Annotated in this window: 48 protein-coding genes (3 of these 48 only partly in view); 20 read left to right on the top strand and 28 right to left on the bottom strand. The window is 63.9% G+C overall.

The window, feature by feature from the left end; all coding sequences use genetic code 11:
* Positions 1-374 carry the start of a sulfotransferase family protein gene (locus LK535_RS05265; protein ID WP_227770798.1) on the bottom strand. 1,021 nt of this gene lie to the left of the window's left edge, so only the first 374 of its 1,395 coding nucleotides appear in the window; it begins with the start codon at positions 372-374; its stop codon lies beyond the left edge, outside the window.
* A 730-nt stretch (positions 375-1,104) separates the two neighbouring features.
* Between LK535_RS05265 and LK535_RS05260 the strand changes: the two genes are divergently transcribed.
* The 4 genes from LK535_RS05260 (at position 1,105) to LK535_RS05245 (ending at position 5,401) form a co-directional block, all read left to right on the top strand.
* Positions 1,105-2,286, top strand: coding sequence for a glycosyltransferase family 4 protein (locus LK535_RS05260; protein ID WP_227771086.1), 1,182 nt, complete (start codon positions 1,105-1,107; stop codon positions 2,284-2,286).
* Entirely contained in the window at positions 2,283-3,194 is a 912-nt protein-coding gene (locus tag LK535_RS05255) for a sulfotransferase family protein (protein WP_227770797.1), read from the top strand. The genes LK535_RS05260 and LK535_RS05255 overlap by 4 nt, the downstream gene beginning before the upstream one ends.
* Before the next feature lie 216 nt (positions 3,195-3,410).
* Positions 3,411-3,818, top strand: a complete 408-nt coding sequence (locus LK535_RS05250) for a DUF350 domain-containing protein (RefSeq protein WP_227770796.1) — start codon at positions 3,411-3,413, stop codon at positions 3,816-3,818.
* Positions 3,819-4,246: 428 nt separating this feature from the next.
* On the top strand, positions 4,247-5,401 hold the full coding sequence (locus LK535_RS05245; RefSeq protein WP_227770795.1) for a glutathionylspermidine synthase family protein: 1,155 nt from the start codon (positions 4,247-4,249) through the stop codon (positions 5,399-5,401).
* A gap of 131 nt (positions 5,402-5,532) precedes the next feature.
* On the opposite strand, the gene ilvD is transcribed toward LK535_RS05245, so the two are convergent.
* Positions 5,533-7,386 carry a dihydroxy-acid dehydratase gene (gene ilvD, locus LK535_RS05240; protein WP_227770794.1) on the bottom strand — a complete coding sequence of 618 codons (1,854 nt, stop codon included), beginning with the start codon at positions 7,384-7,386 and terminating at the stop codon, positions 5,533-5,535.
* A 99-nt stretch (positions 7,387-7,485) separates the two neighbouring features.
* Between ilvD and LK535_RS05235 the strand changes: the two genes are divergently transcribed.
* Entirely contained in the window at positions 7,486-8,391 is a 906-nt protein-coding gene (locus LK535_RS05235) for a LysR family transcriptional regulator (RefSeq protein WP_227770793.1), read from the top strand.
* Between the two features lie 3 nt (positions 8,392-8,394).
* Here LK535_RS05235 and LK535_RS05230 read toward each other — a convergent pair whose 3' ends face one another.
* From LK535_RS05230 to LK535_RS05210, 5 genes are all read right to left on the bottom strand, one after another.
* Positions 8,395-8,892 carry a nuclear transport factor 2 family protein gene (locus LK535_RS05230; RefSeq protein WP_227770792.1) on the bottom strand — a complete coding sequence of 166 codons (498 nt, stop codon included), beginning with the start codon at positions 8,890-8,892 and terminating at the stop codon, positions 8,395-8,397.
* Positions 8,893-9,243: 351 nt separating this feature from the next.
* Positions 9,244-11,751, bottom strand: coding sequence for a DNA topoisomerase (ATP-hydrolyzing) subunit B (gene gyrB / locus LK535_RS05225; protein ID WP_227770791.1), 2,508 nt, complete (start codon positions 11,749-11,751; stop codon positions 9,244-9,246).
* Between the two features lie 144 nt (positions 11,752-11,895).
* Entirely contained in the window at positions 11,896-13,155 is a 1,260-nt protein-coding gene (locus LK535_RS05220; protein ID WP_227770790.1) for an MFS transporter, read from the bottom strand.
* 67 nt (positions 13,156-13,222) lie between these two features.
* Positions 13,223-14,266 (bottom strand): DNA replication/repair protein RecF, encoded by a 1,044-nt coding sequence (gene recF / locus LK535_RS05215; protein ID WP_227770789.1) that lies wholly within the window; start codon positions 14,264-14,266, stop codon positions 13,223-13,225.
* A 680-nt stretch (positions 14,267-14,946) separates the two neighbouring features.
* Positions 14,947-15,744, bottom strand: coding sequence for a Coq4 family protein (locus tag LK535_RS05210; protein WP_227770788.1), 798 nt, complete (start codon positions 15,742-15,744; stop codon positions 14,947-14,949).
* 222 nt (positions 15,745-15,966) lie between these two features.
* On the opposite strand from LK535_RS05210, the gene LK535_RS05205 reads away from it, so the two are divergent.
* A complete protein-coding gene (locus LK535_RS05205; protein ID WP_227770787.1) occupies positions 15,967-17,121 on the top strand; it encodes a sensor domain-containing diguanylate cyclase in 1,155 nt (384 codons plus the stop codon).
* 271 nt (positions 17,122-17,392) lie between these two features.
* Entirely contained in the window at positions 17,393-18,046 is a 654-nt protein-coding gene (locus tag LK535_RS05200; protein ID WP_227770786.1) for an OmpW/AlkL family protein, read from the top strand.
* A 141-nt stretch (positions 18,047-18,187) separates the two neighbouring features.
* On the opposite strand, the gene hemN is transcribed toward LK535_RS05200, so the two are convergent.
* Genes hemN through LK535_RS05180 form a run of 4 tightly spaced genes read right to left on the bottom strand, consistent with a single transcriptional unit; the run spans position 18,188 to position 22,402 of the window.
* Positions 18,188-19,537 carry an oxygen-independent coproporphyrinogen III oxidase gene (hemN, locus tag LK535_RS05195; RefSeq protein WP_227770785.1) on the bottom strand — a complete coding sequence of 450 codons (1,350 nt, stop codon included), beginning with the start codon at positions 19,535-19,537 and terminating at the stop codon, positions 18,188-18,190.
* Positions 19,534-19,662 (bottom strand): cytochrome bd-I oxidase subunit CydX, encoded by a 129-nt coding sequence (cydX, locus tag LK535_RS05190; protein WP_227770784.1) that lies wholly within the window; start codon positions 19,660-19,662, stop codon positions 19,534-19,536. Before cydX ends, hemN begins: the two co-directional genes overlap by 4 nt.
* Before the next feature lie 12 nt (positions 19,663-19,674).
* On the bottom strand, positions 19,675-20,820 hold the full coding sequence (gene cydB, locus LK535_RS05185) for a cytochrome d ubiquinol oxidase subunit II (protein ID WP_227770783.1): 1,146 nt from the start codon (positions 20,818-20,820) through the stop codon (positions 19,675-19,677).
* Between the two features lie 13 nt (positions 20,821-20,833).
* Positions 20,834-22,402, bottom strand: coding sequence for a cytochrome ubiquinol oxidase subunit I (locus LK535_RS05180; RefSeq protein WP_227771085.1), 1,569 nt, complete (start codon positions 22,400-22,402; stop codon positions 20,834-20,836).
* A gap of 130 nt (positions 22,403-22,532) precedes the next feature.
* Here LK535_RS05180 and cydD point away from each other — a divergent pair, with 130 nt between their 5' ends.
* The 6 genes from cydD to LK535_RS05150 all read left to right on the top strand — a co-directional run bounded on the left by cydD (position 22,533) and on the right by LK535_RS05150 (position 30,089).
* Positions 22,533-24,194 (top strand): thiol reductant ABC exporter subunit CydD, encoded by a 1,662-nt coding sequence (gene cydD / locus LK535_RS05175; RefSeq protein ID WP_227770782.1) that lies wholly within the window; start codon positions 22,533-22,535, stop codon positions 24,192-24,194.
* The gene (locus LK535_RS05170; protein ID WP_227770781.1) at positions 24,191-25,774 is read left to right on the top strand and encodes an amino acid ABC transporter ATP-binding/permease protein; all 1,584 of its coding nucleotides are present in this window, start codon (positions 24,191-24,193) and stop codon (positions 25,772-25,774) included. The genes cydD and LK535_RS05170 overlap by 4 nt, the downstream gene beginning before the upstream one ends.
* Positions 25,775-25,952: 178 nt before the next feature.
* On the top strand, positions 25,953-26,348 hold the full coding sequence (locus tag LK535_RS05165; protein ID WP_227770780.1) for a response regulator: 396 nt from the start codon (positions 25,953-25,955) through the stop codon (positions 26,346-26,348).
* Positions 26,349-26,448: 100 nt separating this feature from the next.
* Positions 26,449-28,299, top strand: coding sequence for a PAS domain S-box protein (locus tag LK535_RS05160; RefSeq protein ID WP_265334078.1), 1,851 nt, complete (start codon positions 26,449-26,451; stop codon positions 28,297-28,299).
* Positions 28,296-28,919: a response regulator transcription factor gene (locus LK535_RS05155; RefSeq protein ID WP_227770778.1), complete on the top strand. Its 624-nt coding sequence runs from the start codon at positions 28,296-28,298 to the stop codon at positions 28,917-28,919. The genes LK535_RS05160 and LK535_RS05155 overlap by 4 nt, the downstream gene beginning before the upstream one ends.
* 366 nt (positions 28,920-29,285) lie before the next feature.
* A complete protein-coding gene (locus LK535_RS05150) occupies positions 29,286-30,089 on the top strand; it encodes a universal stress protein (RefSeq protein ID WP_227770777.1) in 804 nt (267 codons plus the stop codon).
* A gap of 153 nt (positions 30,090-30,242) precedes the next feature.
* On the opposite strand, the gene LK535_RS05145 is transcribed toward LK535_RS05150, so the two are convergent.
* The 4 genes from LK535_RS05145 to LK535_RS05130 form a co-directional block, all read right to left on the bottom strand.
* Positions 30,243-31,241 (bottom strand): methyltransferase, encoded by a 999-nt coding sequence (locus LK535_RS05145; protein ID WP_227770776.1) that lies wholly within the window; start codon positions 31,239-31,241, stop codon positions 30,243-30,245.
* A 123-nt stretch (positions 31,242-31,364) separates the two neighbouring features.
* On the bottom strand, positions 31,365-32,495 hold the full coding sequence (locus LK535_RS05140; protein WP_227770775.1) for an acyl-CoA dehydrogenase family protein: 1,131 nt from the start codon (positions 32,493-32,495) through the stop codon (positions 31,365-31,367).
* A 40-nt stretch (positions 32,496-32,535) separates the two neighbouring features.
* The gene (locus LK535_RS05135) at positions 32,536-32,904 is read right to left on the bottom strand and encodes an EthD domain-containing protein (protein WP_227770774.1); all 369 of its coding nucleotides are present in this window, start codon (positions 32,902-32,904) and stop codon (positions 32,536-32,538) included.
* Between the two features lie 33 nt (positions 32,905-32,937).
* Positions 32,938-34,194, bottom strand: coding sequence for an acyl-CoA dehydrogenase family protein (locus tag LK535_RS05130; protein WP_227770773.1), 1,257 nt, complete (start codon positions 34,192-34,194; stop codon positions 32,938-32,940).
* A gap of 75 nt (positions 34,195-34,269) precedes the next feature.
* Between LK535_RS05130 and LK535_RS05125 the strand changes: the two genes are divergently transcribed.
* Positions 34,270-34,806 carry a lipocalin family protein gene (locus LK535_RS05125; RefSeq protein ID WP_227770772.1) on the top strand — a complete coding sequence of 179 codons (537 nt, stop codon included), beginning with the start codon at positions 34,270-34,272 and terminating at the stop codon, positions 34,804-34,806.
* A gap of 51 nt (positions 34,807-34,857) precedes the next feature.
* On the opposite strand, the gene LK535_RS05120 is transcribed toward LK535_RS05125, so the two are convergent.
* A complete protein-coding gene (locus tag LK535_RS05120; RefSeq protein WP_227770771.1) occupies positions 34,858-35,367 on the bottom strand; it encodes a MucR family transcriptional regulator in 510 nt (169 codons plus the stop codon).
* Between the two features lie 512 nt (positions 35,368-35,879).
* Between LK535_RS05120 and LK535_RS05115 the strand changes: the two genes are divergently transcribed.
* Positions 35,880-36,665 (top strand): thioesterase family protein, encoded by a 786-nt coding sequence (locus LK535_RS05115; protein WP_227770770.1) that lies wholly within the window; start codon positions 35,880-35,882, stop codon positions 36,663-36,665.
* Between the two features lie 58 nt (positions 36,666-36,723).
* On the opposite strand, the gene mnhG is transcribed toward LK535_RS05115, so the two are convergent.
* From mnhG to LK535_RS16890, 7 genes are all read right to left on the bottom strand, one after another.
* Positions 36,724-37,062 carry a monovalent cation/H(+) antiporter subunit G gene (gene mnhG, locus LK535_RS05110; RefSeq protein WP_227770769.1) on the bottom strand — a complete coding sequence of 113 codons (339 nt, stop codon included), beginning with the start codon at positions 37,060-37,062 and terminating at the stop codon, positions 36,724-36,726.
* Positions 37,059-37,340, bottom strand: a complete 282-nt coding sequence (locus LK535_RS05105; protein ID WP_227770768.1) for a K+/H+ antiporter subunit F — start codon at positions 37,338-37,340, stop codon at positions 37,059-37,061. Before LK535_RS05105 ends, mnhG begins: the two co-directional genes overlap by 4 nt.
* Positions 37,337-37,825: a Na+/H+ antiporter subunit E gene (locus tag LK535_RS05100; RefSeq protein WP_227770767.1), complete on the bottom strand. Its 489-nt coding sequence runs from the start codon at positions 37,823-37,825 to the stop codon at positions 37,337-37,339. Before LK535_RS05100 ends, LK535_RS05105 begins: the two co-directional genes overlap by 4 nt.
* A complete protein-coding gene (locus tag LK535_RS05095) occupies positions 37,822-39,438 on the bottom strand; it encodes a monovalent cation/H+ antiporter subunit D (protein ID WP_227770766.1) in 1,617 nt (538 codons plus the stop codon). Before LK535_RS05095 ends, LK535_RS05100 begins: the two co-directional genes overlap by 4 nt.
* 2 nt (positions 39,439-39,440) lie before the next feature.
* The gene (locus LK535_RS05090) at positions 39,441-39,779 is read right to left on the bottom strand and encodes a Na+/H+ antiporter subunit C (RefSeq protein ID WP_227770765.1); all 339 of its coding nucleotides are present in this window, start codon (positions 39,777-39,779) and stop codon (positions 39,441-39,443) included.
* A complete protein-coding gene (locus LK535_RS05085; RefSeq protein ID WP_227771084.1) occupies positions 39,779-42,688 on the bottom strand; it encodes a monovalent cation/H+ antiporter subunit A in 2,910 nt (969 codons plus the stop codon). The genes LK535_RS05090 and LK535_RS05085 overlap by 1 nt, the downstream gene beginning before the upstream one ends.
* Before the next feature lie 211 nt (positions 42,689-42,899).
* Entirely contained in the window at positions 42,900-45,104 is a 2,205-nt protein-coding gene (locus LK535_RS16890) for a family 1 glycosylhydrolase (protein WP_227770764.1), read from the bottom strand.
* Between the two features lie 367 nt (positions 45,105-45,471).
* Here LK535_RS16890 and glf point away from each other — a divergent pair, with 367 nt between their 5' ends.
* The 3 genes from glf to LK535_RS05065 all read left to right on the top strand — a co-directional run bounded on the left by glf (position 45,472) and on the right by LK535_RS05065 (position 49,424).
* Positions 45,472-47,631 (top strand): UDP-galactopyranose mutase, encoded by a 2,160-nt coding sequence (gene glf / locus LK535_RS05075; protein WP_227770763.1) that lies wholly within the window; start codon positions 45,472-45,474, stop codon positions 47,629-47,631.
* Positions 47,632-47,642: 11 nt separating this feature from the next.
* Positions 47,643-47,855, top strand: coding sequence for a hypothetical protein (locus LK535_RS05070; protein ID WP_227770762.1), 213 nt, complete (start codon positions 47,643-47,645; stop codon positions 47,853-47,855).
* A gap of 474 nt (positions 47,856-48,329) precedes the next feature.
* Entirely contained in the window at positions 48,330-49,424 is a 1,095-nt protein-coding gene (locus LK535_RS05065) for a serine hydrolase (RefSeq protein WP_227770761.1), read from the top strand.
* A 36-nt stretch (positions 49,425-49,460) separates the two neighbouring features.
* Here LK535_RS05065 and LK535_RS05060 read toward each other — a convergent pair whose 3' ends face one another.
* Entirely contained in the window at positions 49,461-50,729 is a 1,269-nt protein-coding gene (locus LK535_RS05060) for a YihY/virulence factor BrkB family protein (protein WP_227770760.1), read from the bottom strand.
* A 170-nt stretch (positions 50,730-50,899) separates the two neighbouring features.
* Here LK535_RS05060 and LK535_RS05055 point away from each other — a divergent pair, with 170 nt between their 5' ends.
* On the top strand, positions 50,900-51,130 hold the full coding sequence (locus tag LK535_RS05055; protein WP_227770759.1) for a DUF2945 domain-containing protein: 231 nt from the start codon (positions 50,900-50,902) through the stop codon (positions 51,128-51,130).
* 81 nt (positions 51,131-51,211) lie between these two features.
* Here LK535_RS05055 and LK535_RS05050 read toward each other — a convergent pair whose 3' ends face one another.
* Complete coding sequence (locus LK535_RS05050) at positions 51,212-52,726, bottom strand: acetyl-CoA hydrolase/transferase family protein (RefSeq protein ID WP_227770758.1); 1,515 nt, start codon at positions 52,724-52,726, stop codon at positions 51,212-51,214.
* Positions 52,727-52,918: 192 nt separating this feature from the next.
* Between LK535_RS05050 and LK535_RS05045 the strand changes: the two genes are divergently transcribed.
* Positions 52,919-53,917 carry an SDR family oxidoreductase gene (locus LK535_RS05045; RefSeq protein ID WP_227770757.1) on the top strand — a complete coding sequence of 333 codons (999 nt, stop codon included), beginning with the start codon at positions 52,919-52,921 and terminating at the stop codon, positions 53,915-53,917.
* Between the two features lie 16 nt (positions 53,918-53,933).
* On the opposite strand, the gene LK535_RS05040 is transcribed toward LK535_RS05045, so the two are convergent.
* Entirely contained in the window at positions 53,934-57,053 is a 3,120-nt protein-coding gene (locus tag LK535_RS05040; protein WP_227771083.1) for a helicase-related protein, read from the bottom strand.
* Positions 57,054-57,135: 82 nt separating this feature from the next.
* Positions 57,136-57,671: the 3' portion of a metallophosphoesterase family protein gene (locus LK535_RS05035; RefSeq protein WP_227770756.1), read on the bottom strand. 1 nt of this gene lie beyond the right edge of the window; the window shows 536 of its 537 coding nt (coding positions 2-537); only part of the start codon is in view: it crosses the right edge, with 2 bases visible at positions 57,670-57,671; the stop codon is at positions 57,136-57,138.
* Positions 57,669-57,671, bottom strand: the 3' portion of a protein-coding gene (locus tag LK535_RS05030; RefSeq protein ID WP_227770755.1) for an SPL family radical SAM protein. It continues 981 nt past the right edge of the window; 3 of the gene's 984 nt are visible here — the last part of the coding sequence; its start codon lies off the right edge, out of view; the stop codon is at positions 57,669-57,671. Before LK535_RS05030 ends, LK535_RS05035 begins: the two co-directional genes overlap by 4 nt.

Genomic DNA, 57,671 nt, shown 5'->3' with positions numbered 1-57,671 from the left:
ATGGTGCGACCCAATGGGGTGAGGGTCGCGACATCTTCCAGATCGGCGCACAGCAAGGCCAGCCGCTCGCGCCAGCCGCTTTCGCCTGCATCGGCGGGATGACCGGTCTTCACCGTCGCCTTCGCGATCAGTTCGTCTGGATCAAGCGTCGGGCGCTCCGCCCAGCCGCGCCGCCACGCGCCATCGAGCGCGGCGTCAACCATGCGCAGACGGGCATTGCGGGCCGTATCTGGCCGAATGGTGGCGGAACGGTCGATGGGGGGAGATGCGGCAAGCGGCGACGGGCTGAATGGCGGCATGGCAGGGGAACGCGCGACATCTGCCGGTGTGCCGGCGAGCGAGGTTAAATTGCCGCCGGGGCGCGTCGATTGCACGTAAGTCTCACTTTGCCGCTGGTTCGATTTCACATCTGGTCCGGAGTAATGATCGCGATCCTTCCTGCGCAGCCTTGATAGCCGTTGGCAATTCGCCGGCGGAGAGAACCGGGTACCCGTCGCCGATGCTGCCGCAATATTATCCATGGAGCTTCTAGCCGGTTCCGGGCTGTTCGGCGATTTGGGAAGTGTCCAAAGTGGCTTTGGACGAGGTTCGGCGACCACGCAGCACGGCTTCTGGACCGGCTACAGGCGACCGGGCGGCTATATCCCGCCTGTGCTGGCCGGGCGTTTACTACCGCCGATGATCCCTTGGTCGTAATCCAGTGGGGTGTTTCCTGCTCCTCAAGAATAAACGCCGATCGCCAAAGCGGTTCGAGGCATAATCAAAATTCCTCGACACGGCATACGTCCGGACCAAGCCACGCCGAAATTACAGAGCCGCAGACGATTCAGGCTTGGCGCGTCACTCCGTTGCGCCATTCGCCCATGCTGGAGCGGCCGCTATGACCGAATACCCACCAGTGCACTTGGAAAGTGCCACCGCAGGACAAGTTCGGCCATGCCCGCAGAATGTCGCGACCGCAGGTACAGTTTCTGTTGGCAGGTAACGAGGACCGGGAAAGCGTTTCTTCTTTCCGCCAGAGATTAGACAGTGCTTAGCGGATCTGTGCCGTCAGCGCCGTCGGTGCCATCGGACGATGTTATCCTGTCGAGACTGACCTTCGTCATGCCGGGGCTGGGGGCGGGCGGTTCCGAGCACGTGGTATCGATGCTGGCAAACCATTATGTTTCAAAAGCTGTGGGAGTGAGGCTGGTCTGTTTCCAGCCATTCGAGACCAAGCCTTATTATGCGCTAGATCCCGATGTCCGACTGGTTAACCTGGCAAGTGCGTCCCAAGATAGAGGTTTCATTGGGCGAGCACTTACCATGGCCCGTCGCTACCGTTTGTTGAAGAACGAGTTGAGCGACAATCCGCCCGACGTCGTGGTATCATTCCTGACCAGGACAAATGTGCTCGCTTCGCTTGCCGCAACCGCGCTGAACATCCCGGTTATCGTGTCCGAGCGAAACAATCCCGATCGCCAGCGGGTGGGCGCGACCTGGAGCGCCATCCGCCGATACGCCTATCGGCGATCGGACGCGCTGGTGACGATGACGCGCGGAGCCAGCGCCTATTTCGCGCCGGCACGCCGACGGGCGGACGTTGTTATCCCCAATCATGCCGTCGCGACACGATGGACCCGCGAGTTCGACGCCAGCGGGCGCAATCTCGTCGCGGTCGGGCGACTGGTCGAGCAGAAAGGCTTTGATCTGCTGCTTCAGGCCTTTGCAGCGATTGCTCCGAGGTTCCCCGACTGGCGCCTGACGATCTGGGGTGAGGGGCCGCTGCGACGCTCCCTCGAGCGCCAGCGATCGGCACTCGGTCTCGATCGGCGGGTCAGCTTTCCCGGCGTGACGCGCGAGCCGGGCCGATGGACGGCAGATGCCGACCTTTTCGTTCTGTCGTCTCGTTACGAGGGCTGGGGAATCGTCGTGGGCGAGGCCATGGCAGCGGGCATCCCGACGATCGCCTTTGACTGCCCCTGGGGGCCGGCCGAGATGATCGAGCATGAGCAAACCGGGCTTCTGGCGCCGGATCAGGACGTGAGCGGCCTAGCCGAGCAGATGGCCACCGCCATGGCCGATCCCGTGCTTCGACAGCGACTGGGATCGGCCGGCAAGCAGGCAATGGAGCGGTTCCTGCCGGAGCGGATCATCATGCAATGGGACGGGCTGATCAGGAGCGTCGCGGCGCGAGCACGAGCCAGCAAGGGCGCGCACCCGCCCGCAGAGCGGCAGCACGGCGTTCTCGATGGGTCCGGTCGTCTGCTCGGGGTGAATGACAATCAAGGGGAGGCTGTGAGATGAAAGACCAGGAATCCCGGACCCTGTTGCCGGATTTCATGATTATCGGTGCCATCAAGGCGGCCACCACCTGGCTGAACGTCCAGATACAGAACCATCCTGACGTTTACCTTCCCGACCCCGAACCGCATTACTTCAGTCGTGAATTCGCTCGCGGACCGGAATGGTATGCCGAGTTCTTCAACGATGCGCAGCCCGGGCAACTGGTCGGGGAGAAATCCGCCGATTATCTTTCCGATCCCCACGCCGCGGAACGAATATCCCGCGTACTGCCGTCGATCCCTTTCATCGCCCAGCTAAGAGATCCCGTCGATCGCGCCTATTCCGATTATTGCATGCTGTATCGGCGCGGAACGATCAGGGGCGCACCGGAGGACTATCTTGATCCAACGGAGGCGACCTTCCGCAGGTTTCTGGACAACGGGCTTTACGCCACTCACCTGCGCCGATGGTTGTCCGAATTCGACCGAAAGCAGATGCTGGTATTTTTGTTCGAGGATATCCGGGCTCGTCCGTCATCAGTACTCGACGAAACCTGTCGTCACCTGGGCTTGGCGCCAATGGCCCAAGGTGTCGCGCTTGCCAGCAAGGTAAACGATAGCGCGGCACCCTTGCTGCCGCTGGCGATCCGGCGGTTCGCGCAGCCCGCCAAGGATCTGGTCAAGCCGCTGCGGGGAACGCGGATGTTCGAGCGTTTTCGGGGCCTGTTGGCGCGAACAGTGGAGTATCCGCCCTTGTCCCCCGATCTTCGCGCACGCCTCAAGGACTATTATGCGCCGGAGGTCGAGGAGCTTTCAAAGATGCTGGACCGCGATCTCAGCCGCTGGTTGCCGGGAAATCAGTCGGAGGATCCGGCGGCAAGCGCGCCGCGTGATGGCAACGCCCGACTGACTGCAGTTAATTCCCGTTGATCAGCTTTTTGTGATCGGTGCCGCAGTTTGACCGGGGCCGTGATCATTTACGACTAGGAATTCAAGCGCTCGCTTCCAGCGAGGGCTTTGCTTTGCTGCTTTTGATCGGGGAGCAGCCGGTCGTTTAGACCGAAAAGAAGGTGAAGCATTACCGATCGCGCGGTGGGCTCTTTCGCCCGGCGAACAGAAAGTCTACGCCCCGCATCCGGGGGGATCATGTTCGCATATTTCATTGGCACATTGCCGCACTTCCTTGCCTACTTCACGGCGGCGATCGGGTTGGCGTTGGCTTTTCTCGCAGTTTATGTGGCAATTACGCCCCATCGAGAATTTGCCCTGATCCGCGACGGCAATGCGGCGGCCTCTATCCAGTTGGTCGGCACGTTCCTCGGTTTCGCGCTGCCAGTCGCCATGGTGATCAGCCATTCGGTGAGCATCCCGGACATGCTGATGTGGAGTGCGGTCGCAGCCTTGGTGCAGCTGTTGGTGTTCTTCGCCATCTCGCGTCTGTTATTCCGCGCAATTGAAAAGAAGATCGGCGACGGGTGCGTTGCCTCTGGCATCTTCGTCGGCGGCATGGGCATCGGTGTGGGCGTGCTTCAGTCCGCCTGCCTCGTACCGTAACGGCGCGCGCCTGATGAAAAAGGAGATCCCACTCACAGTTGGCATGGCAGCGACGTTGCTGTCGCTCTCCCTATGCTCGTCCTCCGGGAACGAGTGGGAAGAGGTCGTGCCCGAAAACGACACATCGGTATGCGTCGATCAATCCGGTCGTCGCATCGAGGATGATCGCTGCATAGATAGCGCAAGCGGAAGCGGCGGTACGTATGGCCGACGGGCTTCCTGGTACTATCTGCCTCGCAACAGCCCTGTTCCCTTCTATGGCGAGACGATCCGTGACCAACGGTTTGCGGCAGGCTCGTTCAGACCCGTGCTAGGTACGCAATATTACCTGGCACCCGAGACAACCCGCATGACGAGATCGCAAGCGGTCTCGCGCGGTGGGCTCGGATCAAGAGGGCGCCGGTTCGGCGGCGGTTGGAGCTAAACCCGTGAAGCGGCGCAATATCGACCCCCGGCCGGACTGGCGCGAGCGGGTCGAGCGGATGGGGTTGATCTGGCACAGCAATGGTGCGGAGCCTTATTGGGACGAAAGCCGCTATTATGCTTTGAATGCCGCAGAGGTGGCGCGGATCGAACGCGCCACGGAGACGGCTTACGCGCTGCTGCTGGAGGCGGGCGAGCGCGTGGTGAACGATCCGGTGCTGATGAAGCACTTCGGTATACCGGAATATTGCCACGGCGCGGTGCGTCACGCCTGGTACTCGGAGCCGCCGGCGCTCAATTTCGGGCGTTTCGATTTCGGTCTTGACCCGCAAGGCACGCCCAAGTTGTTCGAGTTCAACTGCGACACCCCGACGAGCATGATCGAGGCGGCGGTGGTGCAGTGGGAGTGGAAGGAGCAATGCTTTCCGCACCTCGACCAGCTCAACAGCCTGCACGAAAGGCTGATCGAACGCTGGCGTGAGCTTCGCCCGCGACTGACCGGCAACCGCCTTTGGTTCACGCACGATGCCGATCCCTCGCACGAGGATACGATCACGACGACCTACTTGCGCGACCTGGCGGAAGAGGCGGGGATTGTGACCCAAGCCATTTTGATCAACGACATCGGCGTTGATGCTCATGGCCGGATCGTCGATCTCGACGATCAACTGATCAGCGCGATCTTCAAGCTCTATCCCTGGGAGTGGATCGTCGACGAAACCTATGGTCCCGATATTGTGCGTCACCTCAGCGAGACGGCATGGATCGAGCCGATCTGGAAGATGATCTGGAGCAACAAGGCGATCCTTGAGGTTCTGTGGCAGATGTTTCCGGGGCACCCCAATCTGCTTGCCGCATCGAGCGATCGTCGGGCGATTGGCGACAGCTATGTGGCGAAGCCGTTTCTCGCGCGCGAAGGCGCCAATATCGAGATCGTGGAGGACGACGCGGTTGTTGCGAGATCGGGCGGGAAATACGTGGACGGAAAGACGCTGTACCAGCAGCGGTGCTACACGCCGGACTTCGACGGGCATTATCCCGTGCTGGGCGCATGGATCGTCGATGGTGCCGCAGCAGGGCTCGGCATCAGGGAGGACGGGCTGATCACTGGCAACGGTGCCCGCTTCGTTCCGCACGTTATTGTGGATGACGGGGACTAATCAGTCCCCGCCGATGACGATCGCGCGGGACGATCGTCATCAGCCGATCGGCGAAGCGGGCGGTCGGCCGGCCAATTTGGGTCGGCTGTGTTGGGGTGGCGTGTTCTCGCGCACCCCGCCTTTGGCCGGGCTTACTGCCGCTCGATCTGCGCCACGTCGCGCACCGCGCCGCGAGCCGCGTTGGTCGTGAGCGCCGCATAGGCGCGAAGTGCGGGAGAGACGTTGCGCTTTCGACCGAACGGTTTCCAGGCGGCGGTGCCGCGTGCCTGCATCGCCTCCCGCCGGGCGGCGAGGACCGCATCGTCGACGTCCAGCCGAACCCCGCGATTGGGAATGTCGATCACGATCGGATCCCCGGTTTCCACCAGCGCGATCAGGCCGCCCTCCGCGGCCTCGGGCGAGACGTGGCCGATCGACAAGCCGGAAGTGCCGCCGGAGAAGCGCCCGTCAGTGATGAGGGCACAAGCTTTTCCGAGCCCCTTCGATTTCAGGTAGCTGGTAGGATAGAGCATTTCCTGCATGCCCGGTCCGCCCTTCGGCCCTTCGTAGCGGATCACCACCACGTCGCCCGCCTTCACCTCATTGCCGAGGATGCCGGCAACCGCTGCATCCTGGCTTTCATAAACGCGGGCCGTGCCGTGGAAGGTGAGGATACTTTCGTCCACGCCCGCCGTCTTCACTATACAGCCTTCGGGTGCGAGGTTGCCGTACAGCACGGCGAGGCCGCCATCGTGTGAGAAGGGGTGTTCGGCATCGCGGATCACGCCGGCGGTGCGATCCGTATCGAGCTCCTTCCACCGATTGCTCTGGCTGAACGCCTGCGTAGTGCGGACACCGCCTGGCGCCGCGCTGTAGAATTGCCGAACGCTCTCGCTGGTGGTGCGGCTGATGTCCCAACGCTCCAGCGCATCGCCCAGCGTCGGCGCGTGAACCGTTGGCAGGCTAGTATCGAGCAGCCCGGCGCGGTCGAGCTGGCCAAGGATCGCCATGATGCCACCGGCGCGGTGGACATCCTCCATGTGCACGTCCTGCTTGGCGGGGGCGACCTTGCACAGGCAAGGAACGCGCCGGGACAGCCGATCGATGTCCGCCATGGTGAACGGCACCTCGCCCTCATACGCCGCGGCGAGCAGGTGAAGCACGGTGTTGGTGGAGCCTCCCATGGCGATGTCGAGGCTCATCGCATTTTCAAAGGCGGCAAAGCTGGCGATCGAGCGAGGCAGAGCGGATGCGTCGTCCTGCTCATACCAGCGCTTGGCGAGATCAACGATGGTGTGGCCTGCCTCACGGAACAGCCGTTCGCGATCGGCATGGGTGGCGAGCACTGATCCGTTGCCGGGCAGAGAGAGGCCGAGTGCCTCTGTCAGACAGTTCATGCTGTTGGCGGTGAACATGCCCGAACACGAACCGCAGGTCGGGCAAGCCGACCGTTCGATCACCTGCACCTCTTCGTCCGTGTAGGCCTCGTCAGCCGCGACGACCATTGCGTCGACCAGATCCAGCGCAACCGTCTTGCCGCGGATGTCCGCCTTGCCGGCCTCCATGGGGCCACCGGACACGAAGATCACCGGGATGTTGATCCGCAGGGCGGCCATCAACATGCCGGGGGTGATTTTGTCGCAGTTGGAGATGCAGACCATCGCATCGGCGCAATGCGCGTTGACCATATATTCGACACTGTCGGCGATCAGATCGCGGCTGGGCAGGCTGTACAGCATGCCGTCATGGCCCATCGCGATACCGTCATCGACTGCGATGGTGTTGAACTCCTTGGCGACGCCACCCGCTGCCTCGATCTCCCGCGCGACGAGTTGGCCGAGATCCTTCAGGTGGACGTGGCCGGGGACGAACTGGGTGAAGCTGTTGACCACCGCGATGATCGGCTTGCCAAAATCCTCGTCCTTCATCCCCGTCGCGCGCCAGAGGCCGCGCGCGCCCGCCATGTTGCGGCCGTGGGTGGTGGTGCGGGAGCGATAGGCGGGCATGGCGCAGATCTCGGCTGTTGTTCAGGCGCCAGGATAATCGGGTATCACTAGGATGAGAAATATCTTAGTCTCGGCCAAATAGGTCGGCGGAGATATGAAATGGACCTGCGCCAGCTGAAGCATTTCGCGGCGGTGGCGGAAACGCTGCACTTCGGTCGCGCCGCCGAGCGGCTGGGCATGACTCAGCCGCCGTTGAGCCAATCGATCCAGACACTTGAGCGCGAGTTGGGGGCGGCCCTGTTCACCCGGACGAAGCGGAGCGTGTCGCTGACGCCTTTCGGAGAGCAATGGCTTGGCCATGTCCGGGAGGCGCTTGATCGCGTCAACAGCCTGCCGGAAATCGCGCGTCACTTGCGCCGGGGGGAGGCGGGCCGACTGGAGCTCTCGTTCGTCAGCACGGCCGATTACAGTATCCTGCCGGCTCTGGTGCGGCGCTACGCTACCTTGTTCCCGGACGTGGAGATTGCGCTGACGGAAGCGACCAGCGACGTGCAGATCGCGGCGCTCTGCGAGGGGCGGGGCCATGCCGGAATCATCATCGCGCCGGCGGATAGCGCCTTGCCGGCGACGCTCGCCTATCGACTGCTTGTCTCCGAGCCACTGGTCGCGGCCGTCCCGGAGGCGTGGATTGCCGACGGGCGGATCGCCCTCGCCGATGGGCGGATCCCAGCCAGCACTGTCGTGGAGCAGCCGCTGATCATCTTTCCGCGGCGAGTGGCGCCTGCGTTCCACGATCTGGTCACCGGCTATTACGCCAGAAGACGCAGTGCCCCGCGCATCGTTCAGGAAGCCATCCAGATGCAGACGATCATCAGTCTCGTCTCGGCAGGGATGGGCATATCGCTGGTACCCGCCTCCTTGCGCAATCTGGCACGGACGGGGGTGCGATACGCCGAACTGCTTGATGCACCATGCCTTGAAACTGGCATCACGTGGCGGCGTGATTACATGCCGGCGACGCTGGAGCGGTTCCTGGCAATCGCATTCGATACGTCTGTGACGTGAAGCTTACGGCTTTGGACGTTTGATAATCGTGGCCTGTCGCACGGTCAGCTTCCAGCCAGTGGCCGTGGGCATCCAGAGATCGGTGAAGCGACGCCGCATCTCACCGTCCGCGGCGCGCCGAGGCGACCTGGGCAGGACGATCTCTTCCCCCATCAGGACCACCATGTCTCCGCGCAGACCAGCATATTCGATCACACGATCGTAGCGCAGGTAACTGATCCGACCGGCGGCGCTGCGCTGCCCAGTCGCGCCCCGCACGGACACGCCGTTCTGAGGATTATTGACGGCGAGGTCATCAGCCAGCAGCCGGGCGAATGCCCGATGATCCTCTTGGACAGCAGCCCGATCAATCTCGTTCACCGCCGCAAGCGCCGCCGCGATGCGAGGATCCCTCGCGGCTTTCGCGACGTCTCGGTTAGCTGCCGTCCACGCTGCCGCCGCCGGCATCGACGGCGCCACTACGACGACACACAGGGCTCCAGCCATTCGCAGAACCAGCATCGTCGCCTCTCCCGGGAGTGTGCGAACAAGCCGCCTTGAACATGTGCCAACGGAATGCGCCAGCGCTTGATCATGCGCGATCGGGGTGGAGAAGCATAGGACGAAGAGTCCGCAACAATGGGAAGAGCGGAGCGGAAAACCCTGACTGCCGCCGGCACTAGCCGTGCTGCTGCTGTCCACCCGCGGTTTGCGGCTGTGCGTGGTAGAGATGGGCGAGATCAACGCCGGTCTTCAGCGCGCGCGGCCCGATGTTTGCCCCTGAAAGGACTAGGGCCGCACCCGCATGTCACGATCGTTGACATGCAGGTGCGGCCCCGGGCGACTGATCAGTCGCTTTGCTTCAGGATTTCGTCAGACGTCGAGGTTGGCGACGCTCAGCGCGTTTTCCTGAATGAACTCGCGGCGCGGCTCCACCACGTCGCCCATCAGGCGGGTGAAGATCTCGTCCGCCACGTCCGCCTGGTCGATCGCGACCTTCAGCATCGAACGGTTGTTGGGATCGAGCGTCGTTTCCCACAATTGCTCGGCGTTCATTTCGCCAAGGCCCTTGTAGCGCTGGATCGCGAGGCCCTTGCGGCCGGCGGCGAGGATCGCCTCCAGCAGCTGCGACGGGCGCGCGACGAGCGTTTCGCCCTTGCCGATCACCAGCGCCTCGTCCGCCTCGGCCTCATCGACGATCGCGCCATCGAGCGTCGCGTCGGGCGCGGGCTCCTCGGTACGGTCGCCGGCCTTCAGCGAGATGAGCTTGCGCGCGGTGTCGTAGAGGTCGGCATGTTCCGCGGCGAGGCCGTGGAGCTTGCGTGCCTCGGCCGAGGAAACGAACGCCGCCTCGACGATGTGGTGATCGGTCACCCCGCGCCAGAAGCGCTGGAAGTGGAAGCCGCCCTCCGGCGTCATCTGCGCCGTCCAGCGCGCCTCGGGATCGCCCTGATCGAGGCGGCGGGTCACCTGCGCGAGGCGGGTGGCGCGTTCCTCCGGCGCGATCTGCGGATCGAGCGCGCCGCCCAGTGCCAGCGTCTCGATGATCACCGGATCGTAGCGGCGCGGCACGTAGCGCATCAGCGTGCGCATGCGGCGTGCGTGATCGACGAGGTTGAACAGCGGCGCGCCGGTGCCGACGCCGTCAAGCGTCGTCGCCTGCGTACCGTTGCGGACGAGGTAATCGTCGAGCGCCGCCTCGTCCTTCAGATACTCGACCGCCTTGCCACGCGTCGCCTTATAGAGCGGCGGCTGGGCGATATAGAGGTGCCCGGCGCTGATCAGATCGGGCATCTGGCGGTAGAAGAAGGTCAGCAGCAGCGTGCGGATGTGTGCGCCGTCCACGTCTGCGTCGGTCATGATGACGATCTTGTGGTAGCGCAGTTTCTCGAGGTTGAACTCGTCGCGGCCGATGCCCGTGCCCATCGCCTGGATCAGCGAGATGATCTCCTTCGACGAGAGCATGCGATCCTCACGCACGCGCTCCACGTTCAGGATCTTGCCGCGGATCGGCAGGATCGCCTGGAACTCGCTGTTGCGGCCCGACTTGGCCGAGCCACCCGCCGAATCGCCCTCCACGATGAACAGTTCGGACTTGGCGGGATCCTTCTCGCGGCAGTCGTGCAGCTTGCCCGGCAGGCCGCCCATCGAGCCCATCACCGTCTTGCGGCTGGCGTCGCGCGCCTTGCGCGCGGCCTCGCGCGCGGCGGCGGCGTCGATCACCTTCTGGATGATCTGCCGCGCGTTCTGCGGGTTCTCCTCCAGCCAGTCGGCCATCTTGTCGGCGAGGAGGCTTTCGAGCGGCTGGCGCACCTCGCTGCTGACGAGCTTGTCCTTGGTCTGCGACGAGAACTTCGGGTCCGGCAGCTTGACCGAGACGATCGCGGTGAGCCCCTCGCGCATGTCATCGCCAGTGAGCGAGACCTTTTCCTTCTTCAGCATCCCCGACTTGTCGGCGTAGGCGTTGAGCGTGCGCGTCAGCGCCGAGCGGAAGGCGGCAAGGTGGGTGCCGCCGTCACGCTGCGGGATGTTGTTGGTGAAGCAGAGGACGTTTTCGTAATAGGAATCATTCCACTGCAGCGCGACGTCGATGCCGATGTCATCACGCTGGCCGGAAATGGCGATCGGCTCCGGGAACAGCGCCGCCTTGGTGCGATCGAGCCACTTCACGAACGCGGCGATGCCGCCCTCGTAATAGAGCTCCACGGTCTTGGGCTCCTCGTGCCGGGCATCGGTGAGGAACAGGCGGACGCCCGAGTTGAGGAAGGCCAGCTCGCGATAGCGATGCTCCAGCTTCTCGAAATCGAACTCGGTGATCTTGAAGGTGGCGGGCGAGGGGAGGAAGGTGACGCGCGTGCCCTTCTTGCCCTCGGGCGCCTTGCCGACGACCTTCAGCGGCGCGACGGCATCGCCATGGGTGAAGCGCATGAAATGCTCCTCCCCATCGCGCCATATGGTGAGATCGAGATATTCGGAAAGCGCGTTCACGACCGAGACGCCGACGCCGTGAAGGCCGCCCGAGACCTTGTAGGCATTGTCGTTCGAGGTGTTTTCGAACTTACCGCCGGCGTGAAGCTGGGTCATGATGACCTCGGCCGCCGAGACGCCTTCCTCCGGGTGGATGCCCGTCGGGATGCCGCGGCCGTTGTCGGTGACGCTGACCGAGCCGTCGGGGTTCAGCGTGATGTCGATCCGGTCGCAATGGCCGGCCAGCGCCTCGTCGATCGCATTGTCCGAAACCTCGAACACCATGTGGTGGAGGCCCGATCCGTCATCGGTATCGCCGATGTACATGCCCGGCCGCTTGCGCACCGCGTCCAGGCCCTTCAGCACCTTGATCGAGGAGGCGCCGTAGTCGTTCGAATTCTGCTGATCTGCCATGCCAATCATATAGGCATTGCGGCGCTGCAACGAAAGCGAAATGGCGCTCGTTCAAGCCGGATAGGCGCCGATCTGCGCGCTGAAGCGGCACGCGCAGCCGATCGGACCATGGTCGCTCCACAGGCGGATCTCAGGCAGGCGGCGTCAGACGGGTTGGGCAGCGACCTGGAGGTGCGGCAGCGGACGTTCACGAAGCGTCGCGAACAGCATGGCCGCACCACCCAGCGCCACCGCGGCCATCGTCAAGGCGGCGCTATAATCGCCGGTTGCGTCGTGCAAACGTCCAAAGGCGGTGACACCGATGGCGGTGCCAAACAGCGAGATCATGACGAGCAGCCCGTAAACTTCACCATAGGCGCGCAGCCCGAACAGGCGCGCGGCGAGGAACGGCAGCAGGTCATGCTCGGCGCCATTCATCAGCCCGGCGAAGAAGACGGCCGCAACCAACAAAGGCAGGCCCGGGGTCGGCGTTTGCAGGAAGACGAAGGCGAGGGCGGAGACCAGCGCAAAGGCCGCCGCGGTCAGCTGTGGCCGGAAACGGTCAACCATGGCGCCCATGACAAGCCGCCCCACCACCTGACTGGCGGCGAAGCTGGTTACCAGAAGGGCGGCCTCAGTTGCGCCAAAGCCGCGGTCCATGCCGAATGGTACCAGTGATGTGACCAGCCCGACGCTGGCGACGTTGATCAGCGCGGCCGTCAGCGCAAGCCGCCAATAGCGGCTGTCGCGCCGCGCCTCCGCACCTGTCATTCCCTCGACGACAATCGGGGATGCGCCATTCGGATCAGGACGAACCGTCTGACCAGGCTCTCCCCGCAGGAGCATCAGGACGGCAGGAAGCGCCAGTCCGCACACGACCGCTCCGAGGGCGAGGAAGCCGATCCTCCAGCCATAAGCGGTAATCACCGCGCCCAGCACCGGTGCGAGCGCGAGCGAGGACAACGAGATGCCGGAAGTGGCAATGCCCAGCGCGATGCCGCGATGGGCGTGGAAGCGCTGGGAGATCAGCTTGCCGTACACAATGGCGCTGGTGCCCGGGACGGTCAGCGCCAGGCCGAAGATCAACAGCTGATATTGCCAGAGCGGCCCGCTCAGCGATGCCATGCCGGCATAGACCAGCCCGAGAAGGACCATGGCCAACAGGATGATCGCCCGTGCGCCGATCCGGTCGGCGAGCCGGCCGAGGAACGGTGCAGCCAGGCCGCCCAGTAGCCCGAGCCCTGCCGCCGTCGCGATATCGCCGCGGCTCCACCCGAATTCCTCGATCGGCCCGACGATGAACAGGCTGGACAGGTTTTGAAACAGCCCCGGCCCCGTGCCAATGCCGATCATGGCTGCGGCGACGACGGGCCAGCCGCGGTGCCACTCGCCGGCAGATACCGGTCGCTGTGGTTGTCTCTCCATGCCGGGATCGTAGCGCACTGTGTCGCCCCGTCCAGCCCGCACCGCATCTGCTTCAAAACTCGGCGGTTCAGCCCAGATCGATGCGGGTCGCATCGTCGCCGATGGCGGCGAACAGCGCCGGTTCGGTACCCGTCATCCAGACCTGGGCGTGACCGCTCAGCCGGGCGAACAATGCTGCCCGGCGGTCAGGATCGAGATGGGCGGCGACTTCGTCCAGAAGCAGGATCGGAAGCTGTCCCCGACGCTCTGCGACGAGATCCGCGTGAGCCAGTACGATGGCGAGCAGGAGCGCTTTTTGCTCGCCCGTCGAGGCCTGGGCGGCAGCAATGTTCTTGTCGAGATGGCGCACATGCAGATCGGTGCGATGCGGACCAACCAGCGTTCGACCAGCGGCTGCATCGCGCGCCCGGCCGGTGCGCAGTGCGTCGAGCAACACGCCGGCTTCATCGCTCCAGCCCTCCAGCGACAGCGAAGCGCGCGGGAAATCGCCCATTGCCGACTGGTCAAGGCGCCCGGAGAGGGCGGCCACCGTCTCGGCGCGGGCGGCAGCGACGGCCGCGCCGTGCTGTGCCATCTGCGCTTCCAGCGCGGACAGCCATTCGCGATCGGGAGCGGGTTCCGCCAGCAGCTTGTTGCGGGCGCGCATGGCGGCCTCGTACCGGCTCGTCTCTGTGGCGTGGGCGGGTTCGAGGGCCAGCGTCAGCCGGTCGAGAAAGCGACGACGTTCGCCGGCCGGCTCCACGAACAAGCGGTCCATCGCCGGGGTAAGCCACAGCACGGAGAGCCACTCGGCCAGCGTATTCGCCGCAGCGGTGGCACCATTGACCCGTACCACCCGCCGTTCCGGTGCGGTCGGAAGGGCGCCAGTGGCGATTTCTGTGGTGTCGTCCAGCGTGGCGGCGATGCCGAACCCGCCGGACGAGTCACGGCGGGAGATTTCGGAAAGGCTTGCGCGCCGCAGCCCGCGGCCGGGAGCGAGAAGCGAGACCGCTTCCAGCACGTTCGTCTTGCCGGCGCCGTTCGGTCCGGTGAGCAGTACAAAGCCCGGCCCGGGCGAAAGCGTCAGTGTCGCATGGTTGCGGACGTTGGTCAGCACGAGCCGGCAGATCATTGGCGGCGGCTTTACTGTGGGTTCGGGCGTGGCGGAAGTGGGACGGTGCCAAAGCCGGTGGCAGCCAGCTTGGAGCCGGGCAGAGTGGCTTTCACTGGTTGGCCCCGATCCTCCAGTCAGCTCCGTTCGCAGGAACGTGCTTTGGGGGCGAGCAGACGTGATCCGCTGCCGCGAGAGGAACGCGGCCGAACTGCAAGATCGTCGACTCTTCGTCGCACCCATCTCGATCCCAGCCCGCCCGATAGCGAGAATAATTGCAGGGGATGCCAGATGGAGACGGTCATTGGCTCAGCGGTGGGAAGACCTTGAACGGCGAGCCCGCGAAGCACGCAGCCTGGGCAAGGCGATGCGCCTTCTGGAGGAGGCTGAGCGATTTCGAGTGGCCGAACGGATCGCGGGTGACTGGTGGATGCCCAAGAGGCAGAAGCACTAGCCGCTTCGTGCGTGCAGGATCTGGCGAAACGCCGCCTCCGCACGCGGGGGCGGTTTGCACGGGCAATGGCGACGGATCTCGCCAGCGTAGAACCGTGACTCACGCCGGTCGTACCGCGCGAGACAGGTCGGAGACGAAGACGCTGCCTTCGTCGCTCGACCTCCTCAACGCTGAAGAACACGTCGGCTATTCGGGAGGGAGCCCACAGGAGGCCGGGAGGGAAACGCTTTCCCTCCCGCACCGTGGCTCAGGCGGCGAGCGGCTGCGGCTCGGCCGCTGCTTCTTCGCGACGCTGGCTGAGATATGACGCCATCTCTTCGCCAAGCTCAGCCTGAGCGCGCTTGTACAGTACCGGCTCCGTCAGACCGAGGCGCTTGCGCGCTGCGCCCAGCGGCTCATCCATCAGTTTGATGTAATCCTCACCGGCAAGCCACTTCGCGGCCTTGCCACGCTGGTAGCCCTCTATGACGGCCCGGGCGAACAACGTGCCCTTGGTAATGCGCAGGCTCTTGAGCGCGGCGGCAGAGCCGATAAAGGCCCAGCCGGCGCCACCAACCTGCGCGTAGCTGAACGCCACCAGCGCTGCTTCACCCAGGCTTTCGTCAGCCTTGTAGCCGGTCAGAACATGCCAGATGTCGTGAATGTCGCGCGTGCGCCGGCCGAACCATGCATAAGGATGATCGATCTCGACATTGTCGTTGCCTTCACGGCTGACCGCGACGAGACCGTCGGCGGAATAGCCGGTGCTATCGAGGAAGTCGCGGTAAGCGGCGCCAACGGTACCGGGCGCAAAGCTGTCCACCCAGGTGCGGTCCGAGAAGCGCTCGGCCAGTTCGGCCTGCTCGCGGGCGATGCGGCCACCTTCCTCGGTTCCAAGCAGTTTTGCATAGCCCCACTCGGTACTGCCGACGTTCAGCGCGCGCATGATGCGAAACACCTGAACCGTATCGTCACCGTTGTTCAGCAGCTTCTTGATGGCGTCGAACGCCGTGTTCCAGTCGCGGCGACCGGTACTGCCGGGAAAGGGGGGAAGCTTAGCGGCCATGTTAGTCGACTCCCTACTGACACGGTTGTCAATAAACTGTGTGACGGACATCGTCAACCGTCAGGATTCAGGGTATGGGGCTTGCCGCCCGGGGGCGGGCGCCCGGAACCTTCCATTAACGAGGATGCTGTACAGGGCTTGCGAGGGGCGGGGGGAACTGATGCCGCGAATCTGCATATGAGTGGACGACACGACCTGGGGCGCGCTTTGCCCGCCTGGTCAATGACGCGCTGGCTGGTCGATCCGGGTGGCGACATTCCCGACAGCACGCGCAGGACTCTGCTGCGCAGCCTGTACAGCACGCTCCCGATCTTCGCGGGGGGCGTGCTGAACACCATTGCCGTATCCGCTGTCGTGGCAGCGCGCATGCAGACGCCTGCGGCCTATCTGTGGGTCGCCATGGAAGTGATATTGGCGGCACTGCGGCTGCCAGCGCTGTACTTCGGGCGCAAGGCAGTGATGGAGGGCCGGCGCGGGCCGACCGACTTCTACATTACCCTTGCCGTGATGTGGGCCGCCAGCGTCGGCTACGGCACCTTCATGTGCGTCATAAGCGGCGACTGGGTTGCGGCGGCGCTCGCCTGTTTGTCGGCTGCCGCGATGGTGGGCGGCATCTGCTTTCGAAATTTCGGGGCGCCGCGCCTGGTGGCGGTGATGATCGCGCTGAGCCTTGGCCCGTGCGCCGTCGCGGCGGTTCTGTCCGGGCAGCCGATCCTGCTGCTGGTGATGTTCCAGATCCCCTTCTACCTGGTGAGCATGAGTTCGGCAGCGTTTCAGCTGAACCGGCTGCTTGTCCGCACGATGCGGGCGGAGATGATCAATGATCATCACGCGCGCCACGATCCGCTTACCGGCCTTCTCAACCGCAATGGTTTGTCGCGCTGGGCCGAGGAGAGCGCGGCGCGGCCCGAGGCGGGGCTGGCGGTGCTGTACCTTGATCTCGATTGGTTCAAGACCATCAACGACACGCTCGGCCACAAGGCAGGCGACGCGGTTCTGGTGGCGGTCGGCAAACGCCTGCAGGAGATCGGCGGCAACAATGTGCGCGTGGCCCGGATCGGCGGCGATGAATTCGTGCTCGTTGCGGAGGATATCGGCCGCGATGGCGCGGAGCAGCTGAAGGAGCGGATCAGCCAGGCAATAGCGGGCCACGCTTATCTGGTCGCCGGGCAGAATGTGCATGTCGGTGCAAGCATTGGCGTTGCGCTTTCCGACGATCATGACGGCACGCTTTCGGAACTGCTGGAGGTCGCCGATATGGCGCTTCACCGCGCCAAGATGCGCAACCGGGCCGCATCGCCAACGCTCGGACGCGGAGACGAAGGCGGGGCGTCGGGCCGTGCCCGGCTGAAGGTGGCGCACGCGCGACCGAACTGATCCGCAAAATTCGCGGCGCGGCGAGGGGCGGCCGCGCCGCGGACCTTGCGCCCGCGCCGTTGATGGCCAGTATCAACACGCTGCGCGGCCGGCGTCGTTTGACCCGCTTGCGCTGCAGCCCGGCGACATAGCAGGCACGCCCCTCCGCAGGATTGCAGGAGGCGATCGTGCCAGTCTCTCCGTACAAGTCCCAAGCGGGACTTTGCGTACAGCGGCCGTTACGATCCCGCTCTAGCCGCCAACTCGCCAAGCAGAACACAAGGAGTTGGCCATGAAATTCGTTATCGGCGCTAGCCTTCTTGCACTCGCGATCGCTTCACCCGCCCAGGCGCAGGTGGAAGCGGGCGACGTGCTGGTCCGGGCTCGTGCCATTGTCGTCTCGCCCACCGAAAAGGCCGGGCCGGTCAAACCGGGGTTCCCCACCGGTTCGGTCAGCGTTTCCGACAGCGTCGCCCCGGAGATCGACTTCACCTACATGTGGACGGACCATATCGGCACCGAGCTGATCCTGGGGACGACCAAGCACGACATCGGCGGGCGCGGCGCGCTGTCGCCACTAGGTAACCTGGCGAGCACCTGGGTGCTGCCGCCGACCCTGACGCTGCAATATCACTTTGCGCCAAAGGCCAAGGTTCGGCCGTATGTGGGCGCCGGCGTGAACTACACGATCTTCTACTCCGCCGACGCCAGCCGCTCGCTGGAGAGCGCGATTGGCAAGACGAATGTGAAGCTGAAGGACAGTTTCGGATATGCGCTGCAGGCAGGCGTGGACGTCGATTTGACCAAGCGCGTGTTTCTGAACCTGGACGTCAAATACATCGACATCGACACGGCAGCGCGGCTGACCACTGGCGGCGCGGTCAATCGCGTGAGCGTCAGCGTGGATCCCATCGTTCCTTCGATCGGACTGGGTATGCGGTTCTGAACGGAATGGGGGGGCGGCCTCAGGCGTCGCCCCCTTCCACGTTCGTTTGGGAAGTTGAACGGCAAGTAGCCGATGGCGGGAATTCCGCCATCGGCCACAATGTATTTGGGAAGGAGACCCGGCTGATTGGGTCGTGCGGCGCTAGACCGCTTTGCTGGTCGGACGTGCCTGGGCCCGCGAACGCTGGTCGAAGGCGGCTGCGGCCAGCCGCGCATAGGGGCGGCCGATCGATGTGATGCGGATGCGCCATTCGCTGCGTTCCAGAACGCCGGCTCCTGCAAGACCGTCGATGATCGGGAGCGCGCCCGACAATTGTGCGGTGCTGGCGCCGCGGCGCATTGCGACCTCCTCCAAATCCACCGCGCCGTGGCACAGGATCCGCTCGATGATCTCGGCGCGCAACCGGTCGTCCGCGGAGCGTCGGCAGCCCCGAACGCCCGAGAGCGTATCGTTCAACGCGCGCATCCGCCATCCGCCGACATGCTTTTCGTTCTGGACCAGCAAGTCCGGAAATTGGCTGATCGATGATGCGCCGAGGCCGATCACCACATCCGCCTGATCATCGGTGAACCCCTGGAAGTTGCGACGCAGGCGACCGGTACCTGCGGCGATGGCGAGCGAGTCCTGCGGCCGGGCGAAGTGATCGAAGCCGACGGCGGCAAAGCCTGCCTCCAACAGCAGATCGTGTGCGAGCGCCGATTGCCAGAAGCGCGCCTTGGCATCGGGCAGGGTGGAGGCGTCGATCATCCGCTGACGCGGCAACATGGACGGCAAATGAGCATAACCGAACATCGCCACGCGATCCGGCTCGAGCTGCCGAGCCTTGGCGATCGTCTCGACGATGTCGCCCAGTTCCTGCGTCGGCAGCCCGTACATAAGGTCTAGGTTGATGCGCTCAATACCGTGACGGCGCAGCGCCGAAACGCCCTCCGCGACCTGGCGGAACGGCTGTATCCGATTGATCCGAGCCTGGATGCCGAGATTGAACGTCTGCGCGCCGAGGCTGACGCGGGTGACCCCCGCTTCGGCTAGAGCCGCGGCGTGATCGTCCGAGAGCAACCGCGGATCGAGCTCCGCCGCCCATTCGGCATCCTCGTCCACAAGGAAGCAGGACCGGATCGTCTCTGCCACCGATACGAACTGCGCAGGGGACAAGGCATTGGGGCTGCCCCCGCCAAAATGCACGCGGCTGATGCGGCCCTGGTACAAGGCGCCGACGGTGCGCATTTCCCGCGCCAGTGCCGCGACATAGGCAGCAAGCCGCTCGGGACGGCCGGTCGCGCCGGTGTTGCAGCCACAATACCAGCAGATCTCCTGGCAATAAGGCACGTGAACGTAGAGCGAGGCACTGGTTCCCGCCTCCAGTCCGCGTAGGGCGGCCGCCTGGTCCGCTGCGCCGACCGCGGGAGAGAATTCCAGCGCGGTCGGGTAGCTGGTGTATCGCGGCGCAGGACGCGCTGCGAGTTCAGGGAGGTAGAGATGCTCGCTCACGGGCGCTCGTGCGCCTCCGGTGCCTTTTCGACCTCATCGGCGAGATCGAATTCGTGCCACATGCCGTTCAAGACGCCGAACGCCACCGCCAGCCCAAGGCCGAGAACCCAAGTGAAATACCACATGACGGCAATTCCTCAGTAAAAGTCAGGATGAGTGGTCGCCTGGGCAGTGGTGACCCGGCCCCAGAGCACGCGGTACACCCAGGCGGTGTAAGCGAGCACGATCGGCAGGAAGACGATCGTCACGAACAGCATGATCTGCAGCGTGCGGTGGCTGGAGGACGCGTTCCACACCGTGAGGCTGGAATGCGCATCGATGCTGGACGGCAGGATGAACGGGAACATCGACAAGCCAACGGTGGCGATGATGCCGGCCGCGGCCAGCGAAGAGCCGGCAAAGGCCGCCCATTCCTTGCGGGTCGCGATGCCGACCAACGCTAGCACCGGGCCGGCGAAGCCGAGCAGCGGCGCGATCATCATCCAGTGGTAACGATCATAATTGTCGAGCCAGGCGCCGGGCGCTGCCTCCGTGACCGTACGCAGCGGGTTGGAAGCGCCGAGCGGGTCAGCGGCGCCGACGATCCGGAAGCCATAATCGCCCCAGGCCATGAAGGCTCCGCCGATTGCGAAGAGCAGGATCGACGCGACCGCGGCCATGGCGCCGAAGCGCTGGGCGCGATCACGGACCTGGCCATGTTCAGCCTTGATGGCGAGCCATGCGCTGCCGTGCAGGACAAGCATGGCGACCGACAGCAGACCGGCAACCAGCGTGAACGGCGTAAACAGGTCGAGCAGGCCGCCCTCGAAGAAGGAGCGGAGGTCGCTGTCGAGGCGGAAGGGGGCGCCCGACAGGACGTTGCCGACCGCCACGCCGAAGACCAGCGCGGGCACGATGCCGCCGACAAAGAGCGCCCAGTCCCAACGGGTTCGCCAGGCGGGGTCCGGCCGCTTGGAACGATATTTGAACCCGACCGGACGCAGGATCAGCGCCGCCAGCACGAGGAACATGGCTAGATAGAAGCCCGAGAAGCTGACGGCATAGACGAAGGGCCAGGCGGCAAAGATGGCGCCGCCGCCGAGGATGAACCACACCTGGTTGCCCTCCCAGGTTGGCCCGACCGAGTTGATCACCATGCGGCGTTCGGCATCGGTCCTGGCGACGAACGGCAGCAGCGCGGCCGTGCCCAGGTCAAAGCCGTCGGTAAGTGCGAAGCCGATCAGGAGTACGCCCAGCAGCGCCCACCAGATCACGCGCATCACTTCATAATCGAAGAATTCCATGGTCGTGCCTCCTTCAGGCGGCCAGCGGCAGGGCGGCGATGCGCCCGGGCTCGGGGGTGGGCTCCTGATGTTCGACGGGGCCGTGCTTGATGGCGGCCAGGATCAGGCGGATCTCGATCACGGCGAGTGTGCCGTAGAGCGCGGTGAAGCCGATGATCGTGGTCCAAAGGGCAGTGCGGCTGAGCGATGATGCCGCAAGGAAGGTCGGCAGTACGCCCTCGATCGCCCAGGGCTGACGCCCCATTTCCGCGACCACCCAGCCGAGTTCAATGGCGACCCACGGCAGCGGGATGGCTGCGACGCAGAGGCGCAGGAACCACTTGGTCGTCAGATGCTTGCGGCGGCTGGCGACCACAAAGGCAGTGGCGAACAGCGCGATCATGAGAAAGCCGATCATGGCCATCAGGCGGAAGCTCCAGAACATCAGCGGGACGCTGGGCACCGTGTCCCAGGCGGCCGCCTCGATCTGTTGCGGGGTAGCGGCGCGCGGATCGGCCAGGTGGCGCTTCAGCAGCAGCGCGTAGCCAAGGTCGCGCTTGTGCGCTTCGAACTGGGCACGAGCAGCGACGTTGGATGGATCGGCCTTCAGCGTTTCCACGGCATCATAAGCCTTGATGCCCAAAGCGATCCGCTCCTGCGCCTTCAGCACCAGCTCCGACATGCCAGTGACTTCCTTGTCGAGGCTGCGGGTGGCGATGAGACCCAATACCCATGGCACCTCGACCGAATAGCGCGTGGTGCGGGCGGCGGTGTCAGGCATGCCGAGCAGCGTCAGGCCAGCAGGGCTTTCCTGCGTGTGCCAGGCCGCCTCGATCGCCGCCAGCTTCATCTTCTGGTTGTCGGTGAGCGCGTAGCCGCTCTCGTCACCCAGCACGACGACGGACAGCGAGGAAGCGAGGCCGAAAGCCGCGGCGACCACCATCGAGCGACGGGCGAATTCGATCCAGCGGCCCTTCAGCAGATAAAAAGCGGAGACGCCAAGCACCACGACAGAGGCGGCAACATAGCCGGCGCTGACGGTGTGGACGAACTTCGCCTGAGCCACAGGGTTGAACAGCACGGCGTCGAAGTCCGACACTTCCATGCGCATGGTTTCGGGGTTGAACGTCGCGCCGACGGGATTCTGCATCCAACCGTTGGCGATAAGGATCCACAGCGCAGACAGGTTGGTTCCCAGCGCGACCAGGAAGGTGACGAAGAGGTGCCCGAGCTTCGACAGGCGGTCCCAGCCGAAGAACATCAGGCCGACAAACGTCGCTTCGAGGAAGAAGGCCATGAGCCCTTCGATCGCCAGCGGCGCGCCGAAAATGTCGCCGGCATAATGCGAGAAATAGGACCAGTTGGTGCCGAACTGGAACTCCATGGTCAGCCCGGTGGCGACCCCCAGCACGAAATTGATCCCAAAGATCTTGCCCCAGAATCGCGTCACCTGGCGCCAGATTTCGCGCCCCGTCATCACATAGACGGACTCCATGATGACCAGCATGAAGCTGAGCCCCAGCGTGAGGGGCACGAACAGGAAATGGTACAATGCGGTCAGTGCGAACTGCAGCCGCGATAAGTCTACGACGCCGGCGTCCATGCCCGGTTTCTCCCTGATGCCGGTCACGCCGGCTCGTTCTGGCGGCGCTCGTTAGGAGCGCGCGAACCGCGGCGGCATTGTGGACATCCCGTATTCGGTTGCGGTGCAGCAATCGGTAGCGGCGCCCGGCATGGCTGTTCTTGCAATAGATCGAAGCGCCGCTGCTGAGCGTCGCGCCTATCTGAAAGAGGTAGTGGGCGACGGCGGGCGCGTGCGGCTGTCCACCAGCCTGCTGTTGCTGGATAGCGTCGCCGCAATCGGGTTTGCCGCGGGGCTGGCGGGGGCAGCGAGTGCTCTGGTCGCAGGGTCGGCGATCTGGGGCTGGGTGACGCTGACGGGCCTGTCCGGCCTGGCGCGCGGCCTCTGCGTGTGGGGCAGCGCACGGGTCGGTGCGCGGGGTGCCAGAGCGGCGAAGAGCCAGCTGCGTGAACGGATCGTAACGGCTGCGCTCCATCGCGCGCCGGGTGCCATGCGCACCAGCGGCGAATTGCTGCAGGCGGCTGTCGACGAAGTGGAAGCCATCGACGGCCATGTCGCGCGGTTCCTGCCGGCGCGGCAGGCGGCCGGGCTTTCGCCGATGATCGTGATGGCTGCCGTTGCCGTCGCGAGCCCTGTGTCAGCTGCGATCCTGTTCGCAACGCTTGTTCCGTTCATCCTTGCACTGATCTTGGCTGGCGGCGCCGCAGCTGATCAGTCGCGGCGGCAGTTCGCGGCGCTCGCCCGCCTTTCCGGATTGTTTGCCGATCGGCTACGGGCGCTGCCGGTTGTGCTCGCATTCGAGGCGTCCGAGCGGGAGGCGGAGCGGCTCGGCATCGCTGCGCAGGACGTCGCCAGTCGCACGATGCGGGTGCTTCGGGTCGCGTTTCTGTCGTCTGGAGCGCTCGAGTTCTTCTCCGCTCTCTCCGTGGCATTGGTGGCGGTTTACTGCGGCTTTAATCTGCTCGGCCTGCTACCCTTTCCGGTGCCGGAGACACTCGACCTCGCCAGCGCCTTTTTCGTACTGGCCCTCGCGCCCGAGTTCTATGCGCCGCTCCGCCGGCTGGCTGCTGCTTACCATGACAAGCAGGCGGCCGAGACAGCGGTCGACCGGCTTTCGGCGGTTGAGCGCGAAGCCACTTCCGCCTCTGCCCTGCCCGTCGCCGGCGAAGCACCGGGGCTGAGCTTCGAGAGTGTTTCGATCCGTTACGATGACACCGACGCTGCGGCGGTTGCGAACGTGACGTTCGCCGTTCGGCCGGGCGAGATCGTCGCATTGTGGGGGCCGTCGGGCAGCGGCAAGACAAGCCTGTTGCGGGTGCTGCTGGGCCTTGCGCCGTTGGCCGCGGGAGCGGTGCGTATCAACGGCGAGTTGCTGCCCCCAGGCGGAAGCATCGCCGCCGGCGCATCCTGGCTGGGGCAGGGGACGTTGCTGCTGCCGAAGACAATAGCGCAGAACATCGGCTTTGCCGACCCGCACGCCAGCCGCGCCCGGATCGAGGAAGCGGCGCGGCAAGCCGGACTGACCCCTATGATTGAGGGGCGGCCCAATGGGTTGGACACGCTGCTCGATGCACGCAGCAGTGGCCTGTCGGGTGGCGAGCGGCGGCGCATCGGCCTTGCCCGGGCAATCCTTAAGCCTGCGCCGCTGCTGTTGCTGGATGAGCCCACCGCGCACCTCGATGCGGCTGCTGAGCACGCAATGATCGAGACGATCGCCAGCGTCGCGAAGGGGCGAACCATATTGATGGCTACCCACAGCGAAGCGCTGGCGGCCATTGCAGATCGGATCATCCCTTTGGAGCGACTGGCATGACTGAGCTTGCTGCCCTGATCGCCGGCGAATCTGCGCGCGAGCGTCGTTCCCTCGTGCGTGCGGCGATACTCGCATCGCTGGTCGCCGCGGCTTCGGTCGCCCTGCTGGGCCTCTCCGGCTGGTTCATCACCGCAGCGGCGCTGGCGGGCGCCGCTGGAACCGCAGCCGCGATGGCGTTCAACTACATGTTGCCCAGCGCCACGATCCGCTTGCTGGCGATCATGCGGACCGGCGCACGTTACGGAGAGGCACTGGCGAGCCACGCGGCGGCACTTGGCGCTGTGGCCGGCGTCCGGCCGGCGATTTACCGCGGGATCGCTGCACTGCCGATCCGGCAGGCGCTGGCGGTGACCGGTGGCGAAGCAACTGCGCGCGCGGTGAACGATCTCACCGCGATAGAACATGACCTCGTGCGCCGCAGTGCCGGGCCAGCCGCGGTATCGGCCTTGCTGTCGGGCGCCGCATTGGCAGCGATCGGCGGCATCATGCCCGGTGTGCTGATCGTCGCGATTGCGGCGGGCGTGCTGCTGATCGTGCGCCGGCTGGTCCGGCCGCTGGTTAAGCACGCCGCAGCAGCGCAGGCGCACAATGGCGATTTGAAAGACCGCATGGGTCATCTGCTGGAATCGGCGCCGGAACTGCGCTGCTTCGGGCTCGAGCAGCAGGCCGGCGAGGAGATGCGCCGGGTGGCAGATGCGCTGAGCGAAGCGCAGCTTGCCTGCGCTGACGTCCATGCGCGCGTGTCGCTGCTACACGTCTTGGCAATCGGCAGTAGCGCTGCAGTCGTTTTCGTTCTGACCGCAGGTGCGGGGGCGCCGATCGCGGCAATGGCGGCGCTGGCCGCAGCGATGACGATCGATGGGCTGGCACCACTGATCCGGAGGATCGCTGCCCGCCCCGAAGTGAGATCCGCCGAGACGCGGTTGAACGATCTGCTAGGAAAGGAAGAGGGTGCAGGATCGATGCGGCTTGCCTCTCCCGCACTGGCATTCGAGACCGGTGTTCCCCTGTCCTCAGGTGGCAGGATGGCGATTACTGGAGCGTCCGGCTCCGGCAAGACGACCTTGATCGAGACGCTGGTGGGGCTGCGGCCGGCAAAGGCTGGAACCGCATGGATCGACGGGGTGGACATTGCATATGTCGCGCCAGAGACGCTGCGCAGCGCGTTCGCCTGGCTTCCGCAGGATGCGGCGCTGATCTCGGGCACTGTTCGCGACAATCTGTTGATTGCCGACTCGCGCGCCAGCGAAGACGCGCTGTGGGCTGTGCTGGCGGATGCGGCCATCGAGGCACGGGTCCGCGCACTGCCCCATGGCCTGGACACCTGGGTCGGCGAGAATGGCGAGCGTCTGTCCGGCGGGGAGCGCCGGCGGATCGCGCTGGCGCGTGCGTACCTGCGTCCCGCACCCTGGCTGTTGCTGGACGAACCGACCGAGAGCCTTGATGCCGCTACAGAGGCAGAAGTGATCGACCGGCTGGAGCGCCGGCTGCAGCGGACGGGGCAGGGCTTGTTGCTGGCCAGCCATCGTCCGCTGCCGCACCGGCTATGCGCCCAGAGCCGGTCGGTGGAGCCCGCCTGATTACGGCGCTTCAGCAGGCCGGAGACGTAAGGCCATGTTTATCCGTAGAAGTCCCAATGGGACTGCAGGTCACTTGCGGCGAAAACGCTTGAACCGTGCAGGAGAGGACGACTGACATGATAAAGGGGCGATCCGGCGCGCATGATGCACTCGGGCATGTTTTCGCCGGTAGTTTGCCATGTCGATGACCGCTTCCGGTGACGCTGCGCGAGATCTTAGGCGCGTCGTCTTGCTGGTCGAGGACGAAGATGCGGTGCGCCGCTCGCTGCAGCTGTTCCTGACCGGCCGTGGGTATCATGTGCGGGCCTATTCGGCGGCCGCAACCCTGCTCGCCGACAAATCGCTGGATGGCGCGGGCTTGCTCGTCGCGGATTATCGGCTTCCGGACAGCAGCGGGATCCGCTTGCTGACGACCATGCGCCAGCGCGGCTGGCGCGGCCGCGCGATCCTGATGACCGGCCACGGCTGCGAAGAGCTGGAAGGCCTGGCGCGCGAGGCTGGGTTCGAGACCTTGATGGGCAAGCCGCTGCGACACCAGCAACTGCTGAGCGCGCTGGAGGGCGGCGAGCGCTGACACCAGGCGCGGAGGTGCTATCAGCATGATGAATGCGCCGGGCGGCTCCGGTGTTGATATGGCGTGTGGAGCTTAAGTGGCGGCATTCTGGTCCGGAAAGATGCAGCGCGATGTTGCAAGGTTCGGTGTTGCCGTGCTTGCCGTGGCAGCCGCGCTGGCGCTTCGTCTGGCGCTGGACCTGTGGCTGGCAGGTACGGCGCATTACCTGCTTTTCACCGCGGCGGTGGTCGTCGTCGGCGTCTTTGGCGGTGTGGGGCCGGCGGTTTTCGCCACGTTGTTGGCGACGCTGGCTGCGCAACTGCTGGGCGGGCCCGGCGGTGCCGCCCCGCTGGTCGAGCTGCTGGCATTCTGGGGCACGTCGGCGGTCCTGATCTGGGTCGCCAGTCACATCAGCAAGCTGCGCCGGGCGTCGGCCGATAGTGAACAGCGAGCGACGCTTCGCGCTGAAGAGGCCAAGGAGTTGGCCGACGAGCTGAATTTGCTGATCGACGGTGCCACCGGCTACGCGATCTACATGCTCGATCCCGATGGCCGGGTAACGCTGTGGAACCGCAGCGCGGAGCGGCTGAAGGGCTGGTCCGCCCAGGAGATCGTCGGCGAGTCCGCCGAGCTATTCTATCCGGCGGCGGCGCGCGCCGCCGGCAAGCCAAAGCAGGATCTGGAAACGGCACGCCAGCACGGCAAGCTGGAAGAAGAGGATTGGCGGATCCGCAAGGATGGATCCGAATTCCTCGCCCATATCGCGCTGACCGCCCTTCACGATGCATCGGGCAAGCTTCGTGGATTCGGGAAGGTGATCCGGGACGTGACGGAGCAGCGCGCCCGTGAACGCCAGCTTCTGGCCAGCGCCAATCAGTTTCGCTCCATCCTCGCCACCGTACCCGACGCGATGATCGTGATCGACGACGTTGGAGAGATCCTGTCGTTCAGCGCGGCGGCGGAGCGGCTTTTCGGTGTCAGCGAAGCGGAGATGCGTGGTCGAAATGTCAGCATGCTGATGCCGTCGCCCGACCGCGAAAATCATGATCGCTACATCGCCCGCTATCTTGCCACGGGCGAACGTCGGATCATCGGACGCGGGCGAACGGTGGTGGGGCAGCGGCGGGACGGCACCACGTTTCCGATGGAATTATCCGTGGGTGAGGCGATCACGGAAGGAGAGCGGATCTTCACCGGCTTCATCCGTGACCTTTCCGAAAAGCAGGCGGCCGACGAGCGGATCGAGGCGCTTCGTGCCGATCTGATCCATGTTTCGCGGGTCAGCGCGATGGGCACAATGGCCTCCACGCTGGCGCACGAGCTGAACCAGCCGATCACAGCCGTTGCCAACTACGTTCGCGGAGTGAGGGACCTGCTGGAGCAGCCCGATCCGGAAGATTTCCCGATGATCATCGAGGCGCTGGATGATGCGAAGAACGAAGCGCTTCGCGCCGGCCATATTGTGCGCAGGCTGCGTGAGTTCGTGGCGCGCGGCGAGGTGGAACGAAGCGTCGAGGATCTGCCCGCGCTGATCGAGGAAGCGTCGAAGCTCGCGCTGATCGGTGCCGGCGAGAAGGGCGTCGCCGTGTCGTTCGATATCGATCCGCAAGCGTCGCCCGTGCTGGTGGACAAGGTGCAGTGTCAGCAGGTGCTGATCAACCTCATGCGCAATGCGGTGGAGGCGATGGAATGCGCCCCTGTCCGGAAATTGCAGGTGGCGACTTCCCAGGCACCGAAAGCTATGGTGCAGGTGACGGTTGCGGACACCGGGTCGGGCGTGCCCGAGCATGTGGCGGCCAACCTGTTCAGCGCCTTTAACAGCTCCAAGGCTGACGGCATGGGGCTGGGCCTTTCGATTTGCCGCACCATCGTGGAGGGGCTCGAAGGACGGATCTGGATGGAGCCGCGCGAGGGTGGGGGAACCCTGTTCCACTTCACCCTTCCGCTGGCCCGGGCGGAGGAGGACGAATGAGCGACGCACGACTGATCCACATCATCGACGATGAAGACGCGGTGCGGCGCTCCGCGAGCTTCATCCTGAAGACGTCGGGTTACGCCGTGAAAGCCTGGCGATCGGGTGTCGAATTCCTCAAGGAAGTGCGGCACGTTGATCCCGGCTGCATCCTGCTGGATGTTCGGATGCCGGAGATGGACGGGCTGGAGGTTCAACGCACGCTGCAGGAGCGCGGCGTGACGATGCCGGTGATCATCCTGACTGGCCATGGCGATGTGGGGACTGCCGTGCGGGCGATGAAGCAAGGAGCGGTCGATTTCATCGAGAAGCCGTTCGAGAAGGAGGTCTTGATCCGAGCAATCACGGCCGCCTTCGAGAGGCTGGATGCGATCCACCACGCCGATAGTCGGGCGGAAGAAGCCGCCGTCATCATTGCGGCGCTGACCGCGCGCGAGCGCGAGGTTCTGGATGGCTTGGCCCAAGGCCTGCCCAACCGGACAATTGCGTACGACATGGGAATCTCGGCCCGCACTGTTGAGGTTCATCGCGCGAACGTCATGGCCAAGCTGGGCGCACGAAGCCTCTCCGAAGCATTGCGCATCGCCTTTGCGGCGGGTCTGGGCACGGAAAAGGCCTGAGGTCTTCCTGTTCGAACACGAGCCGGTGTTGAAAGGTTGGCGACGTACCGAACGCTGTTTCGGAGTGGCTGGATCTCAAGCGATCAGAGCGACGCGGATGACGGCGCTTGCCGCCTTTCTTGGTCTCGGCTCTGCCGAGTCGCGCTGTCAGGCCGAGCAATAACGCGATCGTTCTGCTGCTATAAAAGTTGTCGCAGTCATCCCGTCGAGCGCGGATCGGCTAACTCGCTGAAACACCAAAGATGATCGGCGGATCATCGGCAGCACTCCCGACCGGTGCTTCTCCCGTTTCTACGTACCTTTGCTAATGGGGAGCGAAGCACGCATTCCGTACCGAAAAAGCCAGTTACAATGACGGAGGTTGCCATGAGGAACGTGCTTCTGCTGATCCACCACGACCGGGGTCAGGAAAGCCGCTACCAAGCCGCGCTGGATGTCACGCGCGCGATTGGTGGGCACCTGACCTGTGTCGATCTGACGATGATCCCGGAGTTCGTCGGTGACTATGTTGGCGCGACCGGTGCGATCCTTGCCGACGAACAGGCGGATGAAGCGGCCAACAAGACCCGCATGCTGGCACGTCTGCAACGCGAGGACGTCTCCTTTGACTGGATCGACCGTACCGGCTTCACCGCCCAGACGATCCGCGACCATGGCGGCCTCTCCGATCTCGTGGTGTTGAGCTGCAGCGGGGGCGGGCAAATGTCAGAGCAGATGAGCGTCGCAATCGGCGACACGTTGCTGCAGGTGGGCAAGCCAGTCCTTGCGGTGCCGATGAATGCACCGCGCTTCAATTTGTGCGGCCGGGCATTGGTGGCGTGGGACGGTTCCGACGACGCGGAGGCAGCCTTGCAAGCTGCCGCGCCGCTGCTGAGCAAGGCGGAGACGGTCACCATCTACCATAACGAAGATGGATCACTGCGCATCCCCCCCGATGACGCGGCCCGCTACCTCGCCCGCCATGGAATTGAACCTATCATCAAGAGCGAGCCAGCGGGATCGCGCCGCCCCGCCGAAGCAATTCTGGCAGAGTGCCGAAGCGGGGGGCACGACTGGATCGTGATGGGAGCATATGGACGCGGGCGCGTGATCGAGGAGATTTTCGGCGGGGCGACCCGATCGATGCTGAAGGAATCGCCGGTGCCGCTGTTCCTCATGCACAAGCGGTAGGCGTGCAACGAAACCATAATTCCTGCGCGTCCTCGCGGCGCGCGGGCGTTGGAAATCATTGGTGCCGTCAAGCGCCCTGATCACACCCCTCGATGCTAGGGGGAACCGGGGCCGCAACCCTGATCGGCGGGTGAGCGCCGACCAAGCGTCAAATCACGCCTCCTGCTTGCGGGATACACAAAGGCCGATGGCGGCGATCCGGTCGACCTCTGCATATGGCTCCTTGTCCAGTTCATCGCCGAAGATGTCTGGATCGAGCACGCGATAGTCATAGTCGAAGCCGTCGGTCGGCATCGCTTCACGCAGCGCCTCGCGAACCACGTCGCGACCGCCAACGATCGAGACACCGGTGTGCATGATGAAGCGCCCACCAGGTGCCAGCTTGGTGATCGCGGCAAGCGTCCAATCCAGAGAGAGCTTGCCGCCGTACAGGTCTCCCCCATCGCGGTAGGCGCGACGATCTGGATCGATCATGAAGGGCGGGTGAGTGACGATAAGGTCGAACGGGCCGTCAACATCTTGCGGTGTCTGTGCCAGGGCGGTTTGATGATCGATCTCGGCGAAGGTCGCGTTTACTGAGGCGAGCGAGAGTGCCTTAGGGTTGATGTCAGCCAAGGTCAGGCGTGCATTGCCATGCAGCGAAGCGGCGACAATCCCGCCGACACCTGCGCCGGCGCCATAGTCTAGGATCCGGGCGGTGGAGGGCAGGCCCGACAGATTGCGCGAGATGTAATCGGCGAACCGGTAGCTGTCCGGCCCGAGGAATATGGAGTCCTGCTCCTGCGTCGGGAATCGCGAGTGCACGAACAATTGGCCGAAGACATTCGACACCCGGATTGCGGCTTTCACCAGGCCATCGGGGCGTCGCTCGAGGAGGGCTGCCCGCTCCAGAGCGTGAACGATGTCCGACGGAAGCCGGTCCGCATCACAGGGGAGCGACCAGCCGAGCAGATCCGCCGTGGTGGCGCCAACCTGGCGATCGGGACGCTGCAGTACGCGGCTGTGCGATGCAGGAGTTGGCGCGATGAAATCATAATTTTCGTCGCGCAGTCGAGCGAGCAGGTCGAGCAGGGCGGCCCGAGGTTCCTGACCGGCCACAAGTGGAACGGAATCACGGCCTTCGACAAGCTGGCTGATCTGCGTTAAGTTCATGATTTTACCCGGCCAATTACGTCCTGACGTCATTGAACCGGGGGATGCCGCCTTTGTTCCGGTTAGAGCGACCGAGGTGCGGGATACCGCGCGGTTCCTCCGGTAACCGCTCGCACTGAGTGGTCAGGCCGCGGTTGCACGCAGTAGAGATGGTGCTGCGCTGATTGCCATGTAGCGGGCGAGATGATCCTCGCTGGTGCCGAACAGCCCTTCGATAACCGTAGCACGCTTGAAATAGTGTCCGACCGCCAGTTCCTCCGTCATGCCCATGCCCCCGTGAAGCTGGACTCCATTCTGGCCAACGAAGCGGCAGGCCTCACCGACGAGAACCTTCGCGCCGGAGATCGCAAGCGCGCGCTCACGCGGCGGTGCGCTGAGCTTCATGGTGGCGAGATAGGTCGCGGACGTTGCAGCTTCGATCTTCATGAACATGTCGACCATACGATGCTGAAGCGCCTGGAAGCTCGCGATCGACTGCCCGAACTGCCGGCGCTGGCGGGTGTAGGCGATCGTGTCGTCGAGAATACGGCGCATGATGCCGAGTGCTTCAGCGGCGAGCGCGACGATGGTTGCGTCGGTCGCCGCTTCGATTGCTGTGGCCGCGCTGCCGGACAGGGTGACAATCTGATCAGAAGGCACCACTACGCCCTCCAGCCGAATGTCCGCCGCGCGTCGCCCGTCGATCGTACGATACGGGTGAAGCGCGACGCCCGAACCATCCGGATCAACGGCGAACACGGCCGGGCCGTCTGGCGTATTGGCGCTGACCAGCAACGTGGTTGCCCATGGCGCACCCATAATCATGGACTTGGCGCCGCTGAGGCACCAGCCATCCGACACCGGTTCGGCCTGCATGTTGGCGGGAGATGTCCCCAGCCGCGCCCCTGGCTCGGTGTCGGCGAAGACGACGATCGCTTCGCCCGTCGTTATTCGATGCAGCAACCCGGTGGCGGCCGCTGTGCTGCTGGTACGGAGCAGGGTTGCGCTGGTGATCGCCGTTTCCAGGAACGGTTCGGCCACCAAGGCGGCGCCGAGTTCCTGCATCACGACCAGCAGGTCGAAGGGGTCCGGTGCTTCCGGGCCCGACAATCCAAGGATACCAAGCTGATCCACGAAGCCGTGCCAAATGGCTCGATTGCGACCGTCTTCCGTTGCAACGGCCGCTTGGCGCGCGGCGAGATCGTGATGATCGCGCAGATAGCCGGATAGAGATGCGCGCAACTGTTCCTGCTCGGGCGTAAAGCTGAAATCCAAGCGGCCTCTCCTTATGCCTTATCCGCTGCTTTGCGGCCGGTCAGATGACGTGATTTTCGCGAACCCAGAACAGCGGCGACTGCGACAGATCAATGAAGTTGCGCTCATCTTCCAGCAACCGGCGGCCAGCGTCTCGTGCTTCCTTGCTGTCGTTCACCGCGACCAGATCATCGATGCTGTCCCAGTGCAGCTCCGCAACACCATCATATGGTGGCACCGTCGCGCCGCGAGCAGCCACCGGCCCAGCGAGTTGCGGATGTTCGAAGCTGTGACTCTGCACATAGCGGCGGATCCGCAGCAAGGGCCCCAGTTCCGCCACCAGGGGTGCATGGCGTTCACGCCAATAGGTTTGAAATTCCTCCAGGCTTAGCTCCGGAAGACGGCGAAGACAGAAGATCATTTTGATCATGAGTTCTCCGGTTCAAGCCTGCTCCAATGCCGTTCAGGCAAGCGATGCATTGGCACGATCGAGCGCGCGCCAGACAATCGTCTTCTGGATCTCCGTTGCGCCGCCGTAGATCGTCTGCGCCCGTTCGAAGAGGTAGGATGCGGTTCGTGGCACCGCAAAGCTGGCGACCTCGGGCGCCATGTCGCGCCAATCGGCGTGGGTTCGATCGGCCACGACTGCGCGGTCGCGGCCGGCGAGCTCGACCCACAATTCGGTAATCTCCTGCGCGAGTTCCGTGCAGGCGATCTTCAAAGCGGAAACGGCGGCAGGAGCCGCATCTCCGCAGAGTACCCGAAGCACTGACAGTTCGACTGCGTTCAACCTGATTTCCGCGAGCGCCAGGCGACGCGCAAACAACGGTTCCTGTGCTATGTTTTCCGCGAAGCTGCCGGCAATGGTCGCCGCCACACGGCGAAGCTCGGCCAAATCGGCGCGCTTGCGTCCGATATGAGCATAGGACACTCGCTCGGCAGCAAGCAGCACGTTTGCGTAATGCCAGCCTTTGCCGGGCTCACCGATCATGTTCGCCGCTGGCACGCGCACGTTGTCAAACTCGACCCGGTTCAGTTCATGTGATCCGTCGATCGAGATGATCGGATGCACGGTGATGCCAGGCGTGCGCATGTCCGCGCAGATCATCGAAATGCCATCCTGTTTGCGCTCGCACTTTTCCGTGCGCACCAAACAGAAAATCCAGTCGGCCCAATGTGCGCCGGACGTCCAGATCTTGGTGCCGTTGAGCACGTAATCTTCCCCGTCGCGGACCGCGCTCATCCCCAGGGAGGCGAGGTCGGATCCAGATTCAGGCTCCGAATAACCCTGCGCCCACATGGCGCGTGAGTTCAGGATGTCGGGCAACCAGCGTGCTTGTTGTTCCGGCGTACCGTACGCGCAGATGATTGGGCCGATATAAATTACCGCCATCGGAATGATCGAAGGCGCACCAGCCAATTCCAGCTCTTGCTCGAACAGGTAGCGCTCGACCGGTGACCAGCCTGGTCCGCCGTGCTCCGCTGGCCAACCAACCCCCAACCACCCCTTTGCATTCAGCGCGCGTTGCGAGCGGACGTGATCTTCGCGCGATAGCTTTCGCCCTTCCCGAACAAGGGCAAGCACGTCTTGCGGATACTCGTTCTTGAAGAACTGTCGGATTTCGGCAGCAAACGCCTGTTCGGCAGGGGAGAGCGATAGATCCATTGCCGTAGCGTCATCCACATGGCGCGGAGCGTCAACAGCAACATTCGCGGACATTCGCGCGTTGCGGTCCAAGGCGGCCGGAATGTAGCCGGCTCCGACAAGTGAGAGAGTAAGATGAGAAAGGTTGTAGTGGCCGCGGCGGCGATCGGTATACCCGTGTTGCTGGCGGCTTGTGTTTCAATACCAAGCCCCGGGCCAGTAGGTAACAGATCTGTTCCCGAGCCAGCCAAGTCTGTGGATTTACAGCAGTATATCGGCCGCTGGTACGAGCAATTCCGTTACGAGGCATCATTCCAGAAGGGAATGGAGGCGGTCACCGCCGATTATTCCCGCAATCGCGACGGATCGATCCGGGTAGTCAATCGTGGCCGAAAGGGAGGCGTGACCGGCAAGGAAAAATCATCCACCGGCAAAGCAAAAATCGTCGATGAGGCCACCAACGCCAAGCTGAAGGTGTCCTTCTTCGGACCGTTCTATGGTGATTATTGGGTGCTGGATCACGGCGATCGTTATGAATGGTCGATCGTAGGCGAACCGTCTGGCCGGTATCTCTGGGCGCTCACTCGTGAGCGAAACCCTGATGCGACGATGATCAAGATGCTTGAAACTCGCGCGCGCGAACTCGGCTACGATCTATCGCTCGTCCGGCGGACGCAGCAGCCGTGATCGAGGCATGATCGGACCGGCGCGATTGTCCCGGTCCGATCATGGGTCAGGTCATTCCTCCGTTACTGCATCCCCGTTCTTCGACTTGCGCGCGCGGCGAGCCGCCCCCTGTTGGTCGGGGGACTTGGTGATCTTGGTTCCTGGCTTGCGCCCAAGACCGAGCTTCTTCGCGACGGCGCGGCGTGCGGCAGAATAGCCCGGCGCCACCATCGGATAGTCAGGCTTCAGGCCATAACGCTGGCGGTAATCTTCAGGGGTCAGGCCGTGCGCATTAAGGTGCCGGCGCAAGCTGCGGTACTTTTTCCCGTCGATAAGGGAGACGATGAAGTCCGGATCCGCGAGGGACTTGCGGATGCTGACCGCAGGCTTGTGTTCCGGAGCCTCTGGCACCTCAGCTTCCTCGGGAGCTGCGCTCTTTCCGAGGTTCCGCACCGCTTCATACATGGATGCGAGAACGCCGGGGACATCGTCAGGGTTAACGCGCGTGTTCGGATTGGCAAGCCAAGCGATGGTTAGCTCAGTTGCCAAGAGGGTGCTGTCGTCGTCAGGCTTATCAGTCATAGCTCTTTCTACCGGATGATGCGCAAGCCGGGAAGTACGGACTTACACGGTATTGGAGTTTAATAGACATTGATACTGGTGCGACGAATCTTGATGCTGGGGTGACACCTCTGTCACTTTTGAAGGATCGTGAATTCCGCGACCCAAACAAAAAACCCATACTCGTTATACTTTTTGATGGGGTGGGATGAATTGGCCTAGTCCGCGCAGCATTCGTCTTCACCAATAGCCATCTTGAAGGGTTGTCAGCAGGGTTGGCCGGGGCGCGGCAACCTCGGCAACTGATCTGTCCTTCAAAAGGCGCCGAGTGTTGTTCCCGGACACTTTGTCCGTTCGTTGCTAGGGTATTGTTTGAAAACAACATTGTTGACGCCGGTGCTGCGCTTACAGGGACAAGGGGCTGACGACAGATCCGCGGCTTTCTCGTGTCAGAAGCGGGTGCGGATTGCGCGTTGCGCACGCCGGCACTGGGCCAGTAAGTGCCCGCCCTCGATGACAAAGGAGGAGCGCCGGTGAGCAACGCCATTTTCGTACGAGAAGGAACGGCTTTTCTGGCGACGCCCTTTGCCGCGGGGCCGTGGCACCCTGAACTCCAGCACGGCGGCGCGCCATCAGCCTTGGTCGCATGGGCGGCCGAGCAGGTGGAAACGGCAGTTCCGATGCGGGTTGCTCGGGTGACCGTGGAACTTTTGCGTCCTGTGCCCGTGGATCGGCTGGAGGTCGCGACTGAGGTGATCCGAAACGGGCGAAAGATCCAGCTTGTTCAGGTCCAGTTGCTACATGAAGGCAAGGAAGTCACTCGTGCCAATGTGCTGCGGGTGCGGGTGGCTGACGAGCCGCTTCCTGCCGGATCACAGATGCCTCGCGCTACCAGTTCCCCTGATGACGTGGCGGAAGACGACCAGTTTCGCGATAGCCTCCCGGGCGCCGTGAACTTCGGCGCCAATTTCGACATGCGCCGCATAAGAGGCGGCTTCCGTCAGCTCGGCCCAGGGCAGGTCTGGTTTCGTCAGCATCGGCCACTGATCGACGGCGAACCGCTTTCTCCGGTGGCGCGGGCAATGGCAGTGGCCGACTTCTCGAACGGGATCGCTCCCACTCTCCCATTTGACGAGTGGACGTTCATCAATGCTGACCTGACCGTCAACTTCGCGCGCACACCTGTCGGCGAGTGGCTGTTTTCCGACGCAGAGACCTGGGCCGGTGAGGATGGCGCTGGGCTGGCGATGACCCAATTGTCGGACGAGCAGGGGCCGTTTGCGCGTGCGGTGCAATCGCTGGTGCTGGAGCGCCGCTGATCTGTCAGGCTGTCCCCGCATAGCGATGTCGACCGGTCTGGGCTGCTGGCGCTGAAGTTCAGGCCGGCGGGTCACGTTCGCTTTCCACGCGATCGCGATAAAGCGCGGCGCGGGCGAGAAGCATGAATGCCACTGGCGTGGTGGAGGTGATCAGCACCGCGATCAGGATCTCGTGGACGGAAACTCTCGACCGAAGAACCGAGAAGCAGACGATCGAGGCGGTGACGATCAGCATCATGCCCAGCGAACTGACCAGCGTGGGCGGGTGAATACGATCATAGAAGGTGCGCAGACGGACCAACCCGACAGACCCGACCAGCGCGAAGCCAGCGCCGAGCAGCGTCAGAAGACCCACGATAATGGCGGCCCATGCGGGCAGGTCCGGTGCCTGGTTCATTCGATCACCTCGCCGCGCATGAGGAACTTCGCCAGGGCCACCGTGCCGACAAAGCCAAGCAGCGCGATGACAAGCGCAGTTTCGAAGTAGATCGTGCGACCTGTCTGAATCCCGAAGGTCAGCAAGATCAACATCGAATTGGTGTAGAAGGTGTCGAGCCCGAGGACACGGTCCTGCGCACGCGGTCCGCTGATCATGCGGTACGCGGCGCACGCGATCGCCAGGCCGAGCATTACCTGCGCGGCGGTGATCGCCCAGGCAAGATAGGTCGTCGTCATTCGCCGAATATCTCGATCAGCCGCGCCTCGTAACGCTGTTTGATGACGCGGACCCAGCGTTCCTCGTCCACAAGATCCAGAACGTGGATCAACAGCATGCCTTGGCGTCGATCGAACTCCACCCACATCGTGCCGGGGGTGGCAGTGATGATGATCGCCAGCACGGCGAGGGCGTGACGATTGGTGAGTGCAATCGGCACGCTCATGAAGCCGGACGTATAGGGACGGCGGCGAGCGACGACGATCGCCGCGACGGCGAAGTTGGAGCGGAGCACGTCCGCGAGCACTGCACATGCCAACGCCACAATGACGCGCAACCGGGCGACCCGATGTCGTTCGGGCCGCAAAGCGTTCATCACTCCGCCCCCGAGGACCGCGACAGCGGCCCCCAGCAGGATCTGTCCCGGCGAGAAAGACTGCGTGAGCAGCAGCCACATCACGAACAAGCCGCCAGTGATCAGCGGATGCGGGAACCAGCGCCTCATCGCGTTTTCGCCGACGAGGTGACGCGCTGAGCGCCGAGCACGGATTCAATATAGCCCTGTCGATCTCCCAGCGAATTCCCGGTCCGCTCCATGTAGCGCATCGCGGGCCCGGCGAAGATCATGAGCGCTAGGCAAACGGCGAGCAACGCGCCGACCGGCAGCGCTTCGGTAAGCCGCAGGGCAGGCGGTGGCCGTTCCGATGGTGTCCAGATCAGATCGATGCCGGCCCGGGTCGTGGCAATCAGAGTGGCCAGTCCGGAGCCGATGATGAGGGCGATCAGCCACCAGACCGGCGCACCAATGCTGTCCCGAAGGTTAAGCAAGCCGTCAATGATCGCGAACTTGGCGATAAAGCCGGAGAGCGGCGGCAGGCCGGCGATCAGCAACGCGCAAAAGGCGAACCCGCCGCCCAGCAGAGCGATCGTGGCAGGTATCACGATCCCGACTTCATTTTCCTGTTCCTCGGTCACCCCGGTATATTCATCGTCAAATACTGGCTCGGTAACGGTGCGCGCATCCGCCTCACGCCGTTCGACAAGCTCGATCAACAGGTAGAATGCGGCGATGGCGAGGGTCGAACTGACCAGGTAGAACAGGGCGCCGCCCAGCACTGCGCCTTCGCCAGCGCCGATCGTCGCCAACAGAGTGCCGGCGGAAATGAGCAGCGCATAGCCAGCCACTCTCGACAGCGTTCGCGCGGCCAGCATGCCGATAGTGCCAAAGGCTAGCGTCGCTATGCCCCCGAGCAGCAGCCATTCCTCCCCGAAATTCGCGGTCCAGCCGGTGTTGTGACCGAGCAGCAGGAGGTAGACCCGCAGAACCGCGTAAACGCCGACCTTGCTGAGGATGGCGAAGAGGGCGGCCACTGGCGGCGCTGCCGCCGCATAGGTGCGCGGCAGCCAAAGACCCAACGGCCACATCCCTGCCTTGATCAGGAAGGCGATCCCCAGCACGGCCATCCCGCTCTGCAAGAGGCCGATCCCGTCCTCCGCCTGAGCGGGGATGCGCGCGGCGAGGTCGGCCATGTTAAGCGTGCCTGTGACCCCGTAGATCAGCGCTGCACCGATCAGGAAGAGCAAGGACGCGGCCACGTTGATCGAGACGTAATGGAGCGCTGCTTTCACTCGCGCCTCTCCCGAGCCGTGCAGCAACAAGGCAAACGAAGCCGCGAGTAGCACCTCGAAGAAGACGAAGAGGTTGAAGAGGTCCCCTGTGAGAAACGCGCCGTTCAGCCCCATCAACTGGAAAAGGAACAGGGCATGAAAACGGGGGCTGGCCCGATCCCAACGGGCAAAAGAAAAGACGAGGCAGCTTAGGCCAAGAACCGCCGTCAGCACGAGCATCAGGGCCGACAGCCAGTCGAGAACGAGCACGATACCAAACGGCGCTGGCCAATTGCCCACCAGATAAGCGGTGGTAGCGCGCGCGCCGCCGAATCCCCGCGCCGCCACTTGGCCAAGGAGCAGGATCGCAATGGCCAGCATCGCCGACGTGGCGACGAGCGCAATCGATCGCTTGGCGATCAAGCGGCGTTCGTTGAGCAGGAGCATCGCTGCCCCCGCAACGAGCGGAAGGAGGATCGGCGCGATGATGAGATGCTGAGAGAAAGGCACGATTATTCGTCTTCCTCCCCGTCAACGTGATCGGTTCCCGTAAGTCCGCGCGAGGCAAGCAGCACGACCAGCAGCAGCGCAGTCATGGCGAAGGAGATGACGATCGCGGTCAGCACCAGTGCCTGGGGCAGGGGATCATCGAAATGGGTCGGATTGGGTGTGCCCGACCCGACGATCGGCGGCGCGTCGACCTTCAGCCGGCCCATCGCGTAGATGAACAGGTTCACCGCATAGGATGCGAGCGACAGGCCCAGGATGACCTGGAACGTGCGCGGGCGCAGGATCAGCCACACACCCGAGGCGGTCAGGACGCCGATCCCAATGGCGAGAACAATTTCCATCAGAGAACCTCCCGCTCCACCTCGACGACCGCCCTTCTGCCGCGCCGGCTGGGCGCCCGGATGGATTGATGAGCAATGGAGATGAGGATGAGAGCGGTGGCGCCGACCACGAGCACGAAGACGCCGACGTCAAACAGCAACGCGGTTGCCAGCGGGACTTTCCCGATCACCGGCAGCTCAAGGTAGCGGAACCAGGAGGTCAGGAAGGGATGCTGGAAGAAAAAGGCGCCTGCACCAGTGGCAGCCGAGATCAGCAGGCCGAGACCTATCCACCGAATGGGACGAACGCGCAATCGCCCCTCAACGCTGCGCGTGCCGGCCGCCATATACTGGAGGATGAGACCGATCGACATGGCGACACCGGCCGCGAACCCCCCGCCGGGCAGATCATGTCCGCGCATCAGCAGATAGATGGCAAAGACGAAAATCACCGGGAACACCCATTCCATGATGACCCGCGGCACCAGCAGGTAATCCGCCAGCGTATCGCCTGGCGTGCGGCCTTCGCTCGCCTCGTCAGCAGCATTCTGCTGACGCTGCTGGAGAGGATCGCGCACGCTTTCACTCGCGGGGCGGAAGCGACGCAATAGCGAAAACACCGTCAGCGCGATGATCGTGAGAACAGTGATTTCGCCCAGCGTGTCAAAGGCGCGGAAGTCCACGAGAACGACATTCACGACGTTGCGGCCGCCGGCCTCCGGGTAGGAGCGTTCGACGAAGAAAGATGAAATGGTGCTGGGTAGCGGCCGGGTCATCACGGCATAGGATAGAAGCGCCATGCCAAGCCCGGCCGCCGCCGCGATGGCAAGGTCAGTCGATCGGCGCAGCCAGACCCTTGGTGGCGGCGCGCGGTTCAGCCGGATGACCGGATTTCGCTTCGGCAGCCATCTCAGCCCCAGCAGCAGCAGCACGGTGGTGACCGTTTCAACCAGCAACTGGGTGAGCGCGAGGTCGGGCGCCGACAGCCATACGAAGCTGATGCAGCTAACCAAACCGGCCCCGGACGCAGCAACAACGGCCGCCAGGCGGTGAAATTTGGCCTGCCACGCAGCCGTAATCGCACAAGCACATCCGATCAGCCACAATACGCCGAACCCGGGATCCAGAATCGTGCCGGTCTGGTTTCCCAGCGTATAGGGATAACGCAGAAACGGCAGCAGGCCGGCAAGGCCAACGATCAGCACCAACACGCGAAGCTGCGGCTGCAAACGCTCCGTATCCACCACCTTTTGCAGGCGGCGTGCGCCCCTGATGATCAGCGACAGGACGGTTTCGAACATGCGCCGGCCTTTCAGCCGGCCGACGAGTGGTGCGGCCTCGATAGCATTCAGCCGGTCGCTGAACATGAAGTAGCCTGCCGCGCCTGCGGCCAACGCGAAGACACTGAGCATCAGTGGCTTGGTGAAACCGTGCCAGATGGCCAGGCTGTAATAAGGCGTCTGGTCCCCCAGCACCGCATGGGCCGCGGTGGCAAGGAAAGGGGCGATGGTCGCAGCCGGGAAGATGCCGATCACCACGCACGCCACGACGAGCACCTCGATCGGCAGGCGCATCCAATGGGGTGCCTCTTGAGGTTGACGCTCCAGTTGCTGAGATGGGGGGCCAAAGAAGCTCTGATGGATAAACCGGATTGAATAGAGCACACTGAACGTCAGGCCCAATGTCGCCACATAAGGCAGCGCCTGGTCCAGCCAGGTATCGTTGTAATCCTCCAGCGCCTCGGCCAGCAGCATCTCTTTTGAGAGGAAGCCGTTCAGGAGCGGTACCCCAGCCATCGCCGCCGCCGCGACCATCGCCAGCGTGGCAGTGATCGGCATGTTGCGAAACAACCCGCTGAGCCGGCGAAGGTCACGCGTGCCTGCCTCGTGATCGATGATCCCGGCAGCCATGAACAGCGAGGCCTTGAAGGTCGCGTGGTTGATCGTGTGGAAGATCGCGGCGACGGCGGCCAGCGGGCTGCCGATGCCAAGCAGCAACGTGATGATGCCGAGGTGGCTGATGGTGGAATAGGCCAGCAAACCCTTCAGGTCCTGCTGGAAGATTGCCGACCATGCGCCGACGACCAGGGTGAGCAATCCGGTGGTCGTGACGACGAAGTACCAGATGTCGGTCCCGGCCAGAACGGGCCAGAAGCGGATCAGGATGAAGATTCCCGCTTTCACCATCGTCGCGGAGTGAAGGTAGGCCGAGACAGGGGTGGGCGCCGCCATCGCGTGCGGGAGCCAGAAATGGAACGGAAACTGGGCGCTCTTCGTGAAGGCGCCAATCAGGATGAACAGGAGGGCGGGTGTGTAGAAGGGGCTCTCCTGGATCCTGTCGCGAGCGGACAGCACCGCATCGAGCTCGTAGCTGCCGACGATCTTTCCGATCAGCAGCAAACCCACCAGAAGGCACAGACCCCCGGCAGCCGTCACGATGAGAGCCACACGGGCCGCACTGCGTGCGGCTTCGTTCTGGTGCCAATAGCCAATCAACAAGAAGGAGGAGAGGCTGGTAAGTTCCCAGAAGAACGCGATCTGAACCAGATTGCCGGACACGACGAGCCCGAGCATCGAGCCCATGAATGCAAGCAAAAAGGCGAAGAAACGGGGGACCGGGTCTTCGGCCGACATGTAGTAGCGCGTGTACACCACCACCAGAAAGCCGATGACCAAGACCATCAGCGCGAAAGCCCATGACAGCCCGTCGAGCCGAAGAACGAGATTAAGGCCAAGCGCCGGCAGCCAGGCAATCTCTTGCTGAGGGATCACGCCGGCCGACACGGACGGGAACAGAAGGCCGACAAGGATCGCTCCCGTCAGGGCGATAGCCGCAGCGAGGAGGGCGGCAGCGTCACGGGCGCGCGAGGGGAAGAAGGAAACGACTAAGCTGCCGACGAACGGCAGGAGCAGGGCAACCCACAAAATCACGTTGCTCAATCCGGCGATCGTGGGTCTCCCAAGTAAGTCGGTTGCGCCTGCTGGCGACGCCGCGCCGGACGAGCGGCAGCATCATCTGATCACATGCCTAAGCTAATCACGATCATGTTGGAAGATTGTTCCTCCTCCACAAAAGCCCGCCGGAGCGGGGACACTGCGGCGAGCGTCTCCTAGCTCAGGGGGAGCCCTGATCAGCTATTGCTCAGAGTGGCAATATCGAGTCCGAAGGGGCACGGGTTGGCGTAGCTGGGTCGCCACGCCAATGTGCCGCGAAGTCCGCGATTGCCGAGGTGAGCGAGCCGAGTGAGGCGACGTGGCGGCTGCCGAGGCCCGATCGCGCCGGGCGGGGAGCGGCCCATCCGAAAACGGCCCCGGGAACACCCTCGATCATCGCAGGATCGCGATTGATGGCACGCGCGATCTCCCGCGCGAAGTCCGCCCAGGACAGGCAGGTGTCGTTTGCCAGATGCCGGATCCCGCTTTCACCATCGATGGCGAGGTCGAGAATAGCCTGCGCCAGCGCGGGGACGTAGGCGGGGGATACATATTGATCGGCGGCAGCCTGGAAGTGCTTGCCGGCGCTAAGGGTTTCCGTGACCGCGTGCGCAAAATTATACCGGTCGAACGGAGAGAAGAAAGCGGCGGTGCGGATCACCAACGGGCGAAATCCGCGCTCAAGCGCACCGCGTTCCATCGCCAGCTTGCTGCGCCCATAAGCGTTCAGGGGCGAGGGCGTGTCGTCTTCGTAATAGATCGGCCCGTCAGTTCCATCGAAGACGAGATCCGTCGAGATGGATACCACGGGTATCTGGCGGCTGGCGCACGCCTCCACGAGGCGTACGGCCGCCGCGGCGTTGATCGCGCTGCAGGCTTCCTCTTCATGTTCCGCGTCGTCCACGCGCACCCAACCCGCGGCATTAATGACCACCCATGGAGCGAAGCGATCAAGCGCCGCGTCCACCGAGGCGGGATCAAGCAGGTCGCAATCATCCCGGCTGCAGAGCCGGAAGCTGATGCCGCGGGACTGACAAGCCCGGCCGAGTGCCTGGCCCAATGTCCCGGTCGCACCGCAGATCAACACAGGCCGTGCGCGGCCGGCCCTGGCCTCTACATAGCTGGCGATCGCAGACACCCGGGGCGCCCGAGGGAAAATCATTCGTTCGCCGCGTTGCCACCAGCCGGGTTGCTCCGCCACATCATGGGTGCCCGCCTCTGCGAGCATCTGCCAGTGGCGCGCCAACGCCGTATGCCGGGGATGGCCGCTGGAAAGGTCGAACAATCCTGGTTCGTAGGAGCCGGGGCTAGTCACCAGCGTGTCCCAGTCGTGCGAACCCATCAGAGACCATGCCGTCACCGCGCGCACGTCCACGCCGGCCTTTTTGCTATCGTGAGCGGCGTTCCAGGCCGCCTTTGCCCATCGTAACTGCTCCTCCCGGGTGCAGCCGATATGTACCTCCGTCAGCGCAAGCGGCAGGGTGTAGCGCGTCCATGCCTCCCGCAAAGCTGCGGCGAAAGGTTCGGGTGCGGGATCGAGCGTCCGTACTGCCGGGACGTCCGCGAGGGCCTGGTTGCCGTTCGTCCCATGTGCATCGCGGGGGTACAGTTGAACGCGGTGATCAAGGAATCGATCGCTTGTCGGGTAGTGGTTGATCCCGATGATGTCGGGCGGACAGGGATCATCGGCGATGATCCGCAGCCGTTCTCCAAGCCCCATCGCGCACAATCGGTGCCAGAGCGGATGTCCTGCGACTATCCTGCCACAGAGCAGATCCCAACCGGCCCAGCGACGTTGATTGTCGAAGGCTGCCTGATCGGCGAGCGGCGCAGTTGCCCATGTCCGCCCCAGATCATCGGTCTGGATCAATCGCGCGGCCGGATTAACCTCGCGGATCGCGCGCATCGACAGGCGGGTCGCGTCCACCTGGTTCAGAAGCGCCTGCCAGAACGAGCGTTCGTCACGGGCATGGGGGTACCAATGTCCGTACAGCGCGGAAAAGCGGGCGGTTGTCACTGGCTCGTTGACCGGCGTCCAGTCATCGATCCACGGATAACGCTCTGCCGCTGCCCGAGCGTGGCGGGCAAGACCGGGTGCGAAGTTCTGGTTCAGAAGATCCGTGTAGCGCGGCCCGCTGCCGTGGTGAACAAGCCCTGCGATGATGCGCAGGTTCAGTCGTTGCAGGTCCGACACCCTTTCGTCGCACCAAGCCCAGTCGGCGAGGTCAGCGGAGTGGGGCGATATACGCTCCCACAGCAGGGGGTAACGGATCGCTTGAAAACCGAGATCAGCGATAACCTCGAGATCACCGATCCTGTCGTGATGGCCAGATCGCTGAAGTTGATCGTGGAAGCTGTCGCCGACCCGATTGACGGTACACTCCACCCCGCACCAGCGCTCGATTCCGGGCACGACTGCTCTCCGTCTGTCGGAACAAATTAAAGCGCCTGCCGACGAAAGTTGTTGCACTTGTGCGCGGACAAATCGTCATAACCTAGATCAGAGCGTGATTGTTTTACGGAACAGCCGGGTTGGTTCGTGACTTGCCTCTTAGAAAACAAAGAGAGAGGCGGCTATGCACGGGACGGGAGAGGCAAGCAGGACCGACGTCGATCTGGGGCAGCAGGGCGGTTCTGGCGCCACGCTGATCTGTTTTAGCCACCTGCGCTGGCGATTTGTATTTCAGCGTCCTCAGCATCTCTTGTCGCGGTTTTCTGCCTCTTACCAGGTGATATTCTGGGAGGAGCCGATCTATCCGGACGGTTGCGAAGCCCCGAGGGTGAGTATCGATCAGGACGACGTGAATCAGGTCCGAGTAATTACACCTGCACTCCCCCGCGGTCTTTCCGCCAGCGAGGAAGAGACAGCGGTGCGCTCTCTCCTCGATCAGCAACTTGCCGCCCTGCCACCGGTGGCGGTGCGATGGTATTACACGCCCATGATGCTGCCGTTTTCGGCGCACGTGCCGGCTGAATGCATCGTTTACGACTGCATGGACGAGCTGTCGGCTTTCAAGAACCCGCCACCGGGCTTGCTGGACCGGGAGCGCGAATTACTCGCGGCTGCAGACGTCGTGTTTACCGGTGGATCCAGCCTCTACGAGGCGAAAAAGGATCGGCACGACAACGTCCACGCCTTTCCTTCCAGCATCGATGTCGCTCACTTCGAATCGGCGCGAAAGGGCGTCATCGAGCCCAGCGACCAAGCGGATATTGCCGGGCCGAAGCTCGGTTTTTGCGGCGTTGTCGATGAACGGATGGACATCGATCTGCTTGCTGCACTTGCCGACGCAAGGGACGATTGGTCCATTGTGATCATCGGGCCAGTCGTGAAGATCGATCCTGCCTCACTTCCCAAGCGCGACAATCTCCATTTTCTGGGCGCCCGCGATTACGCTGATCTGCCAGCCTATATGAGCGGGTGGAGCGCGGCGCTGATGCCGTTCGCGCTTAACGAAGCCACCCGGTTCATCAGCCCCACCAAGACACCGGAATATCTGGCCGCGGGCCTGCCGGTCATTTCCACCCGGATCGTCGATGTCGCCCGGCACTACGGCGCACTAGAGGCTGTCCAGATTGCTGATACGGCTGAGCAATTCGTCCAGGCGTGCGAAAGGGCGATCGCAAAGCACAACGACATCTCATGGCGCGCCGCGGCAGACGAGCAGCTCGCGCGCGGTTCCTGGGCGAGCACCGCACTTAGCATGGCGGCGCTGATCGCGGTGGAGCGGGCGACGCACTCCAATATCGAACCGATTGTCTCCCCGACGCGCTGGCCGGCTCCCCAGTCACACCACGACGTGATGGTGGTGGGAGCCGGCTTTGCCGGCGCCGTTATGGCGGAGCGGCTGGCGGACGCCGGCTTCAAGGTGCTGGTGGTTGATCGCAGGCCCCACATCGCCGGCAACGCCTATGATCGGCGCGACGCGGCGGGTTTGCTGATCCATCAATATGGGCCGCACATCTTCCACACGAACTCAGATGATGTGTTCGCTTACCTTTCGCGTTTCACGGCGTGGCGGCCGTATGAGCACCGCGTGCTTGCGGACGTCAGTGGCAAGCTGGTGCCGATGCCGATCAATCGCACGACGCTGAACATCCTGTATGATGCCGGGCTGGCGAGCGAGGATGATGTCGAGGCATTTCTGGCTGATCGGGCGGAGCCGATCACGTCCATCCGCAGTTCGGCGGATGTGGTCATCTCGCGCGTCGGCCGAGAGCTCTACGAGACGTTCTTCCGCGGCTATACGCGCAAACAATGGGGGCTTGATCCCAGCGAACTCGACAAGTCGGTAACGGCGCGCGTGCCGACGCGGGCCAGTATAGATGATCGGTACTTCACGGATACGCATCAGGCGATGCCGGCTGAGGGGTATACGCGCATGTTCGAGAAGATGCTCGATCACCCCAATATCGAATTACTTCTTGGGGTGGACTTCAGCCAGGTGCGCAGCGGCTATCCCCACGATCATCTGGTATTCACCGGGCCGATTGACGAATATTTCGGTTACCGGCTCGGTCGGCTTCCGTACAGGTCATTGAATTTCCGGCACGAGACGCTTGATTGCGAATGGCTGCAACCGGTGGCCGTCGTGAACTACCCCGATGAACAAGTGCCTTTTACGCGGGTGACCGAGTACAAGCACCTGACCGGGGACAGCTCGCCGGTGACGAGCATAACTTACGAATATCCAGCCGCGGAGGGGGATCCCTATTATCCCATTCCGCGCGAAGAGAACCAGGCGCTGTTCAAGCGATACGAAGCACTGGCCATCGCGGAGGAGAATGTCACCTTCGTCGGCCGCCTCGCGACCTACCGCTATTACAATATGGATCAGGTCGTGGGGCAGGCACTCGCGACGGCGCGGCGGCTTATCCCGCGGCTTCAGGTGGCAGGCATCGAACCATCGGTCGGTACAGCAGCTGCGGCGGCGGCCTGAAGGAGGAGAGCATGGCGAGAGATCCTGCAAAGCCAGGGCCGCGAGACGGATCGGGTCCACTCGTGTGGATTGTCGGCGGTGTTTGCGCGGCGTTGATCCTGCTGGTGCTCAAGCTGAGCCTCGCGCCGGGTGAGCATGACCAAGCAGTGATTTACGTCATCGTGGGCGGCGTTGCCGGCTTCCTCATTCACTTTCTGCGTCGCCGGGGTGCGGCGCGGCCATGATCAGGCAAGAGGAGCAAGACCATGTCTCAGAAAGGCGCAGGCGGTAACCCCGGAGCGATCACCAGCAAAGGTGGCGATCCGGGATCGGGCGCGAAGAGCAAGAGCACCGGCGGCAAGGGCGGAGGTGGCCGATCCGGCGGGAGCAAAGGTGGCGGCGGCGGGAATAGCGGCGGCGGCTCTTCGGGCGGCAGCAAGTCTTGAGGACGAGCGCTTCTTAGGATCGCGGCGGATCTACGCCGGCCAGCAGCTGATCATCCCCGCCGGAGGAGCAGCGAGGGCCGGCGAAGTTCTCGCCGCGTGACGGCAGGGCGAGGATGCCGTCAACGCTAGGGCGCCTGCGGCCCTGGACGGAGAGCATGTCGCGGTAACCGCGAGGACATGTGTGCGGTGAATGAGCGCCAAATCGCGATGGACTGAGCAGACAGCCTTTCTCCTGCGGGCTCCGGCCCTTAGCAGGTGCGCAAAGGGAGTTTCATGTCTGCTTTGTTCGTCCGCCGGCTCGGCGCATTTGCCCTCACCAGCCTGATCGCCGCCTGCGTTCCTGCGGCACCGCCGCTCTCCACGCCCGTCCCGCCGCCCGTGCGGCAGCCCACTCCCCAGCAAATTCCGCCGCGGCCGATGTCAGTTCGGCCACAGCCGCCTACGGCGCTCCTCAATGCTGTTCAGGCACTCGGGCGCAGCTTCAACGGGGATGTCGGCATCTCCATTCGCGACGTGGACGAAGGCTGGACGGTCGCATGGGCTGGAGACAAGCGGCGCCCGCAACAGAGCGTCAGCAAGTTGTGGGTCGGCATCGCCGTGCTGGATGCGGTGGACAAGGGGCGAATAAGCCTTGGTGACCCGGTGACAGTGCGTCGGTCGGATCTGACGTTGTTCCACCAGCCGATCCGGCCGCTTGTTGGCAAAGATGGCTATCGCACGACGATTGGCGAGTTGCTGAACGGTGCCATGACCCGCAGTGACAATACGGCAAACGATGTATTGCTCTGGCGCGTCGGCGGACCGGATGCCGTCCGGAGAATTCTGGCCGAGAAAGGTGTCGCGGGCGTAACATTCGGCCCGGGTGAGCGCCTGCTACAGGCGCGAACGGCCGGTCTGACCTGGCACCCAGAATGGGCAGGGGGATGGGGCTTTTTGCAGGCACGCGCGGCGATGACCTACGAGGCGCGCCGCCGGGCACTCGACCGCTATCTCGCCGATCCCGAGGATGGCGCTTCTGCCAATGGCGTCACCTTGGGAGTGGCGCTGCTGGCACAAGGCAAGCTGCTCAGTGCTGCGTCGACGGAGAAGCTGCTGTCGCTGATGCGGGCCAGCAAGACCGGCGCCTTGCGGCTGAAGTCCGGTCTGCGGCCCGGCTGGAGCCTTGCTCACAAGACGGGCACCGGTCAGGACCTCGGGAATCTGTCGACCGGTTATAATGACGTGGGCCTGATCGTCGCGCCGGATGGCCACCGCTATGCCGTCGCGGTCATGATCGCGAGCACGCGGCAGCCGATCCCGGCGAGGATGCGGCTGATGGGCGACGTTTCGCGGGCGCTCGTGGCGGCTCATCAGGACATGGCGGACTGACCCGCGGCAGCACCGCCGGAGCGGGTCAGATCAGGCTCATCCCCTGGCGGGCTTGTTCCGCGGCGTGCCTGGGCGGGTGAGCCACTTCAGTCCGCCGGCCGCGGCCATGAAGGTGATGCCAAGCGCGGTCTTGTCCCGCTTGCCCATCATGGTCAGTCCGAGCGTCGCGAAAAGCGAGGGGAGCAGGCCTACCTTGCCGATCGTGCCGATCCGCAAGGCGCGATCGAGATTGCGGCTGAGGGCAAGCTCGCTCCTGCCGGTGCCGGTGACTGGGTGCTTGTCTTCCGCGACCCCGCTCCCCCTCAAGCCGGAGGCAGGTTCGTCACCCGCTTGCGGTCCTCCGGCGACGGTATCGGCGGCATAGGCGCCGCGCGTGCCCATTGGCTGTTCGCTGCCCGTGGTCGTGTCTCGAGCGGTCTGGCGTTCCAACTCGCAATTGAACTCGGCCCCCAGAAGCAGGACGTAGGCCGAAAGATACAGCCACGTCAGCAACACCACGGCCGCGCCGAGCGAGCCATAAGTGGCGTCATAGCTGCCGAAGTTGGCGACGTAGATGCCGAAGCCGATGGTCATGAGCAACCAGGACAGGGACGCGAGAGCCGAACCGGGGGTCAACCATACCCATTTGGCGCCGTCCCGGTTGGGGGCGAACCGATATAGCGTTGCGGCAGCGGCGGCGCCGACCGCTGCCATGATCAGATAGGAGAGAATTTTACCCAGGATCAGCAACGGGGCCGGCAGCGATGGGAACAGATGTTCCAGCGAACTCATCGCTGCAATAGCGACAACGGCCAGAATGGCGCTCACGACGGCGCCCGCCGTGATCGCAAGTGCGATCAGGTTCAGCTTTATGAAGCTGCGGGTTTCTTCCTCATCATAAGCAATGTTGAGCGCCGTGATGATCGCCGATGCACCCTTCATCGCCCCGTAAAGGGCAATTGCGAGGGCGATCAGCAGGCCGAACCCCTTCTTGCCGTCCGAGGTGGAAACCACATTGGCCAATTGTTCGCCGATCAGCCTGGCCGCGTCCGCTGGCATGAGCGTCGTGAGCGAACGAACATTATCCATCACCGTCTCAGGCGTGGCAACGAGACCATAGCTGAGCACGATCGCGCCCAGCATCGGCACCATGGCAAGCACGCCGCAGAATGCGACGCCGGACGCCACAAGGCTGATGTTGTCCTGCCCCGCCTCTTTCCAGCTGCGCAGCGCGACATCCTTCCAGCCACGCGGCGGAATTGCCCATGGACTTGCCGCGTCACGGCCGCGCTCTGACGGAACCGTCGCTGGGCTAGTCGTTGCCATCGTTCCTCCGGATCATCGTTCCTATCGAACATGTTCGGGCGGATGACGTTCCAATCAAACCATTGTGAAGCACTGGTCGGCAGCGGCAACCACGCGCTCATCCGGCGCGTTCCTGCCGTATGCTGGGCAAGCGATACGATCATTCGCAGCCGGCGCTGAAAGCCGGGATCATGCCGGCTCGGGAGAATGCCATGACCAAGAATTTCAAGGCCGGCGACCATGTGAAATGGGATACGCCGCAAGGGGAAACTTCCGGCAAGGTGGTGCGCAAGGAGACAAGCAGCACAAAGGCCGGCGGCCATGTTGCCAAAGCAACCAAGGACGAACCGCAGTTTCGCGTGAAAAGCGACAAATCCGGCAAGGAAGCTGTTCACAAGCCGGAAGCGCTGAAGAAGGCGTAGCCTTTCCGACGATCCCCGGCCATCGTTCGTGAAGCAGGCCGGCGGCGCCCGCGCCTCAAAGCCGGACGCCGCGGTGCGGGTTCAGGCGGGCAGCATGGTTCCCGTTTCCATGAACCGCTGATGCCAGGACAGCGCTTCGCCCGGCAGCGAGGCGGCATGAAGGCCGTACGCGCCGCCCTGTGCCCGTGCAGCATAATCCGCGAGCAACGGCCGGTAGCTGGGATGGGCGCAACTCTCGATCACGACGGAGGCACGCTGCCGCGGGCTGAGGCCGCGAAGATCGGCTAGCCCCTGTTCAGTGACGATCACCTGAACGTCCTGCATGATGTGATCGACATGGCTCGCCTGCGGCACGATGGCAGAGATGCGGCCGCCCTTCGCCGTGGAAGGAGTCATGAAGATCGAAACATAGGCGTTGCGCGCGAAGTCACCCGAGCCGCCGATCCCGTTCTGGATCCGTGAGCCCATCACCAGCGTGGAATTGACGTTGCCGTAGATGTCAGCCTCGATCAGTCCATTCATCGCGATACAGCCGAGCCGGCGAACGAGCTCCGGATGGTTGCTGATCTCTTGAGGGCGCAGGATCATCCGGCTGGCGTAGGACGACATGTTCGCGTTCAGGCGATCGGCCGCCGACGGGCTGAGCGAGAAAGCGGTGGCTGATGCCATGCGCAGCTTTCCGGCGTCGAGCAGATCCAGCATGCCGTCCTGGATCACTTCGGTGAACGCGGTCATCGGTTCAAAGGGAGCGTCTACAAGCCCCGAAAGCACCGCATTTGCGATGTTGCCCACGCCTGACTGAATAGGGAGCAGCGAGGCTGGCAAGCGGCCGCGCTTCACCTCATGGTCGAGGAAGTCGATGATGTGGCCGGCGATCGCCAGGGCCGTCTCATCAGGGGCAGCGAACGGCAGGTTGCGATCGGGTGCGTCCGTTTCGACGATCGCGACAATCTTCTCCGGATCGCACGCGAGATAGGGCGTGCCGATGCGGTCGTCGGGACGGACAAGCGGGATGGGAACACGCTCCGGGGGCAATCGGGTGCCGTAGTAGATGTCGTGTGCACCCTCGAGCGCCGCATTTTGCCAGCGATTGACCTCCAGGATCACGCGCTTGGCGCGATCCAGCCATGTCTTGTTGTTGCCGACGGACGAGGAGGGGATAAGCGATCCGTCTGGCCGGATGCCGGTGATCTCGATAACGGCTGTGTCGAGCGTGCCGATGACGCCCTCCCAAGCCATGGGCGCGACCTGGCTGAGGTGCATGTCGAGATAATCAATCTCGCCCCGGTTGATCTTCTCGCGCGCAACCGGATCAGAGGAATAGGGCAGTCGTTGAGCGATGCCGTCCACCGCCGCGAGGGCGCCGTCCAGCTCCGGCCCCGTCGATGCGCCGGTCCACAGATTGATACGGAACGGCCGCCCTTGGGCGCGCTCCGCCGCCATGCGCCGTGCGAGCGCTTGTGGCACGGCCTTCGGATAGCCTGATCCGGTGAAACCGCTCATGCCCACCGTGTCGCCGGGTTGAATGAGAGCTGCGGCTGTATCGGCATCAGTGATGCGGGAGCGGAGAGCGGCGGATGCGATACGGTCGGACACACGAGACTCGTTTGTTGTGGTAGGCAACGACTGCTGCCCTTTCCCCCCATCGGGCCGAGTTGTCGAGGAAAGAGCGCCGGGTGCCGCCAATGGCGCGGCAAGTTATTTTGCAGAACGGGCTTGGTTGCGGGGGAACGCCGGCGTTGTCGGCGCGTCGGGCGTTGGGGGCTACGTTCGATCGGGAGACGGTGGATGGGTGATTTTGATGCCTCGCGGCGAGGCCTGCTGGGCGGCGCCGTGCTGGGCCTGGCGGCGGCCTCAACATCCGCCACAGCACAGGGAAGCGAAGCGGGTGGGACACCGCGCAGCGGCGGTCTGCGCGATCCCCGGACCCGGTTCCGGCGTGAGCCCTTCCCGGAACAGCGGCAGCCATGGCCGGCACTCGCCAGCAAGATGAACCCACGGCCGGACCACGGCGAAACGACCTATCGCGGATCAGGAAAGCTGAACGGCCGCCGCGCGCTGATCACCGGTGGAGATAGCGGAATAGGCCGTGCCGCGGCGATCGCCTTTGCCAGAGAAGGCGCAGACGTCGCGATCAACTATCATCCCTCCGAGGAGCCCGACGCACGCGAGGTGAAGGCCCTGATCGAACAGGCAGGCCGCAAGGCTGTCCTGCTTCCCGCCGATATCCGCACGCAGAAGGGGTGCGAGGATACCGTGCGCAAGGCCATCGCGGGGCTGGGAGGATTGGACATCCTGGTCAACAATGCCGCCTATCAGCAGAGCAAGGTCGATATCATGGAGATAACGGACGAACAGTTCGTGCGGACGTACGAGACGAACGTCTACCATGTGTTTCGGTTCAGCAAGGCCGCGATCCCGTCGCTGCCGCCGGGCGCCGTGATCATCAACACGGTGTCGGTAAATTCCTATGACCCGGGGGAAGAGCTGATCGATTATGCGTCCACCAAGGCAGCGATCCTGAACCTCACCAAAGGAATGGCAAAGCAGCTGGCCAAGAAGGGGATCCGGGTGAATGCCGTGTCGCCCGGACCGGTATGGACACCGCTACAGGTCGCTGGCGGACAATTGCCGGGCAAAATGGGTGAGTTCGGACAGGACACGCCATTGGGACGTGCGGGTCAGCCGGCCGAGCTTGCCTCCCTCTATGTGACGCTGGCCGCCGATGACGCAAGCTTCTCGACCGGTACGGTGGTCGGCGCCCATGGCGGCAAGGGAAACCCCTGACCAGCAGACGGCGGCGCTACGCGAGTAGGGCCGCCAACCTGTCCAGCCGGGCGGACGGGTCTTCCAATGCTTCCTTGAGCAGCAAGCGCCCATCCTTCTCGATCAAGCCGTCGATCTGCGACGCCTCCGAGCCACCGCTGCGCGGCGTCAGCGCCATTGCGGCAGGACCCGCGTCGATCCGGGCGATGTTGAGCGCCCGTGCGCGCTCCCGCACCCGTGCGATCGACATGAGAAGAAGCGCCTCCTCGGGCAGTTCGCCGAAACGATCCTCCAGCTCTGCTTCAAAGGCGTCGAGCTCCGCATCGCTACGCAGGCGCCCGAGACGAGCATAAAGGGTGATGCGCAGATCCTCTTCCGGAATCCATTCCGCTGAAAGCCGTCCTTCGATGCCCAGCTGCAACTCTGGCGTCCAGCGCTCCACCGTCTCCCCGCGCTCCGTGCGAAGCGCATCTTCCAGCAACTGCTGATAGAGTTCGACGCCGATCAGCCGCATGTGACCAGCCTGGGTATCGCCAAGCAGGTCGCCAGCCCCGCGCATGTCGAGATCACGTGCGCTGATCGCAAAACCTGCGCCCAGCCGGTCAAACGCCTCCAGCGTACGAAGCCTCTTCAAAGTGCGCGGCGAGATGGCATCATCAGCTTCGGTGAACAGCAATACCTGTCCGCGCCGATGCCCGCGGCCTACCCGTCCACGAAGCTGATGAAGCTGCGACAGGCCGAAGCGATCGGCGTGAATGATCGCCATGGTGTTTGCGCGCGGCACGTCGAGGCCGGCTTCGATGATGTTGGTGGCTAGCAACACGTCTCCGTCACCGCGGCCGAAGCGCACCATTGTCTCGTCGATCTCGGCAGCGGGCATCTTGCCATGGGCTTGCAGCAGCTCGAGCTCTGGCACGAGCTTGGTGAGTTGTTCCGCCAACGGCTGCATGTCCGAAATTCGGGGAACGACTACGAAGCTCTGGCCGCCACGGGCGCGTTCACGAAGCAAGGCGCTCCTCAGGGTAGCGGGCGCGAAGGTCGAAACCGCCGTGCGGATCGGCTGGCGACGGGCCGGCGGCGTGGCGATCACCGACAATTGCCGCAACCCTACCAGCGCCGATTGCAGCGTACGGGGGATCGGCGTTGCGGATAGCGTGAGGAGGTGTCCGGCGGAGAGATCCTGCAGCTTCTTCTTGTCGGCTGCACCGAACCGCTGCTCTTCATCGATGATGACCAGCGCGAGGTCCTTGTACTTCACGCCCTTGCCCGCGACGGCGCCGGTGCCGATCACAACCTGAACGCTGCCATCGGCGAGCGCGGCCTTCACGCGCTTCTTCTCCGCATCGCTGGACAGACGCGACAGGCCGGCGACGTTGATGCCAGTGCCTTCGAATCGCTCGGTGAAGCTCTCCAGATGCTGCCGTGCGAGGACGGTGGTGGGCGCTGCCAAGGCGACTTGCTTGCCGGAGAGAGCCGCGATGGCGGCCGCGCGCAAGGCGACTTCCGTTTTGCCAAAACCGACATCACCGATAACCAAGCGGTCCATCGGCTTCCCGGAAGCAAGGTCGCTTCGAACGGCCTCAATAGCAGCAAGCTGATCGGCCGTCTCGGAGAAGGGGAAACCGGCAGCGAACCGCTCATAGGCGGCTGGCGTCGGGTCCAGCACCGGCGCGGTGCGTGCCTCGCGCTCTGCGGCAAGCTGCGTGAGCTGACGCGCAGTTTCGGCAATCGCCTCAGCGATCTCGCCGCGGCGCTCCAGCCAGGTCCGACCGTCCAGGGTGTCGAGCGTCACCGCATCATCTTCCGCGCCGTAGCGCCACAGGCGATCCGCCTCGGCAACCGGCACCAGACGGACGGCGTCCTTGGCGTAGGTGAGCTTGATCGTGTCGCCGCCGCTGCCATCCACACTCAACAGAGGCTCAATCCCGGCAACCACGCCGATGCCGTGATCTTCATGGATGACCGTGTCGCCAACGCGGATTTCGGCCGTCTGCACGAACGACAGATCGACCCGGTGAGCGGCGCCATCTTCACGCTCCGCGCGGCTGCCGAGCAGATCGGCCGCGGCAATCGCCAATATGCCGTCGCGGCGAAAACCGCGGTCTGCCGGCGCGGCGAGCGTGAGGAAGGCGCCTTCGGGTGCCTCCAGCACCGTCTGCCAACTCTCTGCAGATTGCGCCGCGAGGTCCAACCGCTTTTCGATGCGGCGCGTCAGGAACCGCAGATCGCGCTCGCTGCCCAACAAGACGAGCCGTTCACCGTTTGCGAGCGCCTGTTTCGCGACCTTCGCGAAGGCAGCCAAGGAGGCACGTTGCTCGACAAAACGGGCGGGCGGCGCGGCTTCCTGATCGAGAGGCTGCGTTTCGCGACCCGTAAGCGCCTTGGACCAGGCGTTGTCGTCGACGATGTCGCGGGCTGCGCGCCGGCTACCCCGCCGTCCCGCATCGCGGCTGAGGGCGAGAAGGCGACGGCGACGTTCGTCAGCCCTGTGGGTGATGGCGAGCACCGCGTCGGGCAGATGGTCGATCAAGGTGACGCGGTTGTCGTCGAGCGCCGGTTCGGCGACGCGGCCGAGTTCGTGCGCTTCGACGTCCTCCATGCTGCGCTGATCAGACGGATCGTAGAAGCGGAGGCTTGCGATCTTGCCATCCGCCACCTCGATGCGGAGCGGCGCCTCGACGTCGGCTGGGAACACATCCAGCACTTGGCCCCGCAGCGCCACTTCGCCGGGCTCATCCACGCGCTCGTCAGTGACGTAGCCAAGACCGAGAAGTTCCTCGTTCAACTGGGCAAGGTCGCACGCCCCGCCAACCGTCACGGATGGAGGTTCGGCATCGAAGGCTGCTGGCGGGGGATAGGCGCGAGCCAGCGCTTCTCCAGATGTTACCAGCGCAATTTGGGCACCGTCGTCGGCGCCACTGTTCCGGCGAATAGCTCGAAGCGCCGAAACGCGCTGGCCGACATTGGCGGGGGAGGGAGGGGCTTCGTCGCCGGGTAGCGCGTCGGTGCCGGGGCAGAACAGAACATCCGCGCCAGGCATCATGGCAGCTAACGTTCGTGCCAGGGCCAAGGCACAAGTTTCGTCGGCGACGGCCACGATCACATCGCGCGACGCGAGTAGGGGGGCGACCCCGGCTGCGGTTTCCGCAATGCTCATCGGCGAGGGCGGCAGTTCGCCAAACGGCGGCAAGGCGGCACGTTCCGCATCAGGAGATCGGGACATTCAGGAGCAAGATCCACTATGATGAGGCCGGTCGAACGGGCGGCACGCCACTGCGTTCCCGCGGGCGCGGCTTTGCCAGGAGATCGCTCATCGATACGGGCGCAAAATCATTGGCATCGACGCCCACGTCGAACTGGCGGCGCATAGGGGCCAGCCGGCCATGGCTATGCCCATGGAGATTGATGACGCCGCGGTGCTGGCCGTTCCACGAGCGAAAGGGATAGTGACACAGAACGAGGCGATGTCCGTCGACCTCCAGTTCCGCATAGTCGGCCGTGCTTGCCCAGTGCCTGGCGGCGACCGTACCATCAGGATCGTTGTTGCCGCGGATGAGATGCTTGGTGCCGTTCAAGGCGGCGAGCAAAGCCGGAACATCTGATGCTCGCCGCGCAACATCGCCGAGGTGCCAGACAGTATCGCCCGGCTCGACAACAGCGTTCCAGCGCTGGATGAGCGCAGCGTCCATATCAGCGACGCTGCTGAAGGGGCGCCGCCAGATGTTGATCGTGCGATGGTCGCCGAAGTGGGTGTCGGCGGTGAAGAAGATCGTCA

Source organism: Sphingomonas sp. IC4-52 (assembly GCF_020707225.1).
In the GTDB taxonomy this organism is placed as follows: Bacteria; Pseudomonadota; Alphaproteobacteria; order Sphingomonadales; family Sphingomonadaceae; genus Sphingomonas.
The sequence above is the reverse complement of the archived record's forward strand: the minus strand, read 5'-3'. Positions and strand labels throughout refer to the sequence as shown.

Coding starts and splice junctions, on each gene's coding strand:
- LK535_RS05060 (WP_227770760.1), bottom strand. CDS start 50,729: ATGGCAACGACTAGCCCAGCGACGGTTCCGTCAGAGCGCGGCCGTGAC.
- LK535_RS05170 (WP_227770781.1), top strand. CDS start 24,191: ATGACTGAGCTTGCTGCCCTGATCGCCGGCGAATCTGCGCGCGAGCGT.
- LK535_RS05130 (WP_227770773.1), bottom strand. CDS start 34,194: ATGTCCGCGAATGTTGCTGTTGACGCTCCGCGCCATGTGGATGACGCT.
- LK535_RS05040 (WP_227771083.1), bottom strand. CDS start 57,053: ATGAGCATTGCGGAAACCGCAGCCGGGGTCGCCCCCCTACTCGCGTCG.
- LK535_RS05135 (WP_227770774.1), bottom strand. CDS start 32,904: ATGATCAAAATGATCTTCTGTCTTCGCCGTCTTCCGGAGCTAAGCCTG.
- mnhG (WP_227770769.1), bottom strand. CDS start 37,062: ATGAACCAGGCACCGGACCTGCCCGCATGGGCCGCCATTATCGTGGGT.
- LK535_RS05155 (WP_227770778.1), top strand. CDS start 28,296: ATGAGCGACGCACGACTGATCCACATCATCGACGATGAAGACGCGGTG.
- LK535_RS05120 (WP_227770771.1), bottom strand. CDS start 35,367: ATGACTGATAAGCCTGACGACGACAGCACCCTCTTGGCAACTGAGCTA.
- LK535_RS05250 (WP_227770796.1), top strand. CDS start 3,411: ATGTTCGCATATTTCATTGGCACATTGCCGCACTTCCTTGCCTACTTC.
- LK535_RS05230 (WP_227770792.1), bottom strand. CDS start 8,892: ATGCTGGTTCTGCGAATGGCTGGAGCCCTGTGTGTCGTCGTAGTGGCG.
- LK535_RS05200 (WP_227770786.1), top strand. CDS start 17,393: ATGAAATTCGTTATCGGCGCTAGCCTTCTTGCACTCGCGATCGCTTCA.
- LK535_RS05145 (WP_227770776.1), bottom strand. CDS start 31,241: ATGAACTTAACGCAGATCAGCCAGCTTGTCGAAGGCCGTGATTCCGTT.
- LK535_RS05150 (WP_227770777.1), top strand. CDS start 29,286: ATGAGGAACGTGCTTCTGCTGATCCACCACGACCGGGGTCAGGAAAGC.
- LK535_RS05100 (WP_227770767.1), bottom strand. CDS start 37,825: ATGAGGCGCTGGTTCCCGCATCCGCTGATCACTGGCGGCTTGTTCGTG.
- LK535_RS05210 (WP_227770788.1), bottom strand. CDS start 15,744: ATGGCCGCTAAGCTTCCCCCCTTTCCCGGCAGTACCGGTCGCCGCGAC.
- LK535_RS05220 (WP_227770790.1), bottom strand. CDS start 13,155: ATGGAGAGACAACCACAGCGACCGGTATCTGCCGGCGAGTGGCACCGC.
- LK535_RS05105 (WP_227770768.1), bottom strand. CDS start 37,340: ATGACGACGACCTATCTTGCCTGGGCGATCACCGCCGCGCAGGTAATG.
- LK535_RS05070 (WP_227770762.1), top strand. CDS start 47,643: ATGGCGAGAGATCCTGCAAAGCCAGGGCCGCGAGACGGATCGGGTCCA.
- LK535_RS05235 (WP_227770793.1), top strand. CDS start 7,486: ATGGACCTGCGCCAGCTGAAGCATTTCGCGGCGGTGGCGGAAACGCTG.
- LK535_RS05045 (WP_227770757.1), top strand. CDS start 52,919: ATGGGTGATTTTGATGCCTCGCGGCGAGGCCTGCTGGGCGGCGCCGTG.
- cydX (WP_227770784.1), bottom strand. CDS start 19,662: ATGTGGTATTTCACTTGGGTTCTCGGCCTTGGGCTGGCGGTGGCGTTC.
- LK535_RS05180 (WP_227771085.1), bottom strand. CDS start 22,402: ATGGACGCCGGCGTCGTAGACTTATCGCGGCTGCAGTTCGCACTGACC.
- LK535_RS05260 (WP_227771086.1), top strand. CDS start 1,105: ATGCCGGGGCTGGGGGCGGGCGGTTCCGAGCACGTGGTATCGATGCTG.
- ilvD (WP_227770794.1), bottom strand. CDS start 7,386: ATGCCCGCCTATCGCTCCCGCACCACCACCCACGGCCGCAACATGGCG.
- LK535_RS05165 (WP_227770780.1), top strand. CDS start 25,953: ATGTCGATGACCGCTTCCGGTGACGCTGCGCGAGATCTTAGGCGCGTC.
- recF (WP_227770789.1), bottom strand. CDS start 14,266: ATGATCTGCCGGCTCGTGCTGACCAACGTCCGCAACCATGCGACACTG.
- LK535_RS05160 (WP_265334078.1), top strand. CDS start 26,449: ATGCAGCGCGATGTTGCAAGGTTCGGTGTTGCCGTGCTTGCCGTGGCA.
- LK535_RS05205 (WP_227770787.1), top strand. CDS start 15,967: ATGACGCGCTGGCTGGTCGATCCGGGTGGCGACATTCCCGACAGCACG.
- cydD (WP_227770782.1), top strand. CDS start 22,533: ATGGCTGTTCTTGCAATAGATCGAAGCGCCGCTGCTGAGCGTCGCGCC.
- LK535_RS05065 (WP_227770761.1), top strand. CDS start 48,330: ATGTCTGCTTTGTTCGTCCGCCGGCTCGGCGCATTTGCCCTCACCAGC.
- LK535_RS05055 (WP_227770759.1), top strand. CDS start 50,900: ATGCCGGCTCGGGAGAATGCCATGACCAAGAATTTCAAGGCCGGCGAC.
- cydB (WP_227770783.1), bottom strand. CDS start 20,820: ATGGAATTCTTCGATTATGAAGTGATGCGCGTGATCTGGTGGGCGCTG.
- LK535_RS05255 (WP_227770797.1), top strand. CDS start 2,283: ATGAAAGACCAGGAATCCCGGACCCTGTTGCCGGATTTCATGATTATC.
- LK535_RS05090 (WP_227770765.1), bottom strand. CDS start 39,779: ATGGAAATTGTTCTCGCCATTGGGATCGGCGTCCTGACCGCCTCGGGT.
- gyrB (WP_227770791.1), bottom strand. CDS start 11,751: ATGGCAGATCAGCAGAATTCGAACGACTACGGCGCCTCCTCGATCAAG.